A 54523-nucleotide genomic window follows, 5' to 3' on the forward strand; every position below is an offset into this window, starting at 1 on the left:
CGACCGGCGGCGATTGCGCTGCGTCAGTTGGTAAAATCCCACGCCCGCCTGCTGGCGGCCGTTGAAATCGTGGTTGTAGGGAATGCCGAGTTCCTGCCCCGCACGGATATAGGCGTCGCAGATCGGCAGCGGCGCAGCCGGCATCGAGACCCCCAGCGGACCGCCATAGGCGTGGTAGTCGTCGGCGAAGCGCTGGTTGTCCTCCGCGCGTTTGAAATAGGGAAGGATCGAGCGGTAATCCCAGCCCTCGCAGCCGTCCTCCCGCGCCCAGAGGTCATAATCCGCAGCGTTGCCGCGAGTATAGAGCTGTGCGTTGATCGACGAGCCGCCACCGATGACTTTCGCCTGCGTGTAACGCAGCACCCTGCCTTTCATGTGCTTCTGGGGAACGGTTTCCCATCCCCAGCTGGCGACGCCTTTGGTCATCTTGGCGAAGCCGGCCGGCATGTGAAACAGCGGATTCCAGTCGCCTCCACCCGCTTCGAGCAGGAGGACACTGACATCAGGATCTTCGCTCAGCCGGCTTGCCAGCACGCATCCTGCCGGACCGGCGCCGGTGATGATGTAATCGAATCCCATTTTACTGTCCTGTTGCATCCGGCCTGGCGACCGCCAGCGCCTCTGTCATGCCCGCAAAGTCCTTCGCCGCAATGTGATCCGCCACTCTCAGCGCCTGGGCGGCGACGGTGAGCGCAGGATTGACCGCCGCCGAGGTGGGGAGGAAACCGGCGTCGACGACGAAGAGGTTCTGGTGATCGTAGGAACGGCAGTACGGATCCAACGGCGCTGTCGCGGGATCGTTGCCGATGCGGATCGTTCCGCATTGATGGGAGGGCGTGCGTTTGTCGAAGGGTCGCGACAGCACGACCGGAAATCCGATCGATTTCAGGATGACCTTCAGCTTGGCGACAAGGGCAAGATGGGCGTCCCAGTTGCTTCGCTGCCATTGAAGAATGATCCGGTCTCCATCGACCATGACCCGGCTTTCGGGATTGGGCACGTCCTCGCTCATGGCATAGAAGTCGATGGCATGGGTTGTGATGAAGCGCAGAAACCATTCCGGAGCCTGCGGCAGAGAGCCCTTGAGGACTTTCTCGGAAATGCGGCCCAGGAGCTGCACATTGCCGAGCGGTGGTCCTCCCTCACCGTCCGAGAGATAGAAGTCGTTAAAGGCAAACGTCTTCTGGTAGACAGCCGTGTTCCTGAACTTCGGCGAGACGCCGATAACGGCCGACGCATTGTGGTTCATGAAGTTGCGGCCCACCTGGTCGGAAGAATTCGCCAGGCCGCTTGCGAAGCGGTCGTTTTTCGAGCGCAGCAAAAGCACGGAGGACTGGACCGCCCCGGCGGCGAGGATGACGATCTTCGCCGAAACGGTCAGCGTCTCACCGTTCTTGACATAGGTCACCCGGTCGATCCCGTTCCCCGCGCCCATGTCGAGCCTCGTCACGCGCGCATTGGTTTCGAGCCGGACGTTCTCGTGCTTCAGCGCCACCGCAAGGGCTGCAGTTTCGGCGTCCATCTTGCCGTCCCGTGAATTGGGATGCGCATCCCAAGGCGTGCGTGCCTTGGAGAGCCAGGCATCCAGATCCAGGCCGAGCGGCAGGGAAAACGGATGCAGGCCTTTCTTCTTGAGACGCGCCCTGACATCGGCGATCGGCGCCTCGTCAGGGACCGGCGGATAGTCGTAGGCAGCCGAATGATATGGTTCCGTGGGATCCTCGCCCAGACTGCCGCGAACCTGATACATCAGTTCCGCCCGGCAATACCACGGCTCCAGGGTTTCATAGGGAAACGGCCAGGCCGGCGACACACCTTCCCGGTGCTCGATGACGTCGAAATCCTGCTCGCGATAGCGCGACAAGACCGCGCCGTAAAACTTCGAATTCCCGCCGACATTGTAGTAGTTGCCGGGGTTGAATCCCTTGCCGTTCGCCTCGTACCAGGTTTCCTTCGGCCGAAAATGCCCGCGCTGGAAGATGGCGCGCTGGTCGCGATTGACCGGAAGATCGGCGATGTGATCGCCGGCTTCCAGGATCAATATCCGGGCGCCGGTCACCGCCAGGCCGGCGGCGATCGTGGAGCCGCCGACGCCTGAACCGATGATGACAATATCTGGTGAACCGCTCATATCAGCACCTGGCCATCACCCGATCCTCGCCTGGCTTTCTGGATCGAAGAAGACGGCCTTGTCGAGATTGAAGGCCAGTCGGGTTGTCTGCCCTGGCGCGATACCGGCATCGGCGCGCAGGCGGGCGACGACGGATTTGCCGCCGAGCTTGGTGACGGCGAAAGTGTCGGAGCCGGCCGGTTCGACCACCTCGATCAGGCAGTCGCCCTCGCTCAGCATGCGCGCCTTGCGGTCGGCGCCGTCGGGATCGGTCAGCGCCTCGGGGCGGATGCCGAAGATCACCTGTCTGCCGGTATAGGTGGTCAGGCCATTGTTGCCAGCCATGACGGGGAGCTTGAGCGGGGCGGCATTCGGCCGCTCCAGCGAGACTTCGAGCCCGCCGGCGCCGTTTTCGACGGTGGCGGTCAAGAGGTTCATCGCCGGCGATCCCATGAAGTCGGCGACGAAGATGTTGGAGGGGCTGTTATAGATCTCGGCCGGCGTGCCGAACTGCTGCAGCACGCCGTCCTTCAGCACGGCGATCTTGGTCGCCAGCGTCATCGCCTCGATCTGGTCATGGGTGACATAGACGAAGGTGGTGCCCATGCGCTGATGCAGCCGCTTGATCTCGGTGCGCATGTCGACGCGCAGCTTGGCATCGAGATTGGAGAGCGGCTCGTCGAACAGGAAGACCTGCGGATTGCGGACCAAGGCTCTCCCCATGGCGACGCGCTGGCGCTGGCCGCCCGACAGCTGGCTCGGCTTGCGGTCGAGCAGATGGCCGATCTGCAGCATGTCGGAGACCTGCTTGATCGCCTTGGCACGCTCGTCCTTCGGCACGCCGCGGATCTCCATGCCGAAGGCGATGTTGCCCGCCACCGTCATGTTCGGATAGAGCGCATAGGACTGGAACACCATGGCGATGTCGCGCTTGGAGGGATGCAGGCCGCTGATGTCGCGCCCGTCGATCCTGATATCGCCCGAGGTGATCGTCTCCAGCCCGGCAATGGTGTTGAGCAGGGTGGACTTGCCGCAGCCGGACGGGCCGACCAGCACGAGAAAGCCGCCCTTGTCGAGTTCGAGGTCGATGCCCTTGAGAATGTCGACGGCGCCGAAGCGCTTTTTAAGACCGGAGATTTCGAGGAAGGCCATGGATTACCCTTTGACAGCGCCCGCCATCAGACCGCGCACGAAGTAGCGGCCGGCGAGGATATAGACGATGAGCGTCGGCACGGCGGCGATCATCGCCGCCGCCATGTTGACATTGTATTCGACCACCCCGGTCGAGGTGTTGACGACATTGTTGAGCGCCACCGTCATCGGCATGGAATCGCCGGTGCCGGCATAGGCCGAGGCAAACAGGAAGTCGTTCCAGATATTGGTGAACTGGTAGATGACGGTGACGACGATGATCGGCAGCGAGTTCGGCAGCATGATGCGCCGGAAGATCTGGAAGAAGCTGGCGCCATCGACCTGGGCGGCCCGCACCAGCTCGGTCGGAAAGGCCTCGTAGAAATTGCGGAAGAACAGCGTCGTGAAGCCCAGGCCATAGACGACATGGACGAAGACCAGATTGACGGTCGGATTGCCGAAGCCGAAGGCAAAGCCGGTGGCGTTCTGCAGCGTCATGCCGAAGCGGCCGAGCGAACCGAGGATCGTTGCCATCGGCAACAGCACCGACTGGAACGGAATGAAGCAGGCAAACAGCATCAGCCCGAACACCAGCGTATGGCCGGGAAAGCGCCATTTGGTGAGCACATAACCGTTCAGCGCCCCCATGATGGTGGAGATGGCGACGGCCGGCACCACCATCTTGATCGAGTTCCAGAAGTAGCCCTTGATGCCGGCGCAGGTCAGACCCACACAGGTCTCGCCCCAGGCCTTGATCCAGGGATCGAAGGTCGGCGCTTGCGGCAGCGCCAGCATGTTGCCGTTCTGGATCTCGTCCATGGTCTTGAACGAGGTGGTCAGCATGACGAAGAGCGGCATCAGGTAGAGGATGGCGAAGATCACGAGCAGGCCGTAGATGACGGTGCGGCCGATCCAGCGGCTGTTGCTGTTGTCGTTGCTGTTGTCGCTGGCCTGCGGGGTTGCGATTGCCGGAGAGGTCACGCTGCTCATCGCGCCTTCTCCTTCAGTTCGGAATAGAGATAGGGCACGATGATCGCCGAGATGGTCATCAGCATGATGATGGCGCTGGCCGAGCCGACGGCCATCTCGTTGCGCTTGAAGGTGTATTCATACATGAAGTTGGACGGCAGCCAGGCCGAGCCGCCCGGCCCGCCCGAGGTCAGCGCCACCACCAGGTCATAAGACTTGATCGCCATATGGGCGAGCACGATGAAGGCCGACAGAAAGATCGGCCGCAGCAATGGAATGACGATGCGGCGGTAGAGCTGGAAGGGCGAGGCGCCGTCGATCTGGGCCGCCTTCATGATCTCGCCGTCGATGCCGCGCAGGCCCGCCAGGAACATCGCCATGACGAAGCCCGACGCCTGCCACACACCGGCGATGACGACGGTGTAGATGACGAAGTCCTTGTTCTTGATCCAGTCGAAGTGGAAGCTCGTCCAGCCGAAGTGGTGCAGCGTCTGTTCCAGGCCGAGGCCGGGATCGAGGAACCATTTCCAGGCAACACCGGTGACGATGAAGGAGAGCGCCATCGGATAGAGGAAGATCGGCCTGAGCAGCCCCTCGCCGCGGATCTTCTGGTCGAGCAGGATGGCGAGGAAGAGACCGAGCGCCAGGCAGATGCCGACATAGAGGAAGCCGAAGATCGCCATGTTGGTGATCGAGGTATACCAGGAGGACGGCGGATCGCTCTCGAAGGTCCAGCGCCACAGCCGCTGATAGGCGCGTGCGCCGGTCAGCGCATAGGAGGGAAAGGTCTTGGAATTGGTGAAGGACAGATAGGCCGTCCAGATGATGAAGCCGTAGACGAAGATGATGGTGATGACGAAGCTCGGCGCCAGCACGATCTTCGGCAGCGCATCCTGCAGCCGGCCGCGCAACGAGATACCCGTCGATTGCCGCGGCGTCAGAACCGGATCGGTGGTCGCAACTGTGCTCATGGAATGTCATCTCCTCCCCGCATGATGGCTCCTCGATATCGTCCGGGCATGATCATCCTGCGTGATCGGCGCGGAGCCTGAAGCTTCCCCGCGGGTCACGCGGGGAAGCATTGTCATCACAAGTGATCTCAGCGGGCGTCGTCGATCGCCTGGACCAGCTGGGTCACGGCCTCGTCGGAGGTCTTGATCTGGCCGTGGACGAACTTCGAGACGACGTCCTTGTAGGCATTGGCGATCGCCGGCGGTGCGCCATAGCCTTGCGCCAGCGAGCCGAACAGCGTGCCGCCTTCATTGGCAGCCTTCAGGTCGGCGATGCCCTTCTTGCCGCAGGCGTCGAAGTCGGTATCGGGAACGTCGGTGCGAGCCGGCACCGAGCCCTTGACGACGTTGAAGGCCGACTGGAAGCTCTTCGACAGCGTTGCGGTTGCCAGCGCCACCTGCGCCGCCTTGCGGTCGTCGGGGACGTTGAACATGCCGAACATGTCGGAGTTGTAGATCACGCTGCCGTCGGTGCCGGGGAAGCGGTAGCACAGGAAGTCGGTATCCGGCGTCTTCTTGGCGGCGACGAATTCGCCCTTGGCCCAGTCGCCCATCACCTGCACCAGCGCATCACCCTTGATGACCATGGCGGTGGCGAGGTTCCAGTCGCGGCCGGAGAAGTTCGGATCGACATATTTGACGATCGTCGCCAGATTGTCGAAGGACTTCTTCATCGTCTCGGACTTCAGCGACTCTTCATCGAGGTCGTTGAAGGCCTTCTTGTAGAACTCCGGACCGCCGGTCGACAGCACGATGGAATCGAACATCGTCGCTTCCTGCCAGTTCTGGCCGCCAAGGGCGAGCGGGATGACGCCGGCGGCCTTGGCCTTGTCAAGCAGGGCGATCAGATCGTCAAAGGTCTTCGGCTGGGTGCCGCCGATCTTGTCCATCACCGCCTTGTTGATCCACAGCCAGTTGACCGAGTGGACGTTAACAGGGGCTGCGACCCACTTGCCGTCATAGACCGAGAACTTCTGCAGCGCCGCCGGCACCGACTTGTCCCAGCCTTCCTTCTTCGCCGTCTCCGTCAGGTCACCCATGACGCCGGCCTGGGCATAATCGAGCACGGTATACCCCAGCATCTGCGAGGCTGTCGGATAGGTGCCGGCCGCCACCATCGCCTTCAGCGCCGTCATCGCCGCGTCACCGCCACCGCCGGCCACCGGAACATCCTTCCAGGCAAAACCTTCCTTGGACAGATCCTGCTTCAGAACGTTCAGCGCCGCTGCCTCGCCGCCCGACGTCCACCAGTGCAGCATCTGCACTTCCTTCACGTCGGCTGCGCGTACGGACACGCTAGCGCTGGCCAGAGCCAATGCGATCATTGCGGTCGTGGTCAAAAACCTGTTCATCGAAGAACCTCCCAGTTCCAGTTTGGAAGATGCGGGACCCATTCCCGCACCAATCACCCGCCCTCCTCGAGCGTAGTTCGGCCGCCGGCTAAGCCGGCTTTTCCGTCTGCGGCATCCACCAATTGGTGCGTTTGCCGATATGCATGTTCAGCGTCTTGGTCTCCGTGTAGTCCTCGACCGCATGACGGCCGAGCTCGCGGCCGAGGCCGCTTTGCTTGTAACCGCCAAAGGGAAGCTCCGAGGCGCCGTCCATGAAGGTGTTCATCCAAATCGTGCCCGCCCGCACCGACCGGCCGATCTTCAGGCAGGTGTCGAAATCGCGGCTCCAGACACCGGCCGACAGGCCGTAGTCGATGGAATTGGCGATCCTGATGGCCTCGGCTGATGTCTCGAATGTCAGGACCGACAGGACCGGCCCGAAGACTTCCTCACGCGCCACGGCCATATCAGGGGTGACCTCTTCGAGGATCGTCGGCGACATGAACTGCCCCATGCCGAGATCGAGCGTCTCGCCGCCATAAGCGACGCGGGCGCCGCTGCTTCTGGCGCCGGCGACATATCCCGATATCTTCTCCAGATGCTGCGGCGTGATGATGGCGCCGACCTGCGTCGAAGGGTCGAGGGGATCGCCGACCTTCACCGCCTTCGACAATTCGGCAATCCGCCTGACGACATCGGCAGCGATTGATTTATGAAGGACCAGCCGTGAGCCGGCATTGCAGCACTCGCCGGCATTGAAATATGCGCCGAAGACCGCGGCATCGATGAAGGCATCAAGATCGGCATCCGGGAATACGATCTGCGGGTTCTTCCCACCCAGTTCCAGCGAGACCTTCTTCAACGTCTGGGCGGCATTCGCCATGGTCAGCTTGCCGACGCCGGTCGAGCCGGTGAAGGACACCATATCGACGTCAGGATGCGACGTCATGACCGCGCCGACCTCAGGTCCTCGGCCGGTGACAATATTGACAACACCATCGGGAATGCCGGCCTGCTGCAGGATTTCTCCCAGCACGAGCGTCGATCCCGAGGTCAGTTCCGAGGGCTTGACGACGGTGGTGCAGCCGGCGGCCAAGGCAAACGGCAGCTTCTGGCCGACGATCAGGAACGGGAAGTTCCAGGGCGTGATGATCGACACCACGCCGATCGCTTCGCGCAGCACGACCCCCAATGTGCCATCGCCGAGCGTGTTGTAGCTTTCGCCGTGGAGGTCACGTGCGAGCGCCGCCGCGTAGCGCCATATGTCAACGGATCCGGCAATTTCTCCCCGCACCTGCGTGATCGGCTTTCCCGCCTCGATCGCATCGAGAAATGCCAGCTCCTCCGCACGAGCCGCAATCAGATCGGCCGCCTTGAGCAGGATGGCAGAACGTTCGGAAGCGGTCATCCGCGGCCACGGCCCAAGGTCGAAGGCCCTGCGTGCCGCGGCGATCGCCCGCTCGGCGTCCGTGCTGCTGCCCGTCGGGAAGCGGCTGACCACGACACCATGGCTTGGCGCGACACGCTCGATCGGACCGGAGGAGCCTGCCTCCCATTTGCCGTCGATGAGCATCTTGAAATCACGCGCTCTGTGGTTGCTCAGTGCCGTGGGGTTGACGAGGACCGTCATTACCATTCTCCCTTGAACGTTGCCGGGCGCTTCTCGCTGAATGATGCGACGCCCTCCTTCAGATCGCCGGTCTTCGCAGCGAGGATCGAGCCCAGGGCTTCGACCGCGGTTCCGTTGTCTTCGCCGTTCGCCGATGCGATCATCAACTTCGCGATCTCGGTCGCAGCCGGCCCCCTTGCAGCAATCCGCTGCGCATATTCCTTGGCAGCGGCCAGCGCGTTTCCTGTGGGAACAACCGCGTCCACGATCCCGAGAAGGCGTGCCTCCTCGGCGGTGAATATCTCGCCACCCAGGGCCATACGCCGGACGGCCTGCGCCCCGAACCGGCGCACAAGACGCTGCGTCCCGGACCAGCCCGGCACCATGCCAAGGCCGGTCTCCGGCAGGCCGATCTTGATGTGCTGCTCGGCGAGGCGAATGTCCGCGACGCCCGCAAGCTCAAGCCCTCCTCCGAGAGCGTGGCCGTTCAGAGCCGCGACCAACGGCACCCTGAGTGTCGCCAGTCTTTCGAAAATACGGTGGCCGTGGCGAACCCAGAGATGACCGAACTCCTGAGGCAACATTCCGCCCCAGGCCTTGATATCGCCACCGGCGGAAAAGCCCTTTCCTTCGCCCGTGAGAATGGCAGCGCGCACATTGGCGTTCGCCTCCACCTCGTCAGCCGCATCCGCCAGCGCTTTCAGCATGTCCAGGTCGAGCGCGTTCAGCTTCTCCGGACGAGAAATCGTCAGCGTCGCAACATGTCCATCGACGTCAATTCTGACGGATCCGCTAGCCATGGAAGCTGCCCTCCAGCGTGCGTGCCTTTTTTTCTGGAAGCGACAGGCCGATCGCTGCCTCCGCGAAGAGCGCCGCGTCCATGACCTTCAGATCAGGCGCGACGATCAATGGAAACTCCGATTGATCGAGGATGTGGGACTGGAGATCGACGCCAGGGGCAATCTCGGTGAGGACGATGCCATCGCGCGTCAGCTTCATCACGCACCGCTCGGTGACATAGGTGATATCCTGCCCTTGCTCGATCGCGCGCCTACCGCTGAAGGTGACATGTTCGACCTCGTTGACGAGTTTCTTCAACTTGCCTTCCTTCTCGATTAGTAGCGCGCCATCGGCGATCGAAAGCTTCGCTCCGGCGTTGAACATGCCGGAGAAGACGATCTTCTTCGCCCGCGCGGTGATGTCGACGAAGCCTCCGGCGCCAGCCGTCACATGCGGCCGGAAGGAGAGCTTGGAGACATTGACCGAACCGTCTTTGCCGATCTCAAGGAAGGACAGCAGCGAGGCATCGAAGCCTGCGCCCTGGAAATAGGTGAACTGATAGGGAGACGGCATGTAGGCGTCGGCGTTGGAGGCGCAGCCAAAGGCGAAGTCGAGCAGCGGCACGCCGCCGACGGCACCCTGCTCGATCACCCAGGTGACTGCGCCGTGGAGCCCCTCCTCCAGCAGAATGCGCGGCACGTTGGCCGAGATGCCGAAGCCGAGATTGACGCAGCTTCCCGTCTGAAGTTCCTGCGCGACACGGCGCGCGATGACTTTCTGAACATTGAACTCCGGGACGCTGAAACTATCGAGCGGGCGGAAGATCTCCCCCGAAATCGCCGGATCGTACTGCGTCTGCGTCGTCTGCTTCTGCTCCGGATCGACGACCACATAATCGACCAGCATTCCGGGCACACGGACGTCATGCGGCTTCAGCGAGCCTTCCTTGGTGATCCGCTTGACCTGGGCGATGACGATGCCGCCATTGTTGCGGGCGGCCAGGGCCTGATCAAGTCCGCCGAGATAGGCGCCTTCATGTTCGTAGGTGAGGTTGCCGCGCTCGTCGGCCGTGGTGGCGCGGATTATGGCGACCTTGGGGACGATCGCGGGAAAAAACAGCCAGTCGTCGCCTTCGAAGCTGACACGCTTGACCACCGGATGTTCCGACGCCAGGCCGTTCATCGCGCAACCCTGCCGCTCTGGATCGACGAATGTATCGATGCCGATCTTGGTCAGGACGCCTGGTCGCTTGGCGGCGGCTTCACGATGAATGTCGAAAAGAATGCCGGAGGGAATGTTGTAGGCCGGGATCTCGTTGCTGGTGATCATCTGCCAGATCAGTGGCGGCTCTGATGACGACGGACCGGAGGGATAGGAGCCGCCGATGATGCGTTTGAGCAGTCCCTTCTTGGCGATATAGTCGACGCCCTTGATGCCGCTCATATCGCCGGCAGCGATCGGGTGAAGGGTGGTAATATCCTTGGGATGGCCGGTCGCATCGAAACGTTCGCCGATCGCCTTCAGCATCAGATCCGGGCAGCCGAGACCGCTCGAAGACGACACCGTGACAACAGCGCCATCCGGGATCAGCGCGGCCGCTTCGGTTGGGGTGAGATGCTTCTTCGTTGGCATTAGACAGAGTCCTGTTTGATTTTGACGCTCATGCCGGCTCCACAGCTCTCGCGGACGACCAGCCGAACGGCTGTTGTCACCGTCTCCGCCTCGGCCTTGCCCGCATTGATCTGCTTGAGAAGCATCTGCGCGCCGCGGCGCCCAATGCCTTGCGGATCGACCGAGACCGTTGTCAGCGCCGGAACCGCCGCCTGAGCCTCTATGACGTCGTCGAAACCCACGACCGCGAAGTCGGAGCCGGGCTCCAGACGGCGCGCGCGCAACCCGTCGCAAACACCGAAGGCGACAGCATCGTTGAAGCAGACGGCCGCCGTCGGTCTGTCGGCAAGAACGAGCGCTTTTCCGATCGCCTCGACCCCGCCGGCGCGCGATGGCGCCGACGAGACGACAAGTTCTTGGTGATAGTCGAGCCCGGCTGCTTCCATGCCGCTTCGGTAACCGGCCAGGCGGTCGTCGAAGACGGCGGTGTCGGGAAAACCGCCGAGGAAAGCGATGCGCTTGTGGCCGAGCCCCGCCAGGTGCTTGACCGCCGACATCATGCCGGCCCGGTTGTCGGAGACGATCGACGAGACTTTGGCGCCGGGCAGGTTTCGCACGACGACCACCACCGGTATGCCTGCCGCGACGAGCGGCTTGAAGTCTGCAGCATCGGTGGCGCGCGCCGGCGACACGATGAGCCCGGAAATGCCATGTTCCCGCATCGATGCGACGACCTCGCGCTGCCTGTCGATGCTCTCACTGGTGTTCGACAGGAACTGCACGAATCCGGCCGACTGAACGACCATGTCGACGCCGACTGCCAGCTCCGCAAAGAAGCTGTTCGTCAGATCGTTCACGACGACCCCGATGATCCGCGATTTGGCGCCGGCTTGGCGAAGATTGGCTGCGCCGCGATTGTAGACATAGCCCAGCTCGCGCATCACCGCATTGACCTTGGACCGCGTCCCCTCATTGACCAGGGAAGAGCCCTGAAGCACGAGCGAAACCGTCGATTTGGAGACGCCAGCCGCCTTTGCGATATCGATGACGGTCACCCGCGCCTTCGTCACCTCTTCCTCCGAACACCAAACGTTGATTGATCGTTAAATATTTGGAACGTTCCAATTCTGTCAAGAGAAATCTTAATCTGATGCCATTTATTGGCTATTTTCGGCGTAATGATTTTCTAATTGTCGCAGAACCCTTCATTCTAGAATTGGAACGTTCTAAAAGGACGACCCGTTACGCGCCATCGTTCGATTTTTTCGACCGATCTAAACACGAGCAATGCGCCGCAATCGGCAGACCTTCTGGGACAAGCCGGAAGGGCTTCTATCTGTGTTAAAAACTTTGCGACAAACTCAGTGGAGAGCATGGAGACATGAAACTGCGCGCCGAGTTGACCGGCCTGCCGCAACGCGAACAAGCACGGCGCTTGGCAACCGTTGCCGCGGCTTTGGTCGCACACATCGAGCGCATCGAACCCGACGCGTCCGAAGCCAGGGCCGCCCTGGCGGCAATCCGTATTGGGAGTGGCGATGGACGCCTGACCGGCCGATATTTCACCGACCTCACTTACAGCGACGATGAGCGCGGGACACTCCGTCGGCTCTCCGAGGCCGTGGGAAAGCCCAGCGAAGACGGCTGGAACGCGCTGACGACGGCGGCCATGTACGTCGCCGGGCTTGTTTACCAGGAGACCGGCGATCCCATGCCGAATGATGTCAACGAGGTCGGAGAGGACAGCCTTGATCTGCTGGAGGAGCAACTACCCAAACTCGGCTGAAGTCCCCTCGCCGCTCGCTGTTGCTCGTAACTATTCCATGGCTCACATAACCGTCCGCATTTGCCTAGCGGACCTTCATCGGCTTCGTCTCGAGCGGGGTGAGAGGCTTGTAGGAAGCGCCTCCGAGCTCCCTGACGTGTTCCTGCTTCGCCTGGACGATCAACTCGCTGTCCTGGAGACATCTGGCGGCGGCGGCGGCCATGACCTTGCCGGCCTGAAGCATTCCCTTATGCGCGTAGGAGGTCTTGCCTTGCGCAACCATCTGCCAGCTATGCGGAGGCGTTCCGTAGGCTGATGTCGCCATGTAGACCTGTCCGGTGGGAACGATCCAGCTGACGTCGCCGACATCGGTCGAACCGTGCAGGAACGTCGGCTTTTCCTGAAACTCGTTGACATGCGCGGAGAGGATCGTTCCGCGCTTCTCGATGCGCGCTTGAACGTCCTTGGGAAAAGTCTTCTGGATCTCCGCCGCGAACGCCTTCTCGCTGTTTGAGAAAGACGCTCCGCCGATCTTGCCGAGTTCCTGGTGAATGACGCCTGCCAGCGTGGCGTTCGGGATCAGGTCAGCAGAGGCTGCATCGAAGGTGATCTCGACCTCCGTTCCCGTCATCAGCGCCGCTCCGCGCGCCACGTCCTTGACCCGTTCGGTAATGTCGCGCACCTGATCCATCAGCGGCGCGCGGACCTTGTAGAGCACTTCGGCTTGCGACTGCACGACATTAGGCGCCTTTCCGCCGGTATCGGTTATCGCATAGTGAATCCTGCCGTCCTGAACGATGTGCTCGCGCAGGAAGTTCGCCCCGACATTCATCAGCTCGACGGCATCGAGCGCGCTTCGTCCGAGATGAGGTTCGAAGCCGGCATGCGCGCTGACGCCACGGAAGGTGAAATAGACCTGGTTCGTCGCCAGCATTCTTGCATGATAGGCGAGGTTTTCATCCCACGGGTGCCAGGTGAAGGCAACGTCGACGCCATCGAACAGTCCCTCACGGGCCATGAAGGCCTTGCCGCCACCGCCCTCTTCGGCAGGGCAGCCGTAGAAGCGGACCGTACCGGCAAGCCCGAGTTCTTCCTTGCAGGCCTTGAGCGCCAAGGCGGCGGCCAGCGAACCGACACCCAGCAGATTATGCCCGCATCCATGGCCGTTGCCGCCGGGGATGATGGGCTTATATCCGACGACCTCGCCCTCCTGGCTGAGATTGGGAAGCGCATCGAACTCGCCCAGGATCGCCACGACCGGCTGTCCCTCGCCGTAGCTTGCGACGAAAGCCGTCTCGATGCCGCCGGCCCGGCGCTCGACGGCAAACCCCTCCGCTTCGAGAAGGTCGGCGAGCAATGCGGCCGACTTGTACTCTTCATAGCGGATTTCGGCGAAAGACCAGATTTGATTGGCTGCCGACTGCAGCCCTTCCGCCTTGTCGGTGAGCACGCGCTCGATGATGTCGATATATGTCATTTCACCAGTCCTGGAATTGCTTGATCGGCGACCAGTTCGTCCTTGCTTCCGGTCGGAAGCGTCGCCGCCACGGCGAAGGTCACGACAGCGCAGCCGATGATCGCCAGGAAGGCTGTCTGATAATTCTGGTCTGTGGCGTGCAGGATGGCCCCGATCGCTGTCGGCGAGACGAAGGATCCGATCTGGGCCAGGGAGTTGATCAGGCCCGTCGCTGTCCCCACCGAGTGGCTGGGGTAATGTTTCATGATCGTCACGAACACGCTGATCGAGATCGCGTTCAGGAAGACGTTTGAAACCGTGAGATAGAAGAAGGCCAGCGGGATGGAGGAAGCGTTGGCCATCAGATAGATGAACGCCGCCGACACCAGGGCGCCGATGCAGATGAGATACTTTTCCTTCTTGTGGAAATAGCGGTCGAGCAGCCAGCCGCAGAACAGGAAGGACAGGAAGCCGAGCGTCGGCGGGATTGCCGAATAGGCGCCCATCGACATCATGCTCATGCCCTTGACCTTCACCCAATAGGACGGGAGCCAGGACTGGAGACCCCAAAAGACGATGTTGGTGAAGAAGTAGCAGAGGGCGATCTTCCAGGTCAGTGCATTCTTGAGCAACGCCGTGATCCGAGCTTTTTCCGACTTTGCCGTTTTCGGGCCGGCGGAGATCGAAGCCGCGCCGGCGACTGGCTTCATGACCAGATAGAGCGCGATCGCAAGAACCAGTCCGACCAAGCCGAGGGTGACGAACATGACGCGCCAGTTGAAGTAGGCGATCAAGGCCGTGGTTACCAGCGAGCCTACGGCAAAGCCGACAGAGGCTCCCGACTGAATGACCGATTTCGGCCTGGCCATGCTCTCCTTTTTGAAGTTCTCGGTTATGGCGACCGAGCTTCCCGCCGGGAAGACAGCCTCGCCCATTCCGACCAGGACGCGCGACACGGCGAGCCCCATGGCGGAGCTGACAGCGCCGCATGCGACCGTGCCGAGCGACCAGATACCGACTGCGGAGGTCAAGACCGATCGGGTTCCCAGCCGATCGACAAGGTATCCTCCGACGAGCTGCGTCAGAGAATAGGCGAGAAAGAATGCGCTGATGATCATCCCGGACTGTTCGGAAGTCAGGTGGAACTCGTCGACGATCGGAATGATGGCGATGTTGATCGCGGTCTTGTCGAGGAAACCGACGACCCAGCAGACAAACAGCATCGCAACACTGACGTGCCTTCGCTTGATTTGACTAAGCATGGAATGCTCCCCTTTTTTGAGCGTTTATAAAACATGCTTAATATGTGAGCAGTCGCTTTTGGATGTTGAAACACACATCACGCTCGGTTTATTTATGTGAAAAGACACAAGGTTGCCAACATGACGATCATGGACGAAATCGAGGCTTCGCTTTTGCGCCTGCCGGATCGACCTCGCATCAGCTGGCGGCGGGTTACGGGCCGGCCCATGGTTTCGGAGACCGACGCGCCGGAACCTGCGATCGGATTCAGCCATCACCGCGACGGCGACGACGCCATATTGATCGCCGATATTTCCTATTTTGCCGGGGCCATCTGCGAGGTGCGAATACCCGGTGCCCACGCTGAAATCGCCCTTGCGCATCTGCAGGAGATCGTACTCAGCACAGTCATCCGCTTTCAGAACCGCGCCGTCCAGGCCATGAACGCCATCAATCGCAATGTCCTCGACTCCCTCGATCCGAACGAGATCAACGTAAACGCGCTCGAGCAGACGCTGAGCGTGATAGCCGAGAGCGACGCGGGCGTCCTGAGACTTTACGACGAGGCCTCAGGTCTCCTCATTCCGGTGTCACAAGTCGGCTTCGACGACGATTATTACAATTATCGCATCACGCCTCAGGAATCGATCTCCGGCAGCGTCTTCTCGACCGGAACACCCGTCCTGCTGAACTCGGCCGCCGATATCAGAGATGCCCATGCGAATCTGCGTGCGCCAAACGTTCGCTTCCTATCCGAACAGCGTCTCTCTCACAGCCTCATCTGCGTTCCCATCAGGACCGACACGACGACGCTGGGAACGCTGACCGTCATGTCGTTTCGGCAGGGCTCCGCCTATGGCGCATTCAGCGCAGGCCTGCTTGCGGCCGTGGCGACGCAGCTTGCCATCGCCTACAAGAAGTCGCAGGCCTACGAGCAGGCCGTTCGGTCGAATGAAAGCATCAACCGGATGCGGCTGGAGATCGAAAGGCGCAACGCAGAGCTGGCGCGCTCGCTCTCGGCCCATGACGACATCCTGTCCATCTTCACGCACCACCGGCCGCTCGGCGAACATCTGGACGAGATCGCGACCCATTACGGCATCGATTTCCACTATGCCGATATTTTTGGAACGACGTTCGGCTCCAAGGGATGGAAGGAGCCGAAGACGACGAAGGACGTGCCGGCCGCACTCCTCGACGGTGGCCTGCGCCAGCGAGAAAGCATATTCGTGCATCCCGTCCGTGTCGCCGACGACGTCGTCGGAACCTTTCGTTCCGAGCGCGGCGACAATGCAGGCTATTGCGCGGCGATCCTCGGCGTGGTTTCCGCTTTCGTCGCGCTCGAAATTGTCCGCAGCGCCTCACACGACGATATCCTCAACAGCAGGAAACGGAAGCACTTCGAGGTTTTAGGAAAGGATGATCAGGCCACATCGGGTGGCGCCGTCCGGTTCGGCTTCCAGATCAGGAAGTACTGCCAGATCATCTTTATCAGGCATGAGCAAGGGAGCGCCCAGAACCAGAGCCTGTTCCTGCAGAGAACGCTGCAGCAGGCGTTGAAGGCGGCGACGATCCGCAACCAGCTGTCATTCTATACCGATGAAGGCGTCTTCCTGCTGTTTTGCGCTGCCACCGAGGAGGCCCTGCGGACGAATCTGGCATCCATCGGAGATCAGGCGGTAGCTGAGGGATGGTGCTGCGGGGCGAGCCTCATTCAAAGCGCACCCCATCCTTATCCGGAAGGCGCCGCACAGGCTGTCGAGGCCGCGCATCTCATGAGCATGCGGCATCGGGCGGGCATCCTCATGCACAGCGAGACCGGCATCGACAGACTGCTGCGCAAACAATCCGCGGCTGATATCCTCGAATTCGCCGATCAGATACTCGCTCCCTTCGAGAAGGAAGCAAACGGCGACGCCCTTCTCAGGACCCTGGAAACCTACATCGAGAGCGGAAAATCAGCGTCCAAGGCAGCGGCCTGCCTCGGCATACACACCAACACCCTCTATCAAAGGCTGCAGCGGGCGCAGTTGTTGATGGGCAAGGACATCGACAACAAGGATGACTATCTGTTGCTCAGCCTGGCGTTCCACCTGAAGTCGACCTACGGTTCGCCGCGGCCTGCAGGCAGACGCAAAGCAACTTCCCCCTGAACGCTGGTTCGCCTATCTGAGAAAGATAGAAGAATGCCGGAGAGCCGTATTCCCCCAGCTTTCCGTCGAGCAGTTCCCACCGACAGACATTAGCGAAACTTTATCGTTTCTGACCAATGCTACGCAGACGTGCAACGCACCAGATCTGAAGCAGGACCGGATGATGCCACACTCGTTTGAATCCATTCTGGAGAGCCTGCCTCAGGGCATTGTCCTGCTCGATCCTGCCAGTGCGGTAACGGCGTTCAATTCCCGCACGCTTGATATTCTCGGCCTTCCGGAAGGCGCCATCCGCAAGGGAATGGCTATCGACGGATTGTTGGGCGCCGACTGCCGTGCGGTGGCATCCCGGCGATCGGCGATCGGCAAACCGCATACGTCTCAGTTCGTACTTTCCGACGGACGGATGATCTCATTGACCTGCGCGCCATCGAAGGATGGAGGCTGGATCCTCAGCTATGAAGACATCTCGACGCTCATTCGCGTCGAAGACAGCCTGGCCGAACAACATCGCCGGTTCGACGCAGCCCTCAGCAACATGCCGCATGGGCTGTGCATGTTCGATTCCGTCAAGAACCTGATATTGTGCAACCCCTCCTACGCGCGGATGTACAATCTGCCGGACCTGCTGACGCAACCGGGGACGCCACTCGTGGATATCCTGGCCTATCGCAGCCGGGAGGGAAATGGCCCGGCCGATACCGCGACCTATTTTGATGTCGTTTTCGAAGCGACGGCCCGCGGTGCGGTAGCCAGCCAGAACATCGTGCTCACCGATGGGCGGGTTATCAAGATCACCCACAATCCGATGCAAAACGGTGGATACGTCGCCACCCATGAAGACGTCACCAAGACCGTGCGCCTTGCCGAAGAGCTGCGCCGGCATCACGATCAGCTCGAAGCGACGGTGAAGAGTCGTACGGCGGAAGTCGAGCGGCAAGCGCGGGAACTAGAACGCATGCTCACGCAGGAGCGGAACATCAACGAATTGCAGCGGCAGTTCGTGGCGATGGCATCGCATGAATTCAGGACCCCGCTTGCCATCATCGACGCCGCTGCCCAGCGGCTGCTGCGTAAACGAGGGGCGGTCGAACCCGAATTTCTCAGCGACAAGGTCGATCAGATCCGCGCATCGGTGAACCGGATTGTCGATCTCATGGAGAGCATCCTGTCGGCCGGACGCCTCGATACCGGCAAGATCGATATCAGCTACACCGCTTGCGCATTAAGATCATTGATAAGAACCTGCTGCGAGCGGCAGTCGACGATCGCAAAGACGCACAGCTTTGTTTTGGACATAGATGGGCTTCCCGAGTTCATCGATGGCGATCCCCGCACTTTGGCACAGGTCTTTACCAACCTGCTTTCCAATGCCGTCAAATACGCGCCTGGAACCTCCGAAATTCGCGTCACGGCATGGGCAGAGACAGGAAACGTCAAAGTTTCGGTCAGCGATGACGGTGTGGGGATCGATCCGGAAGACGTGCCCCGGCTGTTCCAGCGCTATTTTCGTGCCCGGACGTCGATCGGGATTGCCGGAACGGGTATCGGCCTCAATCTGGTGAAGCAGATCGTCGAGCTGCATAACGGCTCGATAGAGGTTCGAAGCGCAAAAGGATGCGGGTCGACATTCACCGTAACCCTTCCCATCAAGAGAAGCGGTAACGCTTCCGCGACCAATGACGCGGCCTGACGTTTCAGGATTGCTGTCCGCCATATCTACCCTATCCTTCTCGCAATAGAGGAGGATCACGCCATGGCTTTCATTCACACCCCCAATGCATCCGCCAGCGAGAAGACGACGTCGATGTATGCGTCGGCCGAGGCGAATTATGGATATCTGCCGAACATGTACCGGGCCTTCGGCCACCGGCCGGAGGTGATGGAGAGCTGGGCGGCGCTGCTTTCGAGCATTCGCAGCCATATGAGCCTCAGGCGCTATGAACTGGTGACGCTGGCGGCAGCCAAGGAGCTGAAATCCTCCTATTGCATGCTGGCGCACGGCTCGGTGCTGCTGCGCGAGGGTTTCACCAGCGACGGGCTCACGGCAGTTGTCAACGAGACGGAGAAGGCGCCGATCGATGCCGGCGAACGCGCGATCATGGCCTTTGCCGCCAAAGTGGCGCGCGATGCGACGTCGGTCACCCAGCAGGATATAGACGGGCTGAAAAAACACGGACTGAGCGATGCCGATGTCTTCGACGTCACGGCTGCGGCCGCGGCCCGGTGTTTCTTCTCGAAAATGCTGGATGCGCTGGGCGCTGCACCCGACCACGCCTATATCGAGCGGCTGGAGCCGAATGTGCGAAAGACACTCAGCGTCGGCCGGGAGGTGGAGCGGCCTCTGGCGCCCTCACCGTCTCGTGGCACATCGCAATGATGCGATGACCGAGGGCGCCTGCTCCTGCGGCTCCCTGTTCCCCTGCGGCCCTACTCCTGTGGTTTGTCCGCAAAATGCCGGATCGCAAATTCGGCGATGTTCTGGCTCGATCGGTCGGCATCGTCGAGCAGCGAGGGAAACAGCTGCCATTGATGCGGCATTCCCGGCCAGACCTCGGTGGTGACGTCCACTCCCGCTTGGCGCGCCTTGTCGGCGAGCCGCAGCGTATCGTCCAGCAGGACTTCGCCGGAACCGACCTGCAGCAGCAGCGGCGGAAAGCCGGTCATGTCGGCATAGAGCGGCGAGGCCTGAGGATCGGTCGGAGACCGGGTGCGGAGATAGGTCTTGCGCAAGGTCTCGATCCAGTCCTTGCCGACCAGCGGATCGCTTTCGGCATTCGATGTCATCGATCCGCCCGTCGCGGCAAGATCGGTAATGGGGCTGAGCGCAATCACAGCCGCCGGCAACGGCTTTGCGACCTGCATCTGCCGCAGCACCGTCTCGATCGCGATATTGCCGCCGGCGCCGTCTCCGGCGACGATGATGTTCTCGCTCCGATAGCCGTTGTCGAGAAGCCAGCGATAGGCGGTCAGCGCGTCGTTGATCTGCGCGGGATAGCCATATTCAGGCATCAGCCGATAATCGACGAGAAGAACGTCGCTCGATGCGGCCTTGGCGAGCGAGCCGGCAATCAGGCTGTGCGTGCGGATGGAGCCGCTGGAAAAGCCGCCGCCATGGATATAGAGGATCACCCTTTGGCCGATCGGGTGATGAAGTCGGGCGGGCCACATCAGTTCGGCATCGACGCCGTCGGCATCGACCTGCCGGACCTGGATGCGCGTCGGTCCCGGCGTCGTCTCCATCAGCGTTCTGAAGGCCGTCCGCCGCTGCTGCAGGCTGTCGGCGCCGGCAAAGTGTTTCTTCCAAAGGCTGACGAGTTTTTCGACCTGCTCACGCGAGGCCTGGCTTTGCGGCCCAATGTCCTGCGCAGACACGCCGGATGCCAGCAACGCCATCGCAGTAAGCGCAGGCAACAGACATCCGAGCCGCCTTGCGAGCCTTCGATTACCGGCAGACAAAATCCGATTGTTCATCAACCTCTCCCGATGATGCGGGTCACGGCAGCATCATTGGCCAGTTCGCCCATGGGAGTCAAAAGGGTGACGGATGCCAATCCCGACCTTTTTTACTCCGCTCTTATCGCGTCGATAACAGCCCTGAAACCCGCCGACATATGGCGGCGGCTCGGATAGTAGAGATAGAGCGGTTCCTCCGGCTGACACCAGTCGTCCAGCACCTGGATCAGTTCGCCGCCGGCGACCGCCTTCTCCACGCGCGGCTCCCAGATATAGGCAAGGCCAACACCGCTAAGTGCTGCCTGCATCATCAGCTCGTGATCGTCGAGCGACAGCGGCCCGGTCGGCTGAAAGCTCACGGTCTGGCCATCCTTCTCGAACTCCCAGGCATAGCGCGCACCTGATGGAAACATGTTCTGGATGCAGAGATGGCGCTTGAGCTCATGCGGTGTCGCCGGTTTCGGCCGGGTCTCGAAATAGGCGGGCGAACCGACGACGACCAGGCGGATGCGCGGCTTGATGCGCAGCGCGATCATGCCCTCGGTGACGCGCTCGCCGAAGCGGATGCCGGCATCAAACCCCTCCTCGACGATATCGACCAGCCTGTCTGTCGCGTTGATCTCCAGCTGCAAATTGGGGTTCTTTGTCAACAGCGGACCGATGATGCGGCCGATGACGAAGGGGCCGATCGAATTCGGCACGTTGATCCGCACCTTGCCGAAGGGCGTGTCTCGGTAGCGGTTCAGCGCATCGAGCGCTGCCGCCATCTCGCCGAAGGCCGGGTCAAGATGCGAGATCAACAGTTCGCCGGCCTCCGTCAGCGAGACGCTGCGCGTCGTGCGGTTGAGCAGGCGGATGCCGATCCGGTCTTCGAGATTGAGCACGGCATGGCTGACCGCGGAAGCAGTGACGCCCCGCTCCTCGCCTGCCTTGCGAAAGCTCTTGTGCCGCGCGACGGCGGCGAAAGCCGCGAGTTCGGACAGTTCGGTGGCGCGCATTGCTGAAATAAGCTCATCATAGTTTCAAGAATAACAAATCTTATACAGCAACGAATTTTCAGTCAAATTCACCTCGTCGGCACAGAGATGCCACCGCCAACCGAATAGTTCGAAAGGAATTCGTCATGAAAGTCTGGTTCATCACTGGTGCATCCCGCGGCTTCGGCGCGCTGATGACCAAAGAAGCCCTCGCATCAGGCGATGCCGTCATCGCCACCGCCCGCAACCCGAAGACCGTGACCGAGCAGTTGGGCGACCACCCGAACCTGCTTGCCGTCGCCCTCGACGTCACCAACGAGGCGCAGGCGAAAGAGGCTGCGGCTGCCGGCATCGCCCGCTTCGGCCGCATCGATATTCTCGCCAACAATGCCGGCTACGGCCTGCTTGGCGCTGTCGAGGAAGCCACGGCCGAAGAGATCGAGAGGCTCTATGCCACCAACGTCTTCGGTCTGCTGAAGGTGACGCGCGCAGTGCTGCCCCATATGCGCCGCCAGCGCTCCGGCCACATCCTGAACTTTTCCTCAATTGGCGGTTATTTCGGCTATCCCGGCTGGGGCGTCTACGGCTCGACGAAGTTCGCCGTCGAAGGCTTGTCCGAATCGATGGCCGCCGAACTCGAACCTTTCGGCATCAAAGTGACGATCGTCGAGCCTGGCTTCTTCCGCACCGACTTCCTTGCCGACACGTCGCTGGCGGTCAGCCCTGCCTCCATCGCCGATTACGAAGGCACGCCGGCCGGCAACATGCGCAGTTTCGCTGTTGATGCCAACCATACCCAGCCCGGCGATCCCGCCAAGCTTGCCGCCGGCATCATGACGCTCGCCAATTCGCCCAATCCGCCGCTGCGCATGCCGTTCGGCAGCGATACGGTGGCCGTCATCGAGGAGCAACACGCCAGCGTCGAAAAGGAACTTGCCGCCTGGCGCCAGCTCGCTTTGTCCACGGATTTTCCAAACGAGGCAACGGGCTCGGCCTGAAGACCAAGGTGGGGCAGCCGTTGCTTCCCGGATCTCCGGGATGCGGCGGCTGCGCGCCGTGAGTGCAGGAAAGTGCAGCATGCGGCAAATTAGCGTTCGCCTCACGTATGGAATGGCCTAGATCTAGGTTCGATCACCACCATGAAGAGGCGAGCATGTCCATCAAGTCCATCTGCATCTATGGCGCCGGGGCGCTCGGCGGCGCTATCGCCGTCAAGCTTGCAAGCCACGTTGGAAACGACGCCATCATCTCCGTCGTCGTGCGTGGAGCCCATCTCGACGCCATCCGCGACAATGGTCTCAGCCTGCGCGAAGCCGGTGCGGAAAGGCCGCTCAATGTCCGCCTCACCGCAACCGACGATCCCAGGACATTACCGCCGCAGGATCTCGTCATCACCGGCCTCAAGGGGCATCAGCTGGCACCCGCTGCCGAAGGTATTGCGGGCCTCCTCAAGGAAGGCACCCGCGTCGTCATGATCCTCAACGGCATTCCGTGGTGGTATTTTCACCGCGATATCCAGAGCCGGCATGCCGAGCTGCAGTTCGACGAGCTCGATCCCGGCGGCAGGCTTTGGCGACTGATCGGGCCGGAACGGGTGATCGGCTGCGTCGCTTATCAAGGGGCAGAGGTCATCAATCCCGGCGAGATCCAGCTTGCCAACAACGGCCGCTTCGTGCTCGGCGAGCCCTCAGGCGAGATGTCGCCCGATCTCAAGGCGATCGCCGCGGTGCTAACCGACGCCGGCCTCAACATCACGACGACGGCTGTTATCCGTGACGAGATCTGGAGCAAGTTGATGGGCAATACCGCCTTCAACCCGATCAGCGCGCTGACCAGGGCGCTGATGACCGACATCATGGCGGATCCGGCACTTTCGACCACAGTCGGTAAAGTGATGAACGAGGTCCGCGCCGTCGGCGAGGCCTTGGGCGCGCGTTTCAGCATGACCGTCGAGCAGCGGCTCGAACAATCGCGCCATATCGGCGCCGTGCGCACATCGATGCTGCAGGATCTGATCGGCGGCAAGGCGCTCGAAATCACGCCGCTGGTCGGCATGGTGGTGGCGCTCGGACGCCTGAGTGCCGTTCCGACCCCAGTCTCGGAAACGATCCTGGCGCTGGTGACGCAATTGGATCGGGAAAACCAGCGCGGCCGCTGACTGCGGAGAAAAAGAAAGGCCGGGAGAAACCCGGCCGCCTTGACTTACTTTACGACCTGCTCGGCCCAATTCGGCGCCTTGCCGCCGCCATCGAGGAAGGTCATTGCCATATTCGCCATGAGGGGAGAGGCGAAGGTCTCGTAATGGGTGAGATCGGGCAGGATCGCCAGCCGGTTCTTCGACATGTTTTCCCGCATCCAGCCCGCATCGCGCAGACCGCCGCCGAGCTTGTGATAGAAGTCGACCATATGCTCGGGGCGGATCATGTCGGCATCGCCATAGATCAGCATGACCGGCATGGTGAGCTTCGCGACCGCATCGCTGTAGTCGGCGGGTTCACGCATCAGCGCGCCCATGGCGTCGAGCAGCTTCGGAAATTCGGAAACGTCAAGCGCCACCGCCTTGTAGGAGAGGAACATCGGCGTGTCCTTCATCATCTCGGCCATGCCGGCGCCGACGGCCGCCTGCTGCGGCAGCATCTCCGGGAAGAAGCCGTTCTGCGCATAGGGTGCAGAGAGTATCACCAGCCGGCGCACCTGGTCGGGCGCGTTCGCCGCCATGTTCAGCGCCACCCCGCCGCCAAAGGAATAACCGAAGACGTCGAGTTTGTCGTAACCGAGCTGCTTCACCAGGATCGCGAGATCGGCGCCGATCGCCGGAAGCTCGATCGGCCGTTTGCCGAGCGGCGTGCGGCCATGGCCCTGCAGGTCGACGGCGATCACCTGGCGGTGGTCGGTGAAGATGGGCATGACCGGCGCGAACATCTCGATCTGCCCGAGGCCGCCGTGAAGGAGCAGCAACGGTTCGCCCTCCCCGCGGATCTCGTAGTAATAATCGATGCCGTTGACCGGCACGCTTCCCTTCCTGACCATCGGCGCTACGGCCTTATTGTCCTCGATGACAGGCCTTCCACTTTCAGCACCTGACATATCGGGTGCGGCCAGGAATGCGGCAGCCGTTGCGATCATCGAAATCAGCGTCATCTTCGACATGTCCTTGCTCCCATGTTTGCTTCGATATCGCAAGAACGGCGGCGATCATGCGTTTCCGACACCGCGCTTCGAATTTTCTGCCATCGGCCTTTATGCCATTTCTATATTTTCGCCCCTCTCTCCGAATGGATTTCCTATCGCAAGCGGCAGTAGCCTTTCGCCATCACTGCAAAGGTCAAAAAGCCATGCGAAATCTCATGTCCTCCGGTTTCCGGCCTCTTCGCCCCTACAGGATCACGCGCGGCAGCCGGCAGATGCGCGAGAGGCGCACCGCCCAGGCGTTCATCGTCTTCGGCGTGGTGCTCGCCTGTGTCGAGCTCTACGTCATTTTCGGCTGGCTCTGAGGCGGAGCGCGAAGACGTGAGCTGAAAGGCCAATTCCAACTTTTCCTTAACCGGCATGCTGGTAAAATCCTGGCGCAGAGACTTCAGACGCCGCGAGACCGATGCCGAAACCGAATTTCCGCTTCACCCATTACGATCTCAAGGAACAACGCGCCGGATCGATAATCGAGGTGTCGTTGAATGCGGTGAACAATGTCCGGCTGATGACGTCACCGAATTTTCAGCGGTTCACCGAGGTTCTCGATTTCAAATATATCGGCGGCGTAGCGCGCAAATCGCCGATCAGGATCGCCGTGCCGGAAAGCGGCCACTGGCATGTCGTCGTCGACATGGAGGGCCATCACGGGCTTGCGGAATCCGCCGTCAAGGTGATCGCGGCGCCCGCAAATCAGAAGATGCCGCGGCCCTCCTGAATTTTACAGCACCCACGCATCTTTCGGACGCGCAAAAGCAAGCGCTGAAGCTGCTCTGTCGAAAAACCGTGATCACGAGACGCCCAATCCTGCCGATCGTTGATTGCGATCAATGAATCAGACCGCGACGTCGGTCACAGTTCTGTGGTCGCGAGGCTTACCCCGCGCCGCCAGTTGCAAGTCGGCTCCTCATTCATGCTCTGCTAGAGAGTGAGGAACAGCGGGCCATGATCTTCATCACCTGGGGGCAGTCCATGACTTCGAGCCCGATCGGTCGTATCACCAATATCATCGATCCCGGCGATGCGCTCGGTGAAGTCCTTTTCGGATTGATCATGGCGCTGACATTTACGGTAGGTTCAAGGCTCGTTTTTGAGGATGAAGGGTTAGATGTCCACGAGTTGATCGTCGCAACAATCGGATGCAACGTCGCTTGGGGGATCATTGATGCCGTGTTGTTCATTCTGGGTACGACGTTTTACAAGAGCAGACGGCTGCGCCTTTTTCGGCAAATTAAAGCCGCCAGAAGCGAAGCTACGGCGCTTGAGATGCTCGCGAAAGAATTCCCGATCGAAGAAGCACCGTTTTCTGCAAAGGCCGGGGACGCGGACACGCTCTATCGATCACTCCTGACGCTTGCATCTCGGGCCGATCCTGTGAAGGTGTCCCTATCGAAAGGTGATCTCTGTGCCGCCATCGCGGTCTTCTTTCTGGTCTCGATCACCTCCATTCCGGCAGTGACCCCTTTCCTTCTCATCGACAGCGCGCACCTAGCTCTGAGAGTCAGCAACGTGTTTCTCATCATGCTGCTGTTTGTGACGGGCTATGCGTGGGCGAGATTTTCGGGAGGCAGGCCTTTTCGCGCAGGGATGACGATGACTTCTCTCGGGTTGCTTCTGGTTGCAATAGCGATCGCTCTTGGCGGGTGAGCCCCTTCGCCAACCCAACAGGCATAAACCCGTCAGCGCGGATTGCGCTCCTTGCGAAGTTTCGCCCACCATTCCAGCCGCTTGCGGATGTCGCGCTCGAAACCGCGCTCCGGCGGATCGTAGAAGGTCTGGCGGCCCATCTTCTCCGGGAAATAATCTTGGCCGGAAAAGGCATCCGGCTCGTCGTGATCGTAACGATAGCCCTCGCCGTAACCTTCGCCCTTCATCAGCTTGGTCGGCGCATTGAGGATATGTTTCGGCGGCAGCAGCGAACCGTTCTGTTTTGCCGCCTGGCTGGCCGCCTTGAAGGCGGTGTAGACGGCATTCGACTTCGGCGCGGTGGCGAGATAGATGCAGGCTTGCGCCAGCGCCAGTTCGCCTTCCGGCGAGCCGAGATAATCGTAGGCATCCTTGGCGGCATTGCAGATCACCAGCGCCTGCGGATCGGCAAGACCGATATCCTCCACCGCCATGCGCACCAGCCGCCGGCCGAGATAGAGCGGGTCTTCGCCGGCATCGAACATGCGGGCGAGATAATAGAGCGCGGCATCGGGATCCGAGCCGCGCACGGATTTATGCAGCGCCGAGATCAGATTGTAGTGCCCGTCCTGCGCCTTGTCGTAGACTGGGGCACGGCGCTGGACGATGCGCGTCAGGCCCTCGGTATCGAAGCTCTCGCCCTCGCGCGCGGCGCGCCAGACCTCTTCGGCGAGCGTCAGCACCGCCCGGCCATCACCGTCGGCCATGCGGATCAGGCTGGCGCGCGCCTCCTCGGTCAGCGGCAGCGGCTTCTGCTCGATCGCCTCGGCGCGCTTCAGCAGTTCCTCCAGGCTCTCCTCGTCATGCGACTTGAAGGTGAGGACACGGGCCCGCGACAAGAGAGCGGCGTTGAGCTCGAAGGACGGGTTCTCGGTGGTGGCGCCGACGAGGATGACGGTGCCGTCCTCCATGACCGGCAGGAAACTGTCCTGCTGGGCACGATTGAAACGATGGATCTCATCGACGAAGAGCAGCGTCTGACGGCCGTCCATGCGCCGCAGGCGGGCTGTCTCGAACACCTTCTTCAGATCGGCGACGCCGGAAAAGATCGCCGATATCTGCTCGAAGGCCAGCCCGGCCTCGCCCGAAAGCAGCCGCGCCACCGTCGTCTTGCCGGTGCCTGGCGGCCCCCAAAAGATCATCGAGCCGAGCGAGCCGCTTTCGATCATCCTTTTCAGCACGCCATTCTCACCGGTCAGGTGTTCCTGACCGGTGACATCGGCAAGCGTCTTCGGCCGCAGCCGGTCGGCAAGCGGCCGCCTGGCGGCGACCTCCTCCGGAACACGCGGCGCGAAGAGATCGTTGCTCATCGGAAAAACTGCCGGATGCGCTGGCCGTCGCGCTCGATTTCCACTCGCCAGAGGCCGGGGTCGCTATCGGCGATCTCGGACAGTTCGCTGGTCGACTTCACATCCGTGCCGTTGATCGAGACGATGATATCCTTCGGCTCGAAGCCCAAACGGGCGGCAGGCGAATCCTCTTTCACCTCGGAGACGACGACGCCTGCCGATTCCGGCGGCATGCGCAACTCGTCGGCAACCCGCGGCGACAGGTTCTCGACGACGGCGCCGGTAAACGGCGTGTGGCCGCCGATCGTGCGCTGGTCGCGCGGCGAGGTCTCCGGGGCGCGGTCGAGCGTCAGCGGCAATTGCTCCTCGCGGCCGTTCCCGACGACGGTGAGCTTGACCGATTTGCCGAGACCGGCCGTCGTCAGCCGGTAGAGCAGTGCATCGGGATGTTCGACAGAAATGCCGTCGACGGCGGTGACGATTTCCCCGGCCTTCAGCCCGGCCTTGGCCGCCGGCCCGCCTTCCGAGACCTTGACGACGAGCGCGCCGCGCGCCTTGTTCAGCCCGAGCGCTTCAGCCACCTCAGAGGTCACGGCATCGAAACTGGCGCCGACATAGGGCCGCTCGAAGGATTTGACGCCGGCATCGGCCGAGGCGAGGAAGACCTTGACGAGATTGGCGGGGATGGCGAAGCCGATACCGTTCGAGCCGCCGCCGCGGGAGAAGATCGCCGTATTGATGCCGATCAGCTCGCCCTTCATGTTCATCAAGGCGCCGCCGGAATTGCCGGGATTGATCGAGGCATCGGTCTGGATGAAGAAGCCGAACTCGTTCCTGACCACCTGGTTGCGGGCCAGTGCCGAGACGATACCGCTCGTCACCGTCTGGCCGACGCCGAAGGGGTTGCCGATCGCCAGCACGAGATCGCCGACCTCGACCGAATCGGAATTGCCGATCGGCAATGTCGGGAAGCTTTCCTTGGTATCGATCTTCAGGACGGCAAGATCGACGCGGTCGTCGCGCAGCACCACCTTGCAAGGGAATTCGCGGCCATCCGACAGCGCGATCTTGATGTCGTCGGCGCCTTCGACGACGTGATTGTTGGTGACGACAGTGCCGTTCGCCTCAACGATGACGCCGGAACCAAGCGAGGACTGCTTTTCCGAACGGTTCGGCATCTGCTGGCCGAAAAACTGCTCGAAGAAAGGATCGCCGGCAAAGGGCGACTGCCGCTGGACGATCTTTTCCGCATAGACATTGACGACGGCGCCTGACGTTTGTTTGACGAGCGGCGCGAAGGAGAGCTGCATCTGCATCTGGCTCTCGGGGACGGTCTTTGCAGTCTGCGCATCGGCCGCGGCCGGCAGAATGAGCATGAGAGCGAAGAGCGAGACGGACGCGCGCTTGAACAGGCCTTGCATGGGTATCCCTTTTGAATCCTCTTGAGGAACGTTTTAGAGCATGATGCCGAAAAATGTGAGCGGTTTTCGGACGACATCATGCTCTAACTATTTAATTGCGAACAGGATTCAGATTTTAGGCCGGCCGGCCTAAAATCGTCCTGTTCTGCGGCCCGACGCTAGAAAGGAAAGAGGGCGGAAGCATGGAAGAATAAGGCAAGAGGACGCCTCGGAAACCGGTTGAAGTCATTGTGAATTTGATTCAGGAAGATTGGCCATGCAACTGATATCGAAAGCCAAACTCTGGGCGAAGTCACTGAAGCGTGACATCGTGGCCCTTTGGTTTGCCGCTCGCGATCCACGCGTGCCCTGGCATGCCAAAACGGTGGCCGGCACTGTTGCCGCCTACGCGCTGTCGCCGATCGATCTCATCCCCGATTTCATTCCCGTGCTCGGCTATCTCGACGATCTCCTGATCGTGCCGCTCGGCATCATGCTGGCTATCCGGCTCGTGCCGGTGGAGGTGATGATCGAGCTCCGCACGGAGGCGGCCAAGCGCATCGAGCGCCCCTCCAGTCGTCTCGGAATGATCTTCATCCTTGCCGTCTGGCTCGCCTGCATCATCTTCCTGGCTCTGGCACTCAGCAGGCTCGCCTGAACGGCACCAACGGGAACATATGCATGATGATGACAAGAATGATGACGGCAGCCTTCGGCTTTGCGACCCTGCTCCTCGCATCGCCCGTGGCACAGGCGGCCAGTTTCGATTGCGACGCGAAAGAATTGAAGCCGGATGAAAAGGCGATCTGCGACAACCGCGCGCTCAACGATGCCGACGTGCAGATGGTGACGACCTTCGATCTGCTCTCCGGCGTGCTGGCGATGGGCTCGCGCGGCACGCTGCAGGACGAACAGACGGCCTGGCTGAAGAAACGGCAGGAATGCGGGGCAGATGCGACCTGCATCAAGGCTGCTTATGACGAGCGGCTGAAGCAACTCGGCGAGACCTATAAAAACATCAACCGGCCGCTGTGAAAGCGACCGGTTGGTAGAGCCGCTGACTTTTAATCAGCAGGTAATCGGTTGAGATGCCTCAACGGGCGTTCAGATCGCGCACGGCGCCGCGATCGGCGCTCGTTGCGAAGGCGGCGTAGGCCTTCAACGCGGTCGTGACGTTGCGCTTGCGGACTTCGACCGGGTACCAACCCTTGGCGTCCTGATCGGCGCGGCGGGCGGCAAGTTCGGTTTCGCTGACGCGCAGGCTGATCGTACGGTTGGGGATGTCGATGTCGATCATGTCGCCTTCACGCACCAGGCCGATGATGCCGCCATTGGCCGCTTCCGGTGAGACATGGCCGATCGACAGGCCGGAGGTGCCGCCGGAGAAGCGGCCGTCGGTGATGAGGGCGCAGGCCTTGCCGAGGCCCTTCGACTTCAGATAGCTCGTTGGATAGAGCATTTCCTGCATGCCGGGGCCGCCCTTCGGGCCTTCATAGCGGATGACGACGACGTCGCCTGATTTGACCTCGTTGGAAAGGATCGCCTTGACGGAGGCATCCTGGCTTTCGAAGACGCGGGCGGGGCCGGAGAATTTCAGGATCGATTCATCGACGCCGGCCGTCTTGACGATGCAGCCGTCGATCGCAAGGTTGCCCTTGAGCACGGCGAGGCCACCATCTTTCGAGAAGGGATGTTCGACCGAACGGATGACGCCGTTCTGGCGATCGGTGTCGAGCTCGTCCCAGCGGGCCTCCTGGCTGAAGGCGACCTGGGTCGGGATGCCGCCCGGAGCGGCGCGATAGAATTTGCGGACAGTCTCGCTATTGGTGCGGGTGATATCCCAGCGATCGATCGCGTCGCCCAGCGTCTCGGCATGGACGGTCGGGCAATCGCGGTTCAAGAGACCGCCCTTGTCGAGCTCGCCGAGGATCGACATGATGCCGCCGGCGCGGTGGACGTCTTCCATGTGCACATCGCTCTTGGCGGGCGCGACCTTCGACAGGCACGGCACGCGGCGCGACAGCGCGTCGATATCGGTCATGGTGAAATCGACCTCGCCTTCATGGGCGGCGGCAAGGATGTGCAGGACCGTATTGGTCGAGCCGCCCATGGCGATGTCGAGCGCCATGGCATTCTCGAAAGCCTGCTTGGAAGCGATGGTGCGCGGCAGCGCCTTGACGTCGTCCTGCTCGTAATAGCGGCGGGCGAGATCGACGATCAGATGGCCGGCCTCGACGAAGAGCCGCTTGCGGTCGGCGTGGGTGGCGAGCGTCGAGCCGTTGCCGGGCAACGACAGGCCGAGCGCTTCCGTCAGGCAGTTCATCGAATTGGCGGTGAACATGCCGGAGCAGGAGCCGCAGGTCGGACAGGCCGAGCGTTCGATGGTCTGGACGTCTTCGTCGCTGATCTTGTCGTCGGCCGCGGCAACCATGGCATCGACGAGGTCGAGCGCATGCGTCTTGCCGTGCAGCACGACCTTGCCGGCTTCCATCGGACCGCCGGAGACGAAGACTGTGGGAATGTTGAGGCGCAGCGACGCCATCAGCATGCCGGGAGTGATCTTGTCGCAGTTGGAGATACAGACCATGGCGTCGGCGCAATGGGCATTGACCATATATTCGACGCTGTCGGCGATGAGCTCACGCGAGGGCAGCGAATAGAGCATGCCGTCATGGCCCATGGCGATGCCGTCATCGACGGCGATCGTGTTGAATTCCTTGGCGACACCACCGGCCGCTTCGATCTCGCGGGCGACCAGCTGGCCGAGGTCCTTCAGGTGTACGTGGCCGGGCACGAACTGGGTGAAGGAATTCACCACCGCGATGATCGGCTTGCCGAAATCCGAATCCTTCATGCCCGTGGCGCGCCAAAGGCCGCGGGCGCCCGCCATGTTGCGGCCATGGGTCGTGGTTCTGGAACGGTAAGCTGGCATCGGTGTCTTCCTCAACGTGGCGGAATTATCAGGCGAAGCGGGGCGGCATGGAGCCTGCAGGCCGGGCAAACGCTGCTTTTTGGAATTGTCCTAATCCAATCGACGGGGGCTGTCACTACCGGGAAGCTCAAATCCGGTACGCCATCGGCAAAGCGCCACGAGCCCATCGATCATATACGGTTCGGCGCGATGTTTCGTTACAGCCTATTCCATCACGGCCGAACACAAAAAATTGGCTTCCCGTCGGTAATATTCAAGGCTTAGACACTCATCCGAGTGTGCGGGTGGTTCGTTTAAGACTATATTTCACAGATCCGCCCAGGAGGTTTCGTCATGCCAAGCTATCGCCCGCAGAAGATCGCGTCATCGGAGATAACGCCGCGCCAGATCTATGTGCGGCGTCGTGAATTCCTCGGCGCGGCAGCGCTTGGCGCCGTGGCGCTCTACAGCGCCGGCAAGGCGAGTGCTGCGGCGCTTTCCGCCGTCCAGAGCAAGTATAAGGTCGACGAGAAGCCGACGCCGATCAAGGATGTCACGACCTACAACAACTTCTATGAGTTCGGCCTCGACAAGGGCGATCCCGCAGCTCTTTCCGGCGATTTCAAGCCGCTGCCCTGGACGGTCAAGGTCGACGGCATGGTCAACAAGCCCGGCACCTTCGACATCGAGGCGCTGATGAAGGAATTCCCGATCGAGGAACGAACCTACCGGATGCGCTGCGTCGAGGCCTGGTCAATGGTCATCCCGTGGGACGGTTTTCCGCTGGCATCGCTGCTCGACAAGGTGGAACCGCTCGGCAGCGCCAAATACGTCGCCTTCGAAACCGTCGTGCGGCCGGAAGAAATGCCGGGGCAGAAGGGCTTCTTCCAGTCGCTCGACTGGCCCTATGTCGAAGGTTTGCGCCTCGACGAAGCGCGCCATCCGCTGACGCTGCTTGCCGTCGGGCTCTATGGCGAAACGCTGCCGAACCAGAACGGCGCGCCGATCCGCCTCGTCGTGCCGTGGAAATACGGTTTCAAGGGCATCAAATCGATCGTCAAGATCACGCTCACCGACCAGCAGCCTAAGAATACCTGGCAGGTGACCAATCCGCAGGAATACGGCTTCTACGCCAACGTCAACCCTGATGTCGATCATCCGCGCTGGAGCCAGGCGAGCGAGCGGCGCATCGGCGAAAGCGGCTTCTTCGGTGCGAGCCGCCATCCCACCCTGCCCTTCAACGGCTATGCCGACGAGGTGGCGGGTCTTTATGCCGGCATGGATCTGAAGGCGAATTTCTGATGGCGGAACTGTCGCTCGCCATCCCCAAGCGCTGGCAACCCGCCTCCGTCTGGCTGCTCTACGTCGTCGGGCTGGTGCCTGCGGCCTGGACTTTCTATCTCGGCGCGACCGATCAGCTCGGCGCCGATCCAGTCAAGACCTTCGAGCTCTTCCTCGGCATCTGGACGATCCGCTTCCTGATCGCAACACTTGCCGTGTCCCCGGCCCGCGAGCTCTTCGGCTGGAATTATCTGCGCTATCGCCGCGCGCTGGGCCTGCTGACCTTCTACTACGCGCTAATGCATTTCACCGTCTACATGGTGCTCGACCAGGCCATGGATATCTCTGCCGTCATCAACGACGTGCTGAAGCGCCCCTTCATCATGTTCGGCATGGCAGCCCTTGCCATGCTCATTCCGCTGGCGCTGACATCCAATAATTTCTCGATCCGCCGCCTCGGCAAGAACTGGATCTGGCTGCATCGCCTGATCTACATCATCGCCGCCAGCGGAGCGCTGCATTTCGCGCTCTCGACCAAGATCCTCGACCTCGAGCAATATATCTATGTCGGGCTGATCATCGCGCTCATCCTCTACCGCTCCTACCGGCCGATCGCACGCAACAGGAAGAAGGGCCACGGACGGGCGCGCAATCGCGCAGTGGCGTCAGCTTCGTGAGGCGCAAACGACCGCCGAGGACGCTTCACCGACGGGCGGGATCGAAGGCGCAGGCTGCGGCGATGCCGATGGCATAAGCCAGCATATTCCAAAACGAAAATATCCATCCGGCCAAGCAACAGGGCGCCCGCCGTGGTCAGCCGAAAGGCGTCGAGCCAGGGCGCATGATAGAGGCGGAACAGTTCCACGGAGATCGCGATGAGCAGCGCTGTGACGGCAATGACCGCCCGCCGTGACCTTGCGGCTATGAGTGACACCAGCAGATAGACCATCGCGCCCCAGAGCGCCGATCCGCCATATTTGACGACGACGAAGGGCAGATCGGCCGCATAGCCAAAGCGCCGGAGCGCCAGCCCGAGGACGATGACAAGAAGCAGGGCTGCGAGACGCAGGAACTGCGCTCGAGAGCGAGTTTGAATAATTGCGCGCAATGACCTGTCCTATCTCAATTTCCGCCGGTTGGACGGCCGAGGTGCAGATATCGAATTATCAAGCGAAGGCTGTCCGCCGGCGCACAAACAAAAACAGCCGGGCTTTGCAGCCCGGCTGTCTTGTTTCCGCCGAAGCGGAAGATTAAGCGGCGACGGCCTGTTCTTCGGCAGCGACGCGGGCCTTGTCGGCTGCGCCCTTGGCGAAGGTGTCGCGATCAACGAATTCGACAACGGCCATGGCGGCATTGTCGCCCTGGCGGAAGCCGGCCTTCATGATGCGCAGGTAGCCGCCGTTGCGGGTGGCGTAACGCGTTGCGATCGTGTCGAACAGCTTCGAAACGACGGCAGCATCGCGGATCTGCGAGATCGCCTGGCGGCGAGCATGCAGGTCGCCGCGCTTGCCGAGCGTGACGAGCTTCTCGACGATCGGACGGATTTCCTTGGCCTTCGGCAGGGTCGTGACGATCTGCTCGTGGGTAATCAGCGAAGCCGCCATGTTGGCGAACATCGCCTTGCGGTGGCTTGCAGTTCTATTCAGCTTGCGGCCGGCTTTACCATGGCGCATTGCTATTCTCCTTTAATGCAGGTGCCCTTACGCTAAATGGGCCTGCCGTTTCCTGGCACATGCAGGCGATCGGCCTGCTGTTTGACGGGGAAAGGCAGCCGAAAGAGCCTGCCTTTTGTTTTCTCAGTATTGGTCTTCGTAACGCTTGGCGAGATCTTCGATGTTCTCGGGCGGCCATGCCGGCACTTCCATGCCGAGGTGCAGGCCCATGGAAGCGAGAACTTCCTTGATTTCGTTCAGCGACTTGCGACCAAAATTCGGCGTGCGGAGCATTTCTGCTTCGGTCTTCTGAATGAGGTCGCCGATGTAGACGATGTTGTCGTTCTTCAGGCAGTTTGCCGAACGGACCGACAGTTCGAGTTCGTCTACCTTCTTGAGGAGAGCCGGGTTGAAAGCGAGTTCGGTGACTGCTTCCTCTTCGGTTTCCTTCTGCGGCTCGTCGAAGTTGACGAAGACGCCAAGCTGATCCTGGAGAATGCGCGCCGCAAAAGCGACGGCGTCTTCGCCGGTGATCGAGCCATCGGTTTCGATGGTCATGTTCAGCTTGTCGTAGTCGAGAACCTGTCCTTCGCGGGTATTTTCAACCTTGTAGGACACCTTCTTGACCGGCGAGTAGAGGCTGTCGACCGGGATGAGACCGATCGGAGCATCTTCCGCACGATTGCGCTCGGCCGGAACGTAGCCCTTGCCGTTGTTGACGGTGAACTCCATGCGGATTTCGGCGCCCTCGTCGAGCGTGCAGATGACATGCTCGGGGTTGAGGATTTCGATATCGCCGACCGTCTGAATGTCGCCAGCCGTAACAACGCCCGGGCCCTGCTTGCGCACGACCATGCGCTTTGCGTCGTCGCCATCCATCTTGATGGCGATTTCCTTGATGTTGAGCACGATGTCCGTCACGTCTTCGCGGACGCCCGGAATCGAGGAGAATTCATGCAGCACGCCGTCGATCTGCACCGCCGTGACGGCAGCACCGCGCAGCGAGGAGAGCAGAACGCGACGCAGCGCGTTGCCGAGGGTGAGGCCGAAGCCGCGCTCCAGCGGTTCGGCAACGAGCGTCGCCCTGGTGCGCGAGCTCGAGGAGAACTCCACCTTGTTCGGCTTGATCAGTTCCTGCCAGTTCTTCTGAATCATGAGTTTGCCTTCCGTTCGTTGCCACCATCCAATCGTGGCAACCGAGCTTGAAAACCACCGGGAGCGCGCAGGCGCTCACCGGTGACGAGAGCGATGATCAGACGCGGCGCTTCTTGCGCGGACGGCAGCCATTGTGCGGGATCGGGGTCACGTCGCGGATGGACGTGATCATGAAACCTGCAGCCTGGAGCGCGCGCAGAGCCGATTCACGACCCGAACCCGGACCGCAGACTTCGACTTCCAGCGACTTCATGCCGTGTTCCTGGGCCTTCTTGGCGCAGTCTTCGGCAGCGATCTGGGCGGCGAACGGGGTCGACTTGCGCGAGCCCTTGAAGCCCTTTGCGCCAGCCGACGACCATGCGATCGCATTGCCCTGCGCGTCGGTGATGGTGATCATCGTGTTGTTGAAGGTCGAGTTGACGTGAGCGACACCCGACGAGATATTCTTGCGCTCGCGACGGCGAACGCGGACGGCTTCCTTAGCCATGGTATTCCTTTCGTTGATCTCTTCACCGCCGTAATGCCAGCGGCTACACCGGAACGGCGCCTATATGGTCCCGCTCCAAACTCAAAAGAGGCCGGCGCAGACCGCCAGCCTCCCTACCCCGGTTTCCCGGAAATTACTTCTTCTTACCAGCGATTGCCTTTGCCGGGCCCTTGCGGGTGCGGGCATTGGTGTGCGTGCGCTGGCCGCGGACCGGAAGGCCGCGGCGATGACGCAGGCCGCGGTAGCAGCCGAGGTCCATCAGGCGCTTGATGTTCATCGCGGTATCGCGACGAAGATCGCCTTCGACCTGATAGTCGCGGTCAATGGCTTCGCGGATCTGAAGGACTTCTGCGTCCGTCAGCTGATGCACACGACGTTCAGCCGGGATACCGACCTTCTCGACGATTTCCTGTGCGAATTTCGGACCGATCCCGTGAATGTAGGTCAGCGCAATAACAACGCGCTTCGCAGTCGGGATGTTGACGCCAGCGATACGTGCCACGCCTGTTCTCCTTGCATTCCAGTTGCCATCCGGCAAGTGGGCTTCGTTATGCGGTCTTTAGAACCGCCCGTTCAGATTTACGTCCGTAACATGTCAAAACGACCGCACCCGGACTTCCCTGGGAAATCCGCGCCGATCGCATGGAATGTCGCGAGTTGGCGCGGTGTTTAGCGGAATCACTGCTGAAAAGCAACCGTTCCGCCAAGTTTATTTTCAAAGCCTTAAAGCTTGGAAAGAATGCTTTCGACCTCGGCAGTCACCTGATCGATGTCCGCCATGCCGTCCACGGACTTGAGTTTGCCCTTGGCATGGTAATAACCGATCAGCGGCGAGGTTTCCTTGTAGTAGACCTGCAGCCGAGCCGTCATGGTCTCCGGATTGTCATCGGGACGGCGCTTGAAGTGCGTCGAACCGCACTTGTCGCACACGCCTTCGGCAGCCGGAACCTTATCGCTATCGTGATAGACGCTGCCGCACTGCGCGCAGGAATAACGACCGGCGACACGGCGGATCAGTTCGGCATCATCGACACGGAATTCGATGACGACGGACAGGCCGAGACCCTTTGCCCTCAGCATCGCCTCGGTGGCATCCGCCTGGACGAGCGTCCGCGGGAAACCGTCAAGAATGAAGCCATTGGCGCAATCGGGTTGATCGATTCGCTCGGAAACGATGGCGATGACGATCTCATCCGAGACGAGTTTGCCGGCGTCCATGACCGCCTTGGCGCGCTTGCCGACATCCGTACCGGCGTTGACCGCTGCACGCAGCATGTCTCCCGTGGAAAGCTGCGGAATGCCGTGCTTTTCCACGATCCGCTGGGCCTGGGTTCCCTTACCCGCGCCCGGCGGCCCCAAAAGGATAAGTCTCATCGCCCCCTCTTTCCTCCACGCAACTTCGATTTCTTGATCAGGCCTTCGTATTGCTGCGCGATCAGGTGACCCTGGATCTGTGCAACCGTATCAAGAGTTACGCTAACCACGATCAAAAGCGAAGTCCCACCAAGGGATAATGGGATGCCGGTTTGCGACACCAAGATCTCCGGAAGGATGCAGACGAAGACGAGATAGATCGCGCCGATCACCGTGATGCGGGTCAGCACGTAGTCGATATATTCGGCAGTGCGCTCGCCCGGACGGATGCCGGGAATGAAGCCGCCATGCTTCTTCAGATTGTCGGCCGTGTCCTTCGGATTGAAGACGATGGCCGTGTAGAAGAAGGCGAAGAAGGCGATCAGCGCCGCGTAGAGCACCATGTAGAGCGGCTGGCCGTGGCCCAGCGCCGCGACGATCGACGTCGCCCAGGAGGGCATAGCCGTGGTGTTGGCAAAGCCCGCAAGCGTTGCCGGCAGCAGCAGCAGCGAGGAGGCGAAGATCGCCGGGATGACGCCCGAGGTGTTGAGCTTCAGCGGCAGGTGCGAGGTATCGCCCTGGAACATGCGGTTGCCGACCTGGCGCTTCGGATACTGAATCAGCAGCCGGCGCTGCGCACGCTCGACGAAAACGATCACGCCGATGACGCCGATCGCCACAATGATGACGAGCAGGATGAGGAAGGTCGACAGCGCGCCGGTGCGGCCGAGCTCGAGCGTGCCGGCAAGGGCCGTCGGGAGACCGGCGGCGATGCCGGCGAAGATGATCAGCGAGATGCCGTTGCCGATGCCGCGCGAGGTGATCTGCTCGCCGAGCCACATCAGGAACATCGTGCCGCCGAGCAGCGTCAGAACGGTGGAAACACGGAAGAACCAGCCCGGATCGACGACGAGGCCCTGGCCGCTCTCAAGACCGGCGGCAATGCCGTAGGCCTGCAGCGCGCCGAGGATGACGGTGCCGTAGCGGGTATACTGGTTGATGATCTTGCGGCCCTGCTCGCCCTCCTTCTTGAGGTTTTCGAGCGCCGGCACGACCGAGGTCATGAGCTGCACGATGATCGAAGCAGAGATATAGGGCATGATGCCGAGCGCGAAGATCGCCATGCGCTGAACGGCGCCGCCCGAGAACATGTTGAAAAGGCCGAGAATGCCGCCTGCCTGGCCGCGGAAAGCCTGGGCATAGGCTTCGGGATTGAGGCCCGGAAGCGGAATATGGGTGCCGAGCCTGTAGACGAGGAGAGCTGCCAGTGTGAACCACAAGCGCTTCTTCAAATCCTCGGCTTTGGCAAAGGTCGAAAAATTGAGGTTGGATGCCAATTGTTCCGCTGCAGAAGCCATGCGTTTCTCCGCGCTACCAATTCCGGCGTCTCTGGGGGATAGGCCGGCCCCGGAATCAGTATGAAAATTATTCAAAACCGGGTTCAGAACGGATTGCAATGCAACCCCATGCCTCACCCTCGTTTTAGTCTTACCGGCATGACGCGGGCGCGCCAGCCAAGTTTTTGTGAGGCCCACATATGGGAGCAAAATCGCCCGGTGTGAAGCACCCCGGGCGATATATCATCAGATTATTATTCGGCTGCAGCCGGAGCCGAAAGCAGCGTCACGGTGCCGCCGGCCTTTTCGATCTTCTCGACGGCAGGCTTGGAGGCGCCTGCAACGACGATCGTCACCTTGGCCTTGAGCTCGCCATCGGCGAGAACGCGAACGCCGTCCTTGGGGCGACGGATGACGCCAGCGGCCTTGAGGGCAGCTGCATCAACGGTCGCCTTGGCGTCGAGCTTGCCGGCGTCGATTGCCGCCTGGATACGGCCGAGCGACACGACAACAAAATCGGAAGCGAAAATGTTGTTGAAGCCGCGCTTCGGCAGGCGACGATAGATCGGCATCTGGCCGCCTTCGAAGCCGTTGATGGCGACGCCCGAGCGGGACTTCTGACCCTTCACGCCGCGACCACCGGTCTTACCCGAGCCCGAGCCGATACCGCGGCCGAGACGCTTGCGGCTGTGGGTCGAGCCTTCGTTGTCCTTGATTTCATTCAGTTTCATGAGCGTTTCCTCCGTCTCACTTCTCGTCGACAACGCGAACGAGATGCTGGACAGCACGGATCATGCCACGAACCGAAGGAGTATCCTCCAGCGTGCGGCGACGGTGCATCTTGTTCAGTCCGAGACCGATCAGCGTGCGCTGCTGAACATCCGGACGGCGAATCGGGCTGCCGATCTGTTCGATCGTGACAGTCTTCGCTTCAGCTTTCTTGGTAGCCTTGGCCATCTGTCAAACTCCTCTTATTCTTCAGAGGCGTTGCCGGAGGCGCTACGACGAGCCTGCAGCGTTGCATACTTGATGCCGCGCTGAGCTGCGATGTCCTTCGGGTGAACCTGGTGCTTCAGAGCGTCGAAGGTGGCGCGAACCATGTTGTAGGGGTTCGACGAACCGGTCGACTTGGCGACGACGTCGTGCATGCCGAGCGTTTCGAATACGGCGCGCATCGGACCGCCGGCGATGATGCCGGTACCGACCTTGGCCGAACGCAGCAGAACCTTGCCGGCGCCATGGCGGCCATGGACGTCGTGATGCAGCGTACGGCCGTCACGCAGCGGTACGAAGATCAGTTCGCGCTTGGCGGCTTCGGTTGCCTTGCGGATGGCTTCCGGCACTTCACGTGCCTTGCCATGGCCGAAGCCGACGCGGCCCTTCTGGTCGCCGACGACGACGAGTGCTGCGAAACCAAAACGACGGCCGCCCTTGACGACCTTGGCGACGCGGTTGATCGCGACCAGCTTGTCGACGAATTCGCTATCGCGCTCTTCACGGCTCTGGCGGTCTTCCCGCTGCGGCCTTCTTTCCTGTGCCATTGTCCTCTTCCTTTTTCTTTTCCGGGTGCAATCGGCAAACACATGTGGACCGCATCAGCCTCCCCTTTCGGGAAGTGCCTGCGGTCCGGCGAAAATCCGGCCGGCGCTGTAAGCGTCCGGCCGGAAACTGATCAGAAGGTGAGACCGCCTTCGCGGGCCGCTTCGGCGAGAGCCTTGATGCGGCCGTGATAGATGAAGGCGCCACGGTCGAACACGACTTCCGTAACACCGGCCTTGGAGGCGCGCTCGGCAACGAGCTTGCCTACGACGGCAGCGGCGGCGGTATCGGCACCGGTCTTCAGAGAACCGCGCAGATCCTTTTCGAGGGTGGAGGCAGACGCGAGCGTCTTGCCGGCCACATCATCGATGACCTGGGCGTAGATGTTCTTCGAGGAGCGATGAACCGACAGGCGCGGACGGCCATTGGCCACCGACTTGAGTTGACGGCGCACGCGGTTGGCACGACGTGCAAGTGCTTCTTTCCTGCTAGCCATTTCGCGTGATCCTTACTTCTTCTTGCCTTCTTTGCGGACGATCCGCTCGTCGGCGTACTTGACGCCCTTGCCCTTGTAAGGCTCGGGACCGCGATATTCGCGGATTTCGGCGGCAACCTGGCCGACCTGCTGCTTGTTGATGCCGCTGACGATGATTTCAGTCGGCTTCGGAACAGCGATCGAGATACCGACCGGCGGCTCATAGATCACGTCGTGGCTGAAACCGAGAGCCAGCTGCAGGTTCTTGCCCTGCATGGAGGCGCGGTAACCAACGCCGTTGATTTCAAGCTTGCGCTCGAAACCGTCCTTGACGCCCTTGAAGATGCCTTCGATCATCGTGCGGGACATGCCCCACTTCGAACGTGCATCCTTGGTCTGGCTGAGCGGCGTTACGACGACCGCGTTATTTTCGAGCTTGAGGCTGATTTCGTCGTTAGCAACGAAAAACAGCTCGCCCTTCGGACCCTTTGCAGTCACCTTCTGACCATCGACCGTAGCCGTGATCCCAGCAGGTACCTGAACGGGCTTTTTACCGATACGAGACATGTTTCTATCCTGTCTGTTCGCTATGGAGACCCCTGCCCGATCTTAGAAGACCGAGCAAAGAACCTCGCCGCCAACGTTCTGTTCGCGAGCCTGGTGATCGGCCATCACACCCTTCGGAGTCGAAAGGATGGTGATGCCGAGACCGTTCGCGACCTGCGGAATGGACTTGACCGAGACATAAACCCGGCGGCCCGGCTTGGACACACGGCCGATCTCACGGATCACCGATGCGCCTTCATAATATTTCAGCTCGATGCTGAGTTCCGACTTGCCATTGCCGAAATCGACAACGGAATAGCCACGGATGTAGCCTTCGGACTGCAGGACATCGAGAACACGCGCACGGAGCTTGGACGCAGGCGTCGAGACCGACGACTTGCGGCGGGAAGCGCCGTTGCGGATGCGGGTGAGCATATCGCCCAACGGATCAGTCATTGTCATGTAACCTGCTCCTTACCAGCTCGACTTGACGATGCCCGGCACCTTGCCGAGATTGCCGAGTTCACGCAGCGCGATACGCGACATGCGCAGTTTACGGTAATATGCGCGCGGACGCCCCGAGACTTCGCAACGGTTGCGAATACGGGTCTTCGATCCATCGCGCGGCAGGGATGCCAGCTTGATCGAGGCCTTGAACCGCTCTTCGATCGGAAGAGCCTGGTTCATGATGATCGCCTTCAACGCAGCCCGCTTAGCGGCCTGGTTGGCGACCGTAGTACGGCGGCGCTTGTTCTTTTCAACTGCGCTTGTCTTCGCCATGTCAGGTTCCTTTTCTACGCTCGTCGTTACGGTTATTGACGGAACGGGAAGCTGAACTCTTTCAGAAGAGCCCGTGCTTCGTCGTCGGTCGTCGCCGTCGTGCAAACGATGATGTCCATGCCCCACATCTGATCAACCTTGTCGTAGTTGATCTCAGGGAACACAATGTGCTCCTTGATGCCCATGGCGAAGTTGCCACGGCCGTCAAAGCTCTTCGGGTTCAGGCCGCGGAAGTCGCGAACGCGCGGGAGCGCGATGTTCACGAGACGGTCCAGGAACTCGTACATGCGGGCGCCGCGAAGGGTAACCTTGGCGCCGATCGGCATCTGTTCGCGGACCTTGAAGCCTGCGATAGAGTTGCGTGCGCGGGTGATGACCGGCTTCTGGCCGGCGATCGCTGCGAGGTCGGCGGCAGCAACCGTCGGCTTCTTCGAGTCAGCGGTCGCTTCGCCAACACCCATGTTGATCACGATCTTGTCGAGCTTCGGAATCATCATCTCGTTGGCGTAGGAGAACTGCTCCTGCATCGCCTTGCGGATGCGCTCGACATATTCCTTCTTGAGCCGTGGCTCGTATTTTGCCTCAGCCATCGATCACTTCTCCAGAACGCTTGGCCACACGGACCTTCTTGCCGTCAACAACCTTGAAACCGACGCGGGTCGGCTTACCGTCCTTGTCGACGATTGCAACGTTGGACAGGTGAACCGAGGCTTCCTTGTTGATAATGCCGGCTTCCTGGGTCTGCGTCTGGCGCTGGTGGCGCTTGACGACGTTGACGCCACGAACGACGGCACGATCTTCCTTTGGCATGACCTGGACAACTTCGCCGGTGCGGCCCTTGTCCTTGCCAGCGAGCATGACGACCTTGTCGCCCTTACGAATCTTCTGCATCGCTTCGCTCCTTACAGTACTTCGGGAGCCAGCGAGATGATCTTCATGTGGTTCTTGGCGCGAAGTTCGCGCGGAACCGGTCCGAAGATACGGGTGCCGATCGGCTCTTTCTTGTTGTCGATGAGGACTGCTGCGTTGGTGTCAAAGCGGATGACGGAGCCATCCGGACGACGGATATCCTTGGCGGTACGAACGACAACCGCCTTCATCACGTCACCCTTCTTCACACGGCCGCGCGGGATCGCTTCCTTGATCGAAACGACGATGACGTCGCCGATCGAGGCATACTTGCGCTTCGAGCCGCCCAGCACCTTGATGCACATGACACGACGTGCGCCGGAATTATCCGCGACGTCGAGGTTTGTTTGCATCTGAATCATATCAGGTCGCCTTCTTGGTTTACCGGAATGGTTGGGCTAGCCCCCTACTCCGGCTTATGAAAATTTTCGCCGGCCGAGCTGCCATGACGGCAACACAGACGCGGCAATAGCTGAATAGCGCGGGGTCGATCGTGCCAGGGTGGTTTCCCGAACGGGACCTTCCGTGCGCTCAAAGCAAAAGAACGCCCGGCATTCGAGCGTTCTGACGCTGCTTCATACAGATATTTCGGCGAGACGCAAGGCCTCGCACAAAATTCTGTTACTTGCCCTGGGCGGAAATCACCGTCCAACGCTTGTCCTTGGAAATCGGCGCGCATTCCTCGATGGATACGGTATCGCCGATCTTGTACTGGTTGTTCTCGTCGTGGGCCTTGTACTTCTTGGAACGACGAACGGTCTTCTGGAGCAGCGGGTGAGCGAAACGACGCTCGACACGAACCACTACCGTCTTCTCGTTCTTGTCGCCAACGACGACGCCCTGCAGGATGCGCTTCGGCATATTTTTCTTCCTTTAGGCCTTAACTTCTGCCGCCTTCTGGCGGGCAATGGTTTTCACGCGGGCGATGTCCTTGCGGACTTCGTTGATGCGCGAGGACTTTTCGAGCTGGCCGGTCGCCTTCTGGAAGCGCAGGTTGAACTGCTCCTTCTTCAGCTTGGCAAGCTCGTCCTTGAGTTGGTCGGCGGTGAACCCGCGAACATCTGAGGCTTTCATGAGCTCAATCCCTTACTCTGCAATGCGCTGAACGAAGCGCGTCTTGACCGAGAGCTTGGCAGAGCCGAGACGAAGCGCCTCGCGGGCGATTTCTTCGCTGACACCGTCGATCTCGAACATCATACGGCCGGGCTTGACCTTGCATGCCCAGTATTCAACGGAGCCCTTACCCTTACCCATACGGACTTCGGTCGGCTTTGCGGTTACCGGAACGTCCGGGAACACGCGGATCCATACACGGCCGGCGCGCTTCATATAACGCGTGATCGCGCGGCGGGCCGCTTCGATCTCGCGCGCGTTGACGCGGTTGGGTTCCTGAGCCTTCAGGCCGAATTCGCCGAATGCCAGGTCAGAACCGCCCTTGGCGACGCCCTTGATGCGGCCCTTGAACTGCTTGCGGTACTTGGTACGCTTTGGCTGCAACATTTTCTTATTCTCCGAACTTCTCTGCCACGCGCGCTATCAAGCGTTGTCGCGGCGACGGTCTCTGTCGCGGTCACGGTCACGGCTTGCCGGACCCTGGGCGTCACCTTCCATCGCACGGCGCTCGGAAGCCATCGGATCGTGCTCAAGGATTTCGCCCTTGAAGATCCAGACCTTGATGCCGCAGATGCCGAATGCGGTTTCTGCTTCAGCCGTGCCGTAGTCAATGTCGGCGCGCAGCGTGTGCAGCGGCACACGACCTTCGCGGTACCATTCCGTACGGGCGATTTCAGCGCCGCCGAGACGGCCGGCGCAGGTGATCTTGATGCCTTCGGCGCCAAGACGCATCGCGGACTGAACGGCGCGCTTCATGGCGCGGCGGAAAGCCACGCGGCGCTCGAGCTGCTGGGCGATCGACTGAGCGACCAGCGTCGCGTCGACTTCGGGCTTGCGCACTTCGACGATGTTGAGGTGCGTTTCCGAATTCGTCATGTCCGACAGCTTCTTGCGGAGCTTGTCGATGTCTGCGCCCTTGCGGCCGATGATGAGGCCCGGACGTGCCGAGTGGATCGTGACGCGGCACTTCTTGTGCGGACGCTCGATGACCACCTTGGAGATCCCGGCCTGCTTCAGTTCGCTCATGACGAACTTGCGCATCTTCAGGTCTTCGTGCAGCAGCTGGCCGTACTCGGCATTGTCCGCGAACCAGCGGCTATCCCAGGTACGGTTGATGCCAAGACGGAAACCGATTGGATTGATTTTCTGACCCATTATGCGGCCTCCTCTACTGCCTGCACTTCACGAACGACGATCGTCAGGTGCGCGAAGGGCTTTTCGATGCGCGACGCGCGACCACGGCCACGAGCGTGGAAACGCTTCATGACGATCGACTTGCCGACATAGGCCTCGGCGACGACAAGCGAGTCGACGTCGAGATCGTGGTTGTTCTCGGCATTGGCGATCGCAGATTCGAGCGTCTTCTTGACGGCGCCTGCGATGCGCTTGCGGGAGAACTCCAGCTCAGCGAGTGCGCGCTCGACCTTCTTGCCACGGATAGCCGCAGCAACCAGGTTGAGCTTCTGGGGGCTGACGCGGAGCGTGCGGGCGACTGCTTGCGCCTCGTTGTCCTTCAGCCGGCGTTCGGCTTTTGCCTTGCCCATTGTTACTTCCTCTTCGCCTTCTTGTCCGCGCCGTGACCGTAGTAGGTGCGGGTCGGAGAGAATTCACCGAATTTGTGGCCGACCATGTCTTCATTGACGCTGACCGGAATATGCTTGCTGCCGTTGTAGACGCCGAAGGTAAGACCGACGAACTGCGGCAGGATCGTGGAGCGACGGCTCCAGATCTTGATCACTTCTGCACGTCCGCCTTCACGAACCTTCTCAGCCTTCTTGAGAAGATAGCCGTCAACGAACGGACCTTTCCATACTGAACGAGCCATTGGAGACTTCCTCTCTTACTTCTTACGCTGATGACGCGAGCGCATGATCATCTTGTCGGTCGACTTGTTCGACCGGGTGCGCTTGCCCTTGGTCGGCTTGCCCCAGGGTGTCACCGGATGGCGACCACCAGAGGTGCGGCCTTCACCACCGCCGTGCGGATGGTCGACCGGGTTCATGACGACGCCGCGGTTATGCGGACGCTTGCCGCGCCAAACCGTACGACCGGCCTTGCCGTCGTTGATGTTGGCGTGATCCGGGTTGGAGACGGCGCCGATCGAAGCAAGGCAGGAGCCATGGACGAGACGCTGTTCACCGGAGTTCAGGCGAAGGATCGCCATGCCCTGGTCGCGGCCGACGAGCTGTGCGTAGCCACCGGCGGAGCGAGCGATCTGACCACCCTTGCCCGGCTTCATTTCCACATTGTGGATGATGGAGCCGACCGGGATGAACTGCAGCGGCATGGTGTTGCCGGGCTTGACGTCAACAGCCTTCTCGGAAGCGATGACCTTGTCACCGGCAGCGAGGCGCTGCGGAGCGAGGATATAAGCCTTTTCGCCATCAGCATAGGTCACCAGCGCGATGAACGCCGTGCGGTTCGGATCGTATTCGATACGCTCGACGGTGCCTTCGACGTCGAACTTGCGACGCTTGAAGTCGATCAGACGATAGGTGCGCTTGTGACCGCCGCCGATGAAGCGGGCGGTGATGCGACCGAGGTTGTTACGACCGCCGCTCTTGGTCAGACCTTCCGTCAGCGCCTTGACCGGCTTGCCCTTGTAGAGGGCCGAGCGGTCGACGATGACCAGCTGGCGCTGGCTCGGGGTGATCGGATTGAATGTTTTCAATGCCATTTTCTTATACCTCAGAGACCGGTGGAGACGTCGATCGTCTGGCCTTCAGCCAGGGTTACGACAGCCTTCTTCACGTCCTTCTGCTTGCCGACGAAACCGCGGAACCGCTTGGTCTTGCCCTTGCGCAGCAGAGTGTTGACGGCCGTAACCTTGACGCCGAACAGCGCCTCGACAGCAGCCTTGATTTCCGGCTTCGTCGCCTGCTTGGCGACATTGAAAACAACCTGGTTGTTTTCGGATACCAGCGTGGACTTTTCGGTGATCGCCGGGGAGACGATCACATCGTAGTGGCGAAGATCGGTCACTTGAATCGCTCCTCTAGCGCTTCAACCGCAGCCTTGGAAAGCACGAGCTTGCCGCGGCGCACGATGTCGTAAACGTTGATGCCCTGGATCGGCAGAACATCGATGTTCGGGATGTTCTGAGCTGCGAGCTTGAAGTTGCCATCAAGCTCTGCGCCGCCGATGAAGAGGGCGTTGGTCAGGCCGAGCGTCTCGAAAACGGACGCGAGAGCCTTGGTCTTGGCTTCGGTGGCAACCAGGTTGTCGATGACGATGACGTCATCGGCCTTGATCTTGGCCGAAAGGGCATGGCGAAGGCCGAGTGCACGAACCTTCTTGGGAAGATCATGCTCGTGGCTGCGCACGACCGGGCCGTGAGCCTTGCCGCCGCCGCGGAACTGCGGAGCGCGAGCCGAATGGTGGCGGGCGCGGCCCGTACCCTTCTGCTTGTACATCTTGGCGCCGGTGCGCGAAACTTCAGCGCGGCCCTTAGCCTTGTGCGTACCCTGCTGCTTCTTGGCAAGCTGCCAGCGGATGACGCGGGCGAGAATGTCTTCGCGGGGCTCGAGGCCGAAAATCGCGTCCGAAAGGGAAACCTTCCCGGCGTCTTTTCCCTCGAGGGTCTTGACGTTCAATTCCATTGATCTGGCTCCCTTACTTCGCGGCCGACTTGACGGCGTCGCGCACGATGATCCAGGCACCCTTGGAACCAGGAACAGCACCCTTGATCAGGATCAGACCACGATCTTCGTCGGTCGAAACCACTTCCAGGTTCTGCGTCGTGACACGCGTCTGGCCCATGTGACCAGCCATCTTCTTGTTCTTGAAAACCTTGCCCGGATCCTGGCGCGAGCCGGTCGAACCGTGCGAGCGGTGCGAAACCGACACACCGTGCGTGGCGCGCAGACCGCCGAAACCGTGGCGCTTCATGGCGCCGGCAAAACCCTTACCGATCGTCGTGCCCGTCACGTCGACGAGCTGACCGGCTGCAAAGTGACCCGCCTTGATCTCAGTGCCGACTTCGAGCAGCTGATCTTCCGACACGCGGAATTCTGCGACCTTGGCCTTCGGCTCGACGTTGGCAACGGCAAAGTTGCCGCGCATCGCCTTCGACGTGTTTTTCACCTTCGCCTGGCCGGCACCGAGCTGAACTGCGGTATAGCCATTCTTTTCGACAGTGCGCGTGGCAACGACCTGGACGGCCTCCATGCGCAGTACCGTTACCGGGACATGCTCGCCGGCGTCGTTATAGACGCGGGTCATTCCCACCTTCTGTGCAATCACACCTGAACGCATCGGTTCAATCCTTCTCACTCAGCCCGAAGACCCGAGGTCTCAGAGCTTGATCTCAACATCGACACCGGCGGCGAGATCGAGCTTCATCAGCGCGTCTACCGTCTGCGGGGTCGGGTCAACGATATCGAGAAGGCGCTTATGCGTGCGCATCTCGAACTGTTCACGGCTCTTCTTGTCGATGTGCGGGGACCGGTTGACCGTAAACTTCTCGATGCGGGTCGGAAGCGGAACGGGGCCCCGGACGCTGGCACCGGTGCGCTTCGCCGTCGATACGATCTCGCGCGTGGAGGCATCGAGAATCCGGTGATCGAACGCCTTCAGGCGGATGCGGATATTCTGGCCGTTCATTCGACTTTATCCTTGTGTCTGTTATCCGCGTGTCACCATTGAGGGACACGACTTACCTTCAGTTACGTTAGCGGGCCACCGGTTTCAAAGATCGAGAGGGACACCCAGATCGGCGTCCCTATCCTTTCCTTGGGCCTGGTGGCCCAGCCGCTAATTACTCGACGATCGAAGCGACGATACCGGCGCCGACGGTGCGGCCGCCTTCGCGGATAGCGAAGCGCAGCTTTTCTTCCATCGCGATCGGAACGATCAGCTCGACGGCAACCGTGACGTTGTCGCCCGGCATAACCATCTCCGTGCCTTCCGGCAGCGTCACAATGCCCGTCACGTCGGTTGTGCGGAAGTAGAACTGCGGACGGTAGTTGGTGAAGAACGGCGTATGACGGCCACCCTCTTCCTTCGTCAGGATGTAGGCTTCCGCCATGAACTTCTTGTGCGGCTTGACAGAACCCGGCTTGCAGAGAATCTGGCCACGCTCGACGCCGTCACGGTTCACACCGCGGATCAGCGCGCCGATGTTGTCGCCAGCCTGGCCCTGATCGAGCAGCTTGCGGAACATTTCAACGCCGGTCACCGTCGTCTTCGAGGTCGGACGGATGCCGACGATCTCTACTTCTTCGCCAACCTTGACGATGCCACGCTCGACACGGCCGGTCACAACCGTGCCGCGGCCGGAGATCGAGAACACGTCTTCGATCGGCATCAGGAACGGCTGGTCGATCGGGCGCTCAGGCGTCGGGATGTAGGCGTCAACCGCAGCCATCAGCTCGCGGATCGCGTCTTCGCCGATCTTCTTGTCCGAATCTTCGAGAGCAGCAAGCGCCGAACCCTTGACGACCGGGATATCGTCGCCCGGGAAGTCGTAGGACGACAGCAGTTCGCGAACTTCGAGCTCGACCAGTTCGAGAAGCTCGGCGTCGTCAACCTGGTCGACCTTGTTCAGGAACACCACGATCGCCGGAACGCCGACCTGGCGGGCCAGAAGGATGTGTTCGCGCGTCTGCGGCATCGGGCCGTCAGCGGCCGAGCACACCAGGATCGCGCCGTCCATCTGGGCAGCACCGGTGATCATGTTCTTGACGTAGTCGGCGTGGCCGGGGCAGTCGACGTGCGCGTAGTGGCGGGCCGGCGTCTCATATTCGACGTGTGCCGTCGAAATGGTGATGCCACGAGCCTTTTCTTCCGGAGCCGCGTCGATCTGGTCGTACGCCTTGAACTCACCGAAGTACTTCGTGATCGCTGCCGTCAGAGACGTCTTGCCGTGGTCAACGTGGCCGATCGTGCCGATGTTGACGTGCGGCTTGTTGCGCTCAAACTTACTCTTTGCCATTTTCGGCTCTCCGTTTTGCTAGTCCCCGAGGGGATCTAATTCTTGTTATCGGTCAATTGGTATGCCGGTCACTTCTGACCGGAATACTTTGCCTGGATTTCTGTTGCAACGTTCGACGGGACCGGCGAATAGTGATCGAAGGTCATCGTGTACTGAGCGCGGCCCTGAGACATGGAGCGCAGGTTGTCGACGTACTTGAACATGTTCGCGAGCGGAACGTTCGCGTTGATGACGACGGCGATACCACGGCTTTCCTGGCCCTGGATCTGGCCGCGACGGGAGTTCAGGTCGCCGATGACGTCGCCGACGTAATCTTCCGGGGTCACGACTTCGACCTTCATCATCGGCTCGAGCAGCTGAGCGCCGGCCTTCTTGGCTGCTTCACGGAAGCAGGCACGCGATGCGATTTCGAAGGCGAGAACCGAGGAGTCGACGTCGTGGAAGGCGCCGTCGATGAGGGTCGCCTTGACGCCGAGCATCGGGAAGCCAGCCAGCGGACCCGAAGACAGGACGCTTTCGATGCCCTTCTGGACGCCGGGGATGTATTCCTTCGGAACGGAACCACCGACAATCTTCGATTCGAACTTGAAGTCGTCGCCGTCCGGGTTCGGTTCGAAGATGATCTTGACGCGCGCGAACTGGCCGGTACCACCGGACTGCTTCTTGTGCGTGTAGTCTTCTTCGTGCGTCCGGGTGATGGTTTCGCGGTAGGCAACCTGCGGCGCGCCGACGGTTGCTTCGACCTTGAATTCACGACGCATGCGGTCGACGATGATGTCGAGATGCAGTTCGCCCATGCCGGCAATGATGGTCTGGCCGGATTCCTGGTCGGTCTTGACGCGGAAGGAAGGATCTTCAGCAGCCAGGCGGTTGAGCGCGAGGCCCATCTTTTCCTGGTCGCCCTTGGTCTTCGGCTCGATGGCGATCTGGATGACCGGCTCGGGGAATTCCATGCGCTCGAGGATAACCGGCTTCAGCGGATCGCAAAGCGTGTCGCCCGTCGTGGTTTCCTTGAGGCCGGCGAGAGCGACGATGTCGCCTGCGAAGGCTTCTTCGATGTCTTCACGCGAGTTGGAGTGCATCTGCAGCATGCGGCCGACGCGCTCGCGCTTGTCCTTGACCGTGTTCATGACCGACGCGCCCTTTTCGAGCTTGCCGGAGTAGATGCGGGCGAAGGTCAGCGAACCGACGAAGGGGTCGTTCATGATCTTGAAGGCGAGCATGGAAAGCGGCTCGCTGTCGTCGGCGTGACGCTCGATTTCAGCTTCCGTCTTGAAGTCGATGCCCTTGATCGCCGGGATGTCCATCGGCGACGGCAGGTAGTCGACGACGGCGTCGAGCAGCGGCTGCACGCCCTTGTTCTTGAAGGCGGTGCCGCAGAACATCGGGTGGAACTTGACGTCGATCGTGCCGCGGCGAACCAGCGCGCGGATCTGATCGTTGTCGGGCAGAACGCCTTCGAGATAGGCTTCCATGGCGGCTTCGTCGATATCGACGACCGTCTCGATCAGCTTTTCGCGATATTCTTCGGCCTTGGCCTTCATATCCTCGGGGATCTCGACGACATCCCACTGGGCGCCGAGCGACTCGTCGCGCCAGATGAGAGCGTTCATCTCGATGAGGTCGATGACGCCCTTGAAGTCGCTTTCAGCGCCGATCGGCAGCTGCATGACGACAGCCGTTGCGCCGAGACGGGTCTTGATCATCTCGACGGAGCGGTAGAAGTCCGCGCCGGTCTTGTCCATCTTGTTGCAGAAGATCATCCGCGGGACGTTGTACTTCTCGGCCTGACGCCAGACGGTTTCCGTCTGCGGCTCAACACCTGCGTTGGCGTCGAGCAGCGCGATGGCGCCGTCGAGAACGCGCAGCGAACGCTCGACTTCGATGGTGAAGTCGACGTGGCCGGGGGTGTCGATGATGTTGAAGCGGCGCATCTTGCCGTCACGGCCCTTCCAGAAGGTCGTGGTGGCAGCAGAGGTGATCGTGATGCCACGCTCCTGCTCCTGCTCCATCCAGTCCATGGTGGCTGCGCCGTCGTGGACTTCGCCGATCTTGTGCGACTTGCCGGTGTAGTAAAGGATACGCTCGGTGGTCGTGGTCTTGCCGGCGTCGATATGCGCCATGATACCGAAATTGCGGTAATCTTCGATCTTATATTCGCGAGCCATTGTGGACTGCCTTTCGATACCGTTCGGAATTACCAGCGATAGTGCGAGAATGCGCGGTTGGCGTCAGCCATCTTGTGCGTGTCTTCGCGCTTCTTGACGGCGGAGCCACGGTTGTTGGACGCATCGAGCAGTTCGCCGGAAAGGCGGTCAACCATAGTCGTTTCATTGCGCTTGCGGGCAGCAGCGATCAGCCAGCGAATGGCGAGAGCCTGGCGGCGCTCCGGACGAACGTCGACCGGGACCTGATAGGTCGCACCACCGACACGGCGCGAGCGGACTTCAACGTGCGGGGCAATGTTGTCGAGCGCAGAATGGAAAACCGTGAGCGGCTCCTGCTTGGACTTGCCCTGGACGGCGTCGAACGCACCGTAGACGATGTTTTCAGCAACGGACTTCTTGCCGTCGAGCATGATGGCATTCATGAACTTGGTGACGACGAGATCGCCGAACTTCGGATCCGGATTGATCTCGCGCTTTTCTGCTTTATGGCGTCTGGACATAGTTTTCGTCTCTTCAATCGTTAAGGCGCTTCATCACGCGGAGGACCTCGCGCAGCGCTGAATTATTCAAAACCGAATTACTTCGGACGCTTCGCGCCGTACTTGGAGCGGCGCTGCTTGCGGTTCTTGACACCCTGGGTATCGAGAACGCCGCGGATGATGTGATAACGGACACCCGGAAGGTCCTTGACGCGGCCGCCACGGATCATGACGACAGAGTGTTCCTGAAGGTTATGACCTTCCCCGGGGATGTAACCAATGACTTCGAAGCCGTTGGTCAGGCGGATCTTTGCGACCTTACGCAGAGCCGAGTTCGGCTTCTTCGGCGTCGTCGTGTAGACGCGCGTGCAAACGCCGCGCTTCTGCGGGTTCTCCTGGAGTGCGGGAACCTTGTTACGCTTTACGTTCGCCTGGCGAGGCTTGCGGATCAGCTGGTTTACGGTAGGCATTCAACCATCCCTTACGTTTTATCTCAGTACCCTTGCGGGCTTGAACTCGCGCCGTCTCCGGCAGTGACGCACGCTTTCCGTCAATGCGCAAAATATGGCCCGATCCGCTTCCGCAGATGGACCACAAGGAGCAGAGGACGCATAGAATATGCGTCGTGCGTGCAGCATCATGACTTCAACGTGCGTTTAGAACCTTGTTTGAGGTGAACTTCAGGGCGCGTCGCCCCGAACAGCCAAGCCTCACATGGGATCTGATGGCCGGGGTACTACTGGTTTCCACCCATCTCGTCAAGGCCGGTTAAGAAATAAACTCGCCGCATCGCCTTGATATGCGGGCCTGACGCCCTGTTTTCACCCTCCTAGACGAATTCACAGCCGTGCGCCAAGATAAAAACTTGGGCATCGCAGCAAAAGCAGCTAAGGAATCAGCAATTGCAGCGCTCGGCCCTCACAGGGGATTCGAGCGAGCGAATCGTCAAAGAGCCGAAGGACAGGCGATGATCACGACACCTGATAACGACAATAATTTCGATGGTCCGATGATCTTCATCATCATCGGCAAGGGCTACGAGTCCGACGCCAGCGAAGGCATCGACCTGCATATCATGCTTAAGGCGCCCGACGACGACACCGCCGTCCGAGAGGCCCTGAACGCCCTTGCCGAGGAAGGCTTCATTGAGGCCGATCTCGACCAGATCGGCATGCTGACCGAGGTGCCTGCCGAGGAGCCTCACGCCTCCGCCTATCAGGGCGCCGTCGACGGCGAAGTCGC

General features: G+C 60.8%; 63 protein-coding genes and 1 pseudogene (2 of these 64 running past the window's edge). 14 read left to right on the forward strand and 50 right to left on the reverse strand.

Annotated features, from left to right (window positions below; genetic code table 11):
• The 10 genes from FHT69_RS09375 to FHT69_RS09420 all read right to left on the reverse strand — a co-directional run.
• Window positions 1-579: the beginning of a GMC family oxidoreductase gene (locus FHT69_RS09375; protein ID WP_063475384.1), read on the reverse strand. 1077 nt of this gene lie to the left of the window's left edge; 579 of the gene's 1656 nt are visible here — the first part of the coding sequence; its start codon is at window positions 577-579; its stop codon lies off the left edge, out of view.
• A 1-nt stretch (window position 580) separates the two neighbouring features.
• A complete protein-coding gene (locus FHT69_RS09380) occupies window positions 581-2131 on the reverse strand; it encodes a GMC oxidoreductase (protein ID WP_183905262.1) in 1551 nt (516 codons plus the stop codon).
• 15 nt (window positions 2132-2146) lie between these two features.
• Window positions 2147-3262, reverse strand: a complete 1116-nt coding sequence (locus FHT69_RS09385; protein ID WP_028757118.1) for an ABC transporter ATP-binding protein — start codon at window positions 3260-3262, stop codon at window positions 2147-2149.
• A gap of 3 nt (window positions 3263-3265) precedes the next feature.
• Entirely contained in the window at window positions 3266-4231 is a 966-nt protein-coding gene (locus FHT69_RS09390; protein WP_168332272.1) for a carbohydrate ABC transporter permease, read from the reverse strand.
• Window positions 4228-5181 (reverse strand): carbohydrate ABC transporter permease, encoded by a 954-nt coding sequence (locus FHT69_RS09395; protein WP_028755623.1) that lies wholly within the window; start codon window positions 5179-5181, stop codon window positions 4228-4230. The genes FHT69_RS09390 and FHT69_RS09395 overlap by 4 nt, the downstream gene beginning before the upstream one ends.
• A 128-nt stretch (window positions 5182-5309) precedes the next feature.
• Window positions 5310-6572 (reverse strand): ABC transporter substrate-binding protein, encoded by a 1263-nt coding sequence (locus FHT69_RS09400; protein WP_183905263.1) that lies wholly within the window; start codon window positions 6570-6572, stop codon window positions 5310-5312.
• Window positions 6573-6660: 88 nt separating this feature from the next.
• Complete coding sequence (locus tag FHT69_RS09405) at window positions 6661-8181, reverse strand: aldehyde dehydrogenase family protein (RefSeq protein WP_183905264.1); 1521 nt, start codon at window positions 8179-8181, stop codon at window positions 6661-6663.
• The gene (locus tag FHT69_RS09410) at window positions 8181-8960 is read right to left on the reverse strand and encodes an enoyl-CoA hydratase/isomerase family protein (RefSeq protein WP_047619901.1); all 780 of its coding nucleotides are present in this window, start codon (window positions 8958-8960) and stop codon (window positions 8181-8183) included. Before FHT69_RS09410 ends, FHT69_RS09405 begins: the two co-directional genes overlap by 1 nt.
• On the reverse strand, window positions 8953-10572 hold the full coding sequence (locus FHT69_RS09415) for an acyl CoA:acetate/3-ketoacid CoA transferase (RefSeq protein ID WP_063473391.1): 1620 nt from the start codon (window positions 10570-10572) through the stop codon (window positions 8953-8955). Before FHT69_RS09415 ends, FHT69_RS09410 begins: the two co-directional genes overlap by 8 nt.
• Window positions 10572-11621, reverse strand: coding sequence for a LacI family DNA-binding transcriptional regulator (locus FHT69_RS09420; RefSeq protein WP_097631649.1), 1050 nt, complete (start codon window positions 11619-11621; stop codon window positions 10572-10574). Before FHT69_RS09420 ends, FHT69_RS09415 begins: the two co-directional genes overlap by 1 nt.
• A gap of 311 nt (window positions 11622-11932) precedes the next feature.
• Here FHT69_RS09420 and FHT69_RS09425 point away from each other — a divergent pair, with 311 nt between their 5' ends.
• Window positions 11933-12337: a hypothetical protein gene (locus FHT69_RS09425; RefSeq protein WP_183905265.1), complete on the forward strand. Its 405-nt coding sequence runs from the start codon at window positions 11933-11935 to the stop codon at window positions 12335-12337.
• Between the two features lie 64 nt (window positions 12338-12401).
• Here FHT69_RS09425 and FHT69_RS09430 read toward each other — a convergent pair whose 3' ends face one another.
• Both FHT69_RS09430 and FHT69_RS09435 read right to left on the reverse strand, forming a co-directional pair.
• Window positions 12402-13793, reverse strand: coding sequence for an amidohydrolase (locus FHT69_RS09430; RefSeq protein WP_183905266.1), 1392 nt, complete (start codon window positions 13791-13793; stop codon window positions 12402-12404).
• A complete protein-coding gene (locus FHT69_RS09435) occupies window positions 13790-15034 on the reverse strand; it encodes an MFS transporter (RefSeq protein ID WP_183905267.1) in 1245 nt (414 codons plus the stop codon). The genes FHT69_RS09430 and FHT69_RS09435 overlap by 4 nt, the downstream gene beginning before the upstream one ends.
• A 120-nt stretch (window positions 15035-15154) precedes the next feature.
• On the opposite strand from FHT69_RS09435, the gene FHT69_RS09440 reads away from it, so the two are divergent.
• From FHT69_RS09440 to FHT69_RS09450, 3 genes are all read left to right on the forward strand, one after another.
• Window positions 15155-17167, forward strand: coding sequence for a helix-turn-helix domain-containing protein (locus FHT69_RS09440; protein WP_183905268.1), 2013 nt, complete (start codon window positions 15155-15157; stop codon window positions 17165-17167).
• Between the two features lie 160 nt (window positions 17168-17327).
• Window positions 17328-18860 (forward strand): PAS-domain containing protein, encoded by a 1533-nt coding sequence (locus tag FHT69_RS09445; protein ID WP_047619890.1) that lies wholly within the window; start codon window positions 17328-17330, stop codon window positions 18858-18860.
• Window positions 18861-18923: 63 nt separating this feature from the next.
• Entirely contained in the window at window positions 18924-19547 is a 624-nt protein-coding gene (locus FHT69_RS09450; protein WP_047619888.1) for a carboxymuconolactone decarboxylase family protein, read from the forward strand.
• A 50-nt stretch (window positions 19548-19597) separates the two neighbouring features.
• Here FHT69_RS09450 and FHT69_RS09455 read toward each other — a convergent pair whose 3' ends face one another.
• Window positions 19598-20641, reverse strand: coding sequence for an alpha/beta hydrolase (locus FHT69_RS09455; protein WP_047619886.1), 1044 nt, complete (start codon window positions 20639-20641; stop codon window positions 19598-19600).
• A gap of 92 nt (window positions 20642-20733) precedes the next feature.
• Window positions 20734-21621 (reverse strand): LysR family transcriptional regulator, encoded by an 888-nt coding sequence (locus FHT69_RS09460; RefSeq protein ID WP_047619884.1) that lies wholly within the window; start codon window positions 21619-21621, stop codon window positions 20734-20736.
• Window positions 21622-21746: 125 nt separating this feature from the next.
• On the opposite strand from FHT69_RS09460, the gene FHT69_RS09465 reads away from it, so the two are divergent.
• Both FHT69_RS09465 and FHT69_RS09470 read left to right on the forward strand, forming a co-directional pair.
• Window positions 21747-22598, forward strand: a complete 852-nt coding sequence (locus FHT69_RS09465; RefSeq protein ID WP_183905269.1) for an oxidoreductase — start codon at window positions 21747-21749, stop codon at window positions 22596-22598.
• 155 nt (window positions 22599-22753) lie between these two features.
• The gene (locus tag FHT69_RS09470; protein WP_063473385.1) at window positions 22754-23758 is read left to right on the forward strand and encodes a ketopantoate reductase family protein; all 1005 of its coding nucleotides are present in this window, start codon (window positions 22754-22756) and stop codon (window positions 23756-23758) included.
• A gap of 44 nt (window positions 23759-23802) precedes the next feature.
• Here FHT69_RS09470 and FHT69_RS09475 read toward each other — a convergent pair whose 3' ends face one another.
• Window positions 23803-24750, reverse strand: a complete 948-nt coding sequence (locus tag FHT69_RS09475; RefSeq protein WP_047619879.1) for an alpha/beta fold hydrolase — start codon at window positions 24748-24750, stop codon at window positions 23803-23805.
• A gap of 185 nt (window positions 24751-24935) precedes the next feature.
• On the opposite strand from FHT69_RS09475, the gene FHT69_RS09480 reads away from it, so the two are divergent.
• The 3 genes from FHT69_RS09480 to FHT69_RS09490 all read left to right on the forward strand — a co-directional run bounded on the left by FHT69_RS09480 (window position 24936) and on the right by FHT69_RS09490 (window position 26436).
• Window positions 24936-25094, forward strand: a complete 159-nt coding sequence (locus FHT69_RS09480) for a hypothetical protein (protein ID WP_155295777.1) — start codon at window positions 24936-24938, stop codon at window positions 25092-25094.
• A 101-nt stretch (window positions 25095-25195) separates the two neighbouring features.
• Window positions 25196-25507, forward strand: a complete 312-nt coding sequence (locus FHT69_RS09485; protein WP_097545249.1) for a DUF1883 domain-containing protein — start codon at window positions 25196-25198, stop codon at window positions 25505-25507.
• A 254-nt stretch (window positions 25508-25761) separates the two neighbouring features.
• Window positions 25762-26436: a VIT1/CCC1 transporter family protein gene (locus FHT69_RS09490; protein WP_183905387.1), complete on the forward strand. Its 675-nt coding sequence runs from the start codon at window positions 25762-25764 to the stop codon at window positions 26434-26436.
• 32 nt (window positions 26437-26468) lie between these two features.
• On the opposite strand, the gene FHT69_RS09495 is transcribed toward FHT69_RS09490, so the two are convergent.
• Entirely contained in the window at window positions 26469-27785 is a 1317-nt protein-coding gene (locus FHT69_RS09495; RefSeq protein WP_183905270.1) for a replication-associated recombination protein A, read from the reverse strand.
• On the reverse strand, window positions 27782-29185 hold the full coding sequence (locus FHT69_RS09500; protein ID WP_183905271.1) for a DegQ family serine endoprotease: 1404 nt from the start codon (window positions 29183-29185) through the stop codon (window positions 27782-27784). The genes FHT69_RS09495 and FHT69_RS09500 overlap by 4 nt, the downstream gene beginning before the upstream one ends.
• A gap of 256 nt (window positions 29186-29441) precedes the next feature.
• Here FHT69_RS09500 and FHT69_RS09505 point away from each other — a divergent pair, with 256 nt between their 5' ends.
• Both FHT69_RS09505 and FHT69_RS09510 read left to right on the forward strand, forming a co-directional pair.
• Window positions 29442-29822, forward strand: coding sequence for a YkvA family protein (locus FHT69_RS09505; RefSeq protein WP_029868136.1), 381 nt, complete (start codon window positions 29442-29444; stop codon window positions 29820-29822).
• A gap of 23 nt (window positions 29823-29845) precedes the next feature.
• Window positions 29846-30199: a lysozyme inhibitor LprI family protein gene (locus tag FHT69_RS09510; RefSeq protein WP_183905272.1), complete on the forward strand. Its 354-nt coding sequence runs from the start codon at window positions 29846-29848 to the stop codon at window positions 30197-30199.
• A 58-nt stretch (window positions 30200-30257) separates the two neighbouring features.
• Here the strand turns inward: FHT69_RS09510 and ilvD are convergent, their stop codons facing one another.
• Window positions 30258-32096 (reverse strand): dihydroxy-acid dehydratase, encoded by a 1839-nt coding sequence (gene ilvD, locus FHT69_RS09515; RefSeq protein ID WP_063473380.1) that lies wholly within the window; start codon window positions 32094-32096, stop codon window positions 30258-30260.
• A 333-nt stretch (window positions 32097-32429) separates the two neighbouring features.
• Here ilvD and msrP point away from each other — a divergent pair, with 333 nt between their 5' ends.
• On the forward strand, window positions 32430-33377 hold the full coding sequence (gene msrP / locus FHT69_RS09520; protein WP_183905273.1) for a protein-methionine-sulfoxide reductase catalytic subunit MsrP: 948 nt from the start codon (window positions 32430-32432) through the stop codon (window positions 33375-33377).
• Window positions 33377-34033: a protein-methionine-sulfoxide reductase heme-binding subunit MsrQ gene (gene msrQ, locus FHT69_RS09525; protein WP_168332292.1), complete on the forward strand. Its 657-nt coding sequence runs from the start codon at window positions 33377-33379 to the stop codon at window positions 34031-34033. The genes msrP and msrQ overlap by 1 nt, the downstream gene beginning before the upstream one ends.
• Window positions 34034-34058: 25 nt before the next feature.
• Here the strand turns inward: msrQ and FHT69_RS09530 are convergent.
• From FHT69_RS09530 to rpsL, 32 genes and pseudogenes are all read right to left on the reverse strand, one after another.
• Window positions 34059-34464, reverse strand: a pseudogene (locus FHT69_RS09530) (DUF2809 domain-containing protein).
• Between the two features lie 142 nt (window positions 34465-34606).
• Entirely contained in the window at window positions 34607-35029 is a 423-nt protein-coding gene (rplQ, locus tag FHT69_RS09535) for a 50S ribosomal protein L17 (RefSeq protein ID WP_003573769.1), read from the reverse strand.
• Between the two features lie 123 nt (window positions 35030-35152).
• On the reverse strand, window positions 35153-36163 hold the full coding sequence (locus FHT69_RS09540; protein ID WP_003547579.1) for a DNA-directed RNA polymerase subunit alpha: 1011 nt from the start codon (window positions 36161-36163) through the stop codon (window positions 35153-35155).
• Window positions 36164-36260: 97 nt separating this feature from the next.
• Window positions 36261-36650: a 30S ribosomal protein S11 gene (rpsK, locus tag FHT69_RS09545; protein WP_003547577.1), complete on the reverse strand. Its 390-nt coding sequence runs from the start codon at window positions 36648-36650 to the stop codon at window positions 36261-36263.
• A 133-nt stretch (window positions 36651-36783) separates the two neighbouring features.
• Entirely contained in the window at window positions 36784-37152 is a 369-nt protein-coding gene (gene rpsM / locus FHT69_RS09550) for a 30S ribosomal protein S13 (protein ID WP_003573772.1), read from the reverse strand.
• 221 nt (window positions 37153-37373) lie between these two features.
• Window positions 37374-38024, reverse strand: coding sequence for an adenylate kinase (locus tag FHT69_RS09555; RefSeq protein ID WP_029868130.1), 651 nt, complete (start codon window positions 38022-38024; stop codon window positions 37374-37376).
• On the reverse strand, window positions 38021-39361 hold the full coding sequence (gene secY, locus FHT69_RS09560; RefSeq protein ID WP_029868128.1) for a preprotein translocase subunit SecY: 1341 nt from the start codon (window positions 39359-39361) through the stop codon (window positions 38021-38023). The genes FHT69_RS09555 and secY overlap by 4 nt, the downstream gene beginning before the upstream one ends.
• Before the next feature lie 233 nt (window positions 39362-39594).
• Complete coding sequence (rplO, locus tag FHT69_RS09565) at window positions 39595-40071, reverse strand: 50S ribosomal protein L15 (protein WP_029868127.1); 477 nt, start codon at window positions 40069-40071, stop codon at window positions 39595-39597.
• Between the two features lie 16 nt (window positions 40072-40087).
• Complete coding sequence (gene rpmD / locus FHT69_RS09570) at window positions 40088-40297, reverse strand: 50S ribosomal protein L30 (protein ID WP_003547566.1); 210 nt, start codon at window positions 40295-40297, stop codon at window positions 40088-40090.
• Window positions 40298-40311: 14 nt separating this feature from the next.
• Window positions 40312-40881 carry a 30S ribosomal protein S5 gene (gene rpsE, locus FHT69_RS09575; RefSeq protein ID WP_003573784.1) on the reverse strand — a complete coding sequence of 190 codons (570 nt, stop codon included), beginning with the start codon at window positions 40879-40881 and terminating at the stop codon, window positions 40312-40314.
• A 131-nt stretch (window positions 40882-41012) separates the two neighbouring features.
• A complete protein-coding gene (gene rplR / locus FHT69_RS09580) occupies window positions 41013-41375 on the reverse strand; it encodes a 50S ribosomal protein L18 (RefSeq protein ID WP_029868126.1) in 363 nt (120 codons plus the stop codon).
• Between the two features lie 12 nt (window positions 41376-41387).
• Entirely contained in the window at window positions 41388-41921 is a 534-nt protein-coding gene (gene rplF / locus FHT69_RS09585) for a 50S ribosomal protein L6 (protein WP_029868125.1), read from the reverse strand.
• Between the two features lie 42 nt (window positions 41922-41963).
• Complete coding sequence (gene rpsH, locus FHT69_RS09590; protein WP_003547562.1) at window positions 41964-42362, reverse strand: 30S ribosomal protein S8; 399 nt, start codon at window positions 42360-42362, stop codon at window positions 41964-41966.
• 12 nt (window positions 42363-42374) lie between these two features.
• A complete protein-coding gene (rpsN, locus tag FHT69_RS09595) occupies window positions 42375-42680 on the reverse strand; it encodes a 30S ribosomal protein S14 (protein ID WP_003573787.1) in 306 nt (101 codons plus the stop codon).
• 32 nt (window positions 42681-42712) lie between these two features.
• Window positions 42713-43270, reverse strand: coding sequence for a 50S ribosomal protein L5 (gene rplE / locus FHT69_RS09600; protein WP_003573788.1), 558 nt, complete (start codon window positions 43268-43270; stop codon window positions 42713-42715).
• The gene (gene rplX, locus FHT69_RS09605) at window positions 43263-43571 is read right to left on the reverse strand and encodes a 50S ribosomal protein L24 (protein WP_003587195.1); all 309 of its coding nucleotides are present in this window, start codon (window positions 43569-43571) and stop codon (window positions 43263-43265) included. Before rplX ends, rplE begins: the two co-directional genes overlap by 8 nt.
• 11 nt (window positions 43572-43582) lie before the next feature.
• Window positions 43583-43951, reverse strand: coding sequence for a 50S ribosomal protein L14 (rplN, locus tag FHT69_RS09610; protein WP_003573790.1), 369 nt, complete (start codon window positions 43949-43951; stop codon window positions 43583-43585).
• Between the two features lie 259 nt (window positions 43952-44210).
• Window positions 44211-44450 carry a 30S ribosomal protein S17 gene (gene rpsQ, locus FHT69_RS09615; RefSeq protein ID WP_003547557.1) on the reverse strand — a complete coding sequence of 80 codons (240 nt, stop codon included), beginning with the start codon at window positions 44448-44450 and terminating at the stop codon, window positions 44211-44213.
• A gap of 12 nt (window positions 44451-44462) precedes the next feature.
• Window positions 44463-44663 (reverse strand): 50S ribosomal protein L29, encoded by a 201-nt coding sequence (gene rpmC, locus FHT69_RS09620; protein WP_003547556.1) that lies wholly within the window; start codon window positions 44661-44663, stop codon window positions 44463-44465.
• A 12-nt stretch (window positions 44664-44675) separates the two neighbouring features.
• Window positions 44676-45089 (reverse strand): 50S ribosomal protein L16, encoded by a 414-nt coding sequence (rplP, locus tag FHT69_RS09625; RefSeq protein ID WP_003573792.1) that lies wholly within the window; start codon window positions 45087-45089, stop codon window positions 44676-44678.
• Between the two features lie 36 nt (window positions 45090-45125).
• A complete protein-coding gene (gene rpsC, locus FHT69_RS09630) occupies window positions 45126-45857 on the reverse strand; it encodes a 30S ribosomal protein S3 (RefSeq protein WP_003587196.1) in 732 nt (243 codons plus the stop codon).
• Window positions 45857-46246 carry a 50S ribosomal protein L22 gene (rplV, locus tag FHT69_RS09635; RefSeq protein ID WP_007626081.1) on the reverse strand — a complete coding sequence of 130 codons (390 nt, stop codon included), beginning with the start codon at window positions 46244-46246 and terminating at the stop codon, window positions 45857-45859. Before rplV ends, rpsC begins: the two co-directional genes overlap by 1 nt.
• A gap of 2 nt (window positions 46247-46248) precedes the next feature.
• Window positions 46249-46527 (reverse strand): 30S ribosomal protein S19, encoded by a 279-nt coding sequence (gene rpsS / locus FHT69_RS09640; RefSeq protein WP_003573797.1) that lies wholly within the window; start codon window positions 46525-46527, stop codon window positions 46249-46251.
• A 15-nt stretch (window positions 46528-46542) separates the two neighbouring features.
• A complete protein-coding gene (gene rplB, locus FHT69_RS09645; protein ID WP_003573799.1) occupies window positions 46543-47379 on the reverse strand; it encodes a 50S ribosomal protein L2 in 837 nt (278 codons plus the stop codon).
• A gap of 11 nt (window positions 47380-47390) precedes the next feature.
• Window positions 47391-47684 carry a 50S ribosomal protein L23 gene (locus FHT69_RS09650; RefSeq protein ID WP_003547550.1) on the reverse strand — a complete coding sequence of 98 codons (294 nt, stop codon included), beginning with the start codon at window positions 47682-47684 and terminating at the stop codon, window positions 47391-47393.
• Complete coding sequence (gene rplD, locus FHT69_RS09655; protein ID WP_029868123.1) at window positions 47681-48301, reverse strand: 50S ribosomal protein L4; 621 nt, start codon at window positions 48299-48301, stop codon at window positions 47681-47683. Before rplD ends, FHT69_RS09650 begins: the two co-directional genes overlap by 4 nt.
• Window positions 48302-48314: 13 nt before the next feature.
• Window positions 48315-48956: a 50S ribosomal protein L3 gene (gene rplC, locus FHT69_RS09660; RefSeq protein ID WP_028757604.1), complete on the reverse strand. Its 642-nt coding sequence runs from the start codon at window positions 48954-48956 to the stop codon at window positions 48315-48317.
• 39 nt (window positions 48957-48995) lie between these two features.
• Window positions 48996-49304 carry a 30S ribosomal protein S10 gene (gene rpsJ / locus FHT69_RS09665; RefSeq protein ID WP_003547547.1) on the reverse strand — a complete coding sequence of 103 codons (309 nt, stop codon included), beginning with the start codon at window positions 49302-49304 and terminating at the stop codon, window positions 48996-48998.
• Window positions 49305-49458: 154 nt separating this feature from the next.
• Window positions 49459-50634 (reverse strand): elongation factor Tu, encoded by a 1176-nt coding sequence (gene tuf / locus FHT69_RS09670; RefSeq protein ID WP_028757605.1) that lies wholly within the window; start codon window positions 50632-50634, stop codon window positions 49459-49461.
• A gap of 68 nt (window positions 50635-50702) precedes the next feature.
• The gene (gene fusA / locus FHT69_RS09675; RefSeq protein WP_047620018.1) at window positions 50703-52802 is read right to left on the reverse strand and encodes an elongation factor G; all 2100 of its coding nucleotides are present in this window, start codon (window positions 52800-52802) and stop codon (window positions 50703-50705) included.
• Window positions 52803-52831: 29 nt separating this feature from the next.
• Window positions 52832-53302, reverse strand: coding sequence for a 30S ribosomal protein S7 (rpsG, locus tag FHT69_RS09680; RefSeq protein WP_028757597.1), 471 nt, complete (start codon window positions 53300-53302; stop codon window positions 52832-52834).
• A gap of 77 nt (window positions 53303-53379) precedes the next feature.
• The gene (gene rpsL, locus FHT69_RS09685; protein WP_003547537.1) at window positions 53380-53751 is read right to left on the reverse strand and encodes a 30S ribosomal protein S12; all 372 of its coding nucleotides are present in this window, start codon (window positions 53749-53751) and stop codon (window positions 53380-53382) included.
• A 497-nt stretch (window positions 53752-54248) separates the two neighbouring features.
• Between rpsL and FHT69_RS09690 the strand changes: the two genes are divergently transcribed.
• Window positions 54249-54523 carry the 5' portion of a hypothetical protein gene (locus tag FHT69_RS09690; RefSeq protein WP_028757598.1) on the forward strand. Its footprint extends 19 nt past the window's final position, so the window shows 275 of its 294 coding nt (coding positions 1-275); the start codon lies at window positions 54249-54251; the stop codon falls past the right edge of the window.

It is taken from the genome of Rhizobium sp. BK008, assembly GCF_014197345.1.
Taxonomy (GTDB): Bacteria; Pseudomonadota; Alphaproteobacteria; order Rhizobiales; family Rhizobiaceae; genus Rhizobium; species Rhizobium anhuiense.

Excerpts from the sequence above, each read along its gene's own strand:
- FHT69_RS09405 (WP_183905264.1), bottom strand. The coding sequence starts at position 8,181 with ATGACGGTCCTCGTCAACCCCACGGCACTGAGCAACCACAGAGCGCGT.
- FHT69_RS09385 (WP_028757118.1), bottom strand. The coding sequence starts at position 3,262 with ATGGCCTTCCTCGAAATCTCCGGTCTTAAAAAGCGCTTCGGCGCCGTC.
- rpsQ (WP_003547557.1), bottom strand. The coding sequence starts at position 44,450 with ATGCCGAAGCGCATCCTGCAGGGCGTCGTCGTTGGCGACAAGAACGAG.
- FHT69_RS09490 (WP_183905387.1), top strand. The coding sequence starts at position 25,762 with ATGACTTCGAGCCCGATCGGTCGTATCACCAATATCATCGATCCCGGC.
- rplD (WP_029868123.1), bottom strand. The coding sequence starts at position 48,301 with ATGGAATTGAACGTCAAGACCCTCGAGGGAAAAGACGCCGGGAAGGTT.
- rpsG (WP_028757597.1), bottom strand. The coding sequence starts at position 53,302 with ATGTCCAGACGCCATAAAGCAGAAAAGCGCGAGATCAATCCGGATCCG.
- msrP (WP_183905273.1), top strand. The coding sequence starts at position 32,430 with ATGCCAAGCTATCGCCCGCAGAAGATCGCGTCATCGGAGATAACGCCG.
- FHT69_RS09400 (WP_183905263.1), bottom strand. The coding sequence starts at position 6,572 with ATGAACAGGTTTTTGACCACGACCGCAATGATCGCATTGGCTCTGGCC.
- FHT69_RS09495 (WP_183905270.1), bottom strand. The coding sequence starts at position 27,785 with ATGAGCAACGATCTCTTCGCGCCGCGTGTTCCGGAGGAGGTCGCCGCC.
- FHT69_RS09540 (WP_003547579.1), bottom strand. The coding sequence starts at position 36,163 with ATGATTCAGAAGAACTGGCAGGAACTGATCAAGCCGAACAAGGTGGAG.
- FHT69_RS09485 (WP_097545249.1), top strand. The coding sequence starts at position 25,196 with ATGCCGAAACCGAATTTCCGCTTCACCCATTACGATCTCAAGGAACAA.
- FHT69_RS09480 (WP_155295777.1), top strand. The coding sequence starts at position 24,936 with ATGCGAAATCTCATGTCCTCCGGTTTCCGGCCTCTTCGCCCCTACAGG.
- rplV (WP_007626081.1), bottom strand. The coding sequence starts at position 46,246 with ATGGGCAAGGCAAAAGCCGAACGCCGGCTGAAGGACAACGAGGCGCAA.
- rplP (WP_003573792.1), bottom strand. The coding sequence starts at position 45,089 with ATGTTGCAGCCAAAGCGTACCAAGTACCGCAAGCAGTTCAAGGGCCGC.
- rpmD (WP_003547566.1), bottom strand. The coding sequence starts at position 40,297 with ATGGCCAAGGCTACCAAGAAAGCTGAAGCGAAGACTGTCACGATCGAA.
- secY (WP_029868128.1), bottom strand. The coding sequence starts at position 39,361 with ATGGCTTCTGCAGCGGAACAATTGGCATCCAACCTCAATTTTTCGACC.
- rpsL (WP_003547537.1), bottom strand. The coding sequence starts at position 53,751 with ATGCCTACCGTAAACCAGCTGATCCGCAAGCCTCGCCAGGCGAACGTA.
- FHT69_RS09470 (WP_063473385.1), top strand. The coding sequence starts at position 22,754 with ATGTCCATCAAGTCCATCTGCATCTATGGCGCCGGGGCGCTCGGCGGC.
- FHT69_RS09390 (WP_168332272.1), bottom strand. The coding sequence starts at position 4,231 with ATGAGCAGCGTGACCTCTCCGGCAATCGCAACCCCGCAGGCCAGCGAC.
- FHT69_RS09430 (WP_183905266.1), bottom strand. The coding sequence starts at position 13,793 with ATGACATATATCGACATCATCGAGCGCGTGCTCACCGACAAGGCGGAA.
- rpsC (WP_003587196.1), bottom strand. The coding sequence starts at position 45,857 with ATGGGTCAGAAAATCAATCCAATCGGTTTCCGTCTTGGCATCAACCGT.
- rpsS (WP_003573797.1), bottom strand. The coding sequence starts at position 46,527 with ATGGCTCGTTCAGTATGGAAAGGTCCGTTCGTTGACGGCTATCTTCTC.
- FHT69_RS09455 (WP_047619886.1), bottom strand. The coding sequence starts at position 20,641 with ATGAACAATCGGATTTTGTCTGCCGGTAATCGAAGGCTCGCAAGGCGG.
- FHT69_RS09465 (WP_183905269.1), top strand. The coding sequence starts at position 21,747 with ATGAAAGTCTGGTTCATCACTGGTGCATCCCGCGGCTTCGGCGCGCTG.
- FHT69_RS09500 (WP_183905271.1), bottom strand. The coding sequence starts at position 29,185 with ATGCAAGGCCTGTTCAAGCGCGCGTCCGTCTCGCTCTTCGCTCTCATG.
- FHT69_RS09505 (WP_029868136.1), top strand. The coding sequence starts at position 29,442 with ATGCAACTGATATCGAAAGCCAAACTCTGGGCGAAGTCACTGAAGCGT.
- ilvD (WP_063473380.1), bottom strand. The coding sequence starts at position 32,096 with ATGCCAGCTTACCGTTCCAGAACCACGACCCATGGCCGCAACATGGCG.
- rplE (WP_003573788.1), bottom strand. The coding sequence starts at position 43,270 with ATGGCTGAGGCAAAATACGAGCCACGGCTCAAGAAGGAATATGTCGAG.
- FHT69_RS09475 (WP_047619879.1), bottom strand. The coding sequence starts at position 24,750 with ATGTCGAAGATGACGCTGATTTCGATGATCGCAACGGCTGCCGCATTC.
- FHT69_RS09380 (WP_183905262.1), bottom strand. The coding sequence starts at position 2,131 with ATGAGCGGTTCACCAGATATTGTCATCATCGGTTCAGGCGTCGGCGGC.
- FHT69_RS09510 (WP_183905272.1), top strand. The coding sequence starts at position 29,846 with ATGATGATGACAAGAATGATGACGGCAGCCTTCGGCTTTGCGACCCTG.
- FHT69_RS09440 (WP_183905268.1), top strand. The coding sequence starts at position 15,155 with ATGACGATCATGGACGAAATCGAGGCTTCGCTTTTGCGCCTGCCGGAT.
- rpsN (WP_003573787.1), bottom strand. The coding sequence starts at position 42,680 with ATGGCGAAGACAAGCGCAGTTGAAAAGAACAAGCGCCGCCGTACTACG.
- FHT69_RS09445 (WP_047619890.1), top strand. The coding sequence starts at position 17,328 with ATGATGCCACACTCGTTTGAATCCATTCTGGAGAGCCTGCCTCAGGGC.
- rplR (WP_029868126.1), bottom strand. The coding sequence starts at position 41,375 with ATGGCTAGCAGGAAAGAAGCACTTGCACGTCGTGCCAACCGCGTGCGC.
- rplO (WP_029868127.1), bottom strand. The coding sequence starts at position 40,071 with ATGAAACTGAATGAAATCAAGGACAACGAAGGCTCGACCCACAGCCGC.
- rpsH (WP_003547562.1), bottom strand. The coding sequence starts at position 42,362 with ATGACAATGACTGATCCGTTGGGCGATATGCTCACCCGCATCCGCAAC.
- FHT69_RS09425 (WP_183905265.1), top strand. The coding sequence starts at position 11,933 with ATGAAACTGCGCGCCGAGTTGACCGGCCTGCCGCAACGCGAACAAGCA.
- rpsE (WP_003573784.1), bottom strand. The coding sequence starts at position 40,881 with ATGGCACAGGAAAGAAGGCCGCAGCGGGAAGACCGCCAGAGCCGTGAA.
- rplF (WP_029868125.1), bottom strand. The coding sequence starts at position 41,921 with ATGTCTCGTATCGGTAAAAAGCCCGTTCAGGTACCTGCTGGGATCACG.
- rplX (WP_003587195.1), bottom strand. The coding sequence starts at position 43,571 with ATGCAGAAGATTCGTAAGGGCGACAAGGTCGTCATGCTCGCTGGCAAG.
- rplC (WP_028757604.1), bottom strand. The coding sequence starts at position 48,956 with ATGCGTTCAGGTGTGATTGCACAGAAGGTGGGAATGACCCGCGTCTAT.
- rplB (WP_003573799.1), bottom strand. The coding sequence starts at position 47,379 with ATGGCATTGAAAACATTCAATCCGATCACCCCGAGCCAGCGCCAGCTG.
- rpsK (WP_003547577.1), bottom strand. The coding sequence starts at position 36,650 with ATGGCTAAGGAAGCCGTCCGCGTTCGCCGTCGCGAGCGCAAGAATATC.
- rpsJ (WP_003547547.1), bottom strand. The coding sequence starts at position 49,304 with ATGAACGGCCAGAATATCCGCATCCGCCTGAAGGCGTTCGATCACCGG.
- FHT69_RS09555 (WP_029868130.1), bottom strand. The coding sequence starts at position 38,024 with ATGAGACTTATCCTTTTGGGGCCGCCGGGCGCGGGTAAGGGAACCCAG.
- rplQ (WP_003573769.1), bottom strand. The coding sequence starts at position 35,029 with ATGCGCCATGGTAAAGCCGGCCGCAAGCTGAATAGAACTGCAAGCCAC.
- FHT69_RS09415 (WP_063473391.1), bottom strand. The coding sequence starts at position 10,572 with ATGCCAACGAAGAAGCATCTCACCCCAACCGAAGCGGCCGCGCTGATC.
- tuf (WP_028757605.1), bottom strand. The coding sequence starts at position 50,634 with ATGGCAAAGAGTAAGTTTGAGCGCAACAAGCCGCACGTCAACATCGGC.
- FHT69_RS09460 (WP_047619884.1), bottom strand. The coding sequence starts at position 21,621 with ATGCGCGCCACCGAACTGTCCGAACTCGCGGCTTTCGCCGCCGTCGCG.
- msrQ (WP_168332292.1), top strand. The coding sequence starts at position 33,377 with ATGGCGGAACTGTCGCTCGCCATCCCCAAGCGCTGGCAACCCGCCTCC.
- rplN (WP_003573790.1), bottom strand. The coding sequence starts at position 43,951 with ATGATTCAGATGCAAACAAACCTCGACGTCGCGGATAATTCCGGCGCA.
- FHT69_RS09450 (WP_047619888.1), top strand. The coding sequence starts at position 18,924 with ATGGCTTTCATTCACACCCCCAATGCATCCGCCAGCGAGAAGACGACG.
- fusA (WP_047620018.1), bottom strand. The coding sequence starts at position 52,802 with ATGGCTCGCGAATATAAGATCGAAGATTACCGCAATTTCGGTATCATG.
- FHT69_RS09410 (WP_047619901.1), bottom strand. The coding sequence starts at position 8,960 with ATGGCTAGCGGATCCGTCAGAATTGACGTCGATGGACATGTTGCGACG.
- FHT69_RS09435 (WP_183905267.1), bottom strand. The coding sequence starts at position 15,034 with ATGCTTAGTCAAATCAAGCGAAGGCACGTCAGTGTTGCGATGCTGTTT.
- rpmC (WP_003547556.1), bottom strand. The coding sequence starts at position 44,663 with ATGAAAGCCTCAGATGTTCGCGGGTTCACCGCCGACCAACTCAAGGAC.
- FHT69_RS09395 (WP_028755623.1), bottom strand. The coding sequence starts at position 5,181 with ATGAGCACAGTTGCGACCACCGATCCGGTTCTGACGCCGCGGCAATCG.